We start from the raw sequence: 49,694 nt of genomic DNA on the forward strand, positions 1-49,694 counted from the left end.
ACCGCGGGCATGCCCGGCCCTTGGCGCGACGCGGCGACCGCGGTCGCGCCGACGGCGTCAGTGCCCACGGCGACGTTCGGTGACGACAACTGGATTCCCCCACCCGATCTCTGAGCCAACGTTCCGCCCCCCGGCACACTGGCTCCCCCAGGGGAGAGGATAGGCGCAGGGCGAGCAGATCGCCAATGATCGGTGACTATTTCGGCACCTGTCCGTGACGAACAGGTGTCCGGCAGCTGGCCACCAGGCGAGAAAAGCAGCCCGATTTCGTCACGTACGGTGACTTTTCGGTGTCCTGAAGTTCTGTGTAACGCGACTTCGCCGCGCAGGCAAGTGATTTTTGGGTTAAATGATGTGCTGATCTGCCCCGAGGGTGTTTAATCTCCGACCAAGGGGACCTGGCCTACCACTGGTATGCCGGGCATGGGTGTGCTCGTCGGCCTTCTGCGTGCCGGCCGGGCAGGGGAGGAAACACTGTGCGTAAGTCTGTTGTCTGTCTGCTGGTAGCTCTGGTCACAGGGCTGGCGGGCTTCGTGGTCTTCCTGGCGCCGTCGGCCGATGCCGTCCACGTCAGCCAGGACCACATCGTCAGCGACGATCCGGCCAACTGGACGCCGAACGTGCTCGACGGATCGGTCAAGTCGATCCAGCAGTTCGGCGACCGGATCATGATCGGCGGTGACTTCTCCCAGATCCAGTCCAAGGACGGGACCGTCACCTATACCCGGCACAACCTGGCCGCGTTCAACGCGACCACGGGTCTGATCGACGAGACCTTCGTGCCCGACCCGGACGGTGAGGTCTCCACGATCATCCCGGCCGAGGACGGCGTGAACGCCTACGTCGCCGGGTACTTCAACAACATCTCCGGCGGCGGATCGGCCAGCCTGGCGAAGATCAACATCCTCACCGGCGCCCGGGTGGCCGGCTTCAAGGCGCCCAAGCTGGACGGCCGGGTCAAGGACCTGCGGTTGTCGAACGGGCGGCTGTGGATCGCCGGCCTGTTCACCACCGTCGCGACCATCCCGCAGACCGGGCTCGCGACGGTCAACCCGACCACCGGTGCCTACGACCCGTACATGACGCTGCCGATCGCCGGCGTGCACCACGGTGGCACCACCACCGTGATGAAGATCGACATCACCCCGGACGGCAGCCACCTCGTTGCCATCGGCAACTTCGACACCATCTCCGCGGTCAAGCACCACCAGGCCTTCATGCTGAACCTGACCGGCGCGACCGCGGCAGTCGAGAACTGGCAGACGAACTTCTACAACACCGCCTGCTCGACCAGCTTCGAGACCTACATGCGTGACCTCGACATCTCGCCGGACGGTTCGTACTTCGTCATCTCCACCACCGGCGCGTACGGCGGCTCGATGATCGCCTGCGACTCGACCGCGCGCTGGAACATCGACGCCCGCGGCTCGGCGCTGACGGCCAAGTGGATCGACAACACCGGCGGCGACACGACGTACGCCGTCGCCATCACCGGCACCGTCGTCTACACCGGCGGCCACGCCCGCTGGCAGAACAACCCGTTCGCCGCCGACAGCCCCGGCCAGGGTGCGGTCTCCCGCCCCGGCATCGCGGCACTCGACCCGATCAACGGCCTGCCGCTGTCGTGGAACCCGACCCGGGACCGTGGTGTCGGCGTCTTCGACCTGCTGCCGACCCCGGCCGGCCTCTGGGTCGGCTCGGACACCGACCGGATCGGCGCCTCCGAGTACCACGCCCGGATCGCGTTCTTCCCGCTCACCGGCGGTGGCGTGATCCCGCCGGGCAACACCCCGAACCTGCCGAACAACCTGTTCATCGCCGGTCGCCGCGGCGGGATCCTCTTCCCGACCTACGACAACACGATCAGCAAGTCGTCGTACAACGGCAGTACCGCGACAGCGCTGACCGCGGTGCCGGCCGGTGGTCTCACCTGGGGCAACAGCCGCGGCGCGTTCATGCTCAACGGCCAGCTGTACGCCGGGTGGTCCAACGGCGCCTTCGACCGGCGCACCTTCGACGGCACCACCTTCGGGGCGCCGACCGCGGTGAACACCGGTGACCAGCTGACCAACATGTCCACCTGGCACGGCGAGGTGGGCGGCATCACCGGTATGTTCTTCGACTCCGGCCGGATCTACTACACCCGCTCGGGCCAGAGCTCGCTGTTCTACCGGTACTTCACGCCGGAGAGCGACGTGGTCGGTGCGAACGTCTTCACCGCGACCGGCAACGTCTCCGGGATCACCTGGTCGAACGTGACCGGCATGTTCCTGGCCGGCAACCAGCTCTACTGGTCGCAGTCCGGTGACGGGAACCTGCGCCGGATGACCTTCAACCCGGCGACCGGCGTACCGGTGGCGGGGACGGCGGTCACGCTGAACACCGGCGGGATCGACTGGCGCTCCCGGACCCTGTTCCTCTACCAGGACCCGACCGGTCAGGGCCCGAACCAGTTGCCGACGGCCCAGGCCGCGGTGAACTGCACGGACCTGAACTGCACCTACTCCTCGGCCGGCTCGTCCGACCCGGACGGCACCATCGCGTCGTACGCATGGACCTTCGGTGACGGCGGCACCAGCACCGACGCCAACCCGTCGCACCACTACGCGGCGGCCGGTACCTACTCGGTCGGCCTGACCGTGACCGACAACCGCGGTGGTACCAACCTCAAGACGGTCAGCAAGGTCGTCACCCACGTGAACACGTTGCCGGTAGCAACCTTCGGGGAATCCTGCAACAGCCTCACCTGTTCGTTCGACGGATCCGCGTCCAGTGACGTGGACGGACCGATCGCCGGCTACGCCTGGAACTTCGGGGACAGCTCGACCGGGACCGGGGCGACACCGTCGCACGCGTACGCCGCCAGCGGCACCTACACGGTCAGCCTCACGGTGACCGACGGCGACGGTGGCACCAACACCACCTCGCACGCCGTCACCGTGACCCGGATCAACCAGGGCCCGACCGCGAGCTTCACCACCAACTGCACCAACCTCGGCTGCAGCGTGGACGGATCGGGCTCCAACGACCCGGACGGCACCATCTCGTCGTACGCATGGGACTTCGGTGACGCCAGTACCGGTTCGGGCGTGACGGCCTCGCACACCTATGCGGCGGCGGGGACCTACACCATCGGCCTGACGGTGACCGACAACGACGGCGCGACGGCATCGACCACCAGGTCGGTGGCGGTCGTCGACCCGGCCAAGTCGGTCGACTTCGTCGGCGCCAGCCGGGTCAACGGCAACGCGGCCACCTTCACCAACACGGTGCCGGCGGCGGTCACGGCCGGCGACACGTTGCTGCTGTTCTTCAGCGACAACGACCCGGCTCCGACGGTCAACGGCCCGGCGGGCTGGACCCAGGTGGAGACGGTGGGCTCGACCAACCAGAACGGCCGGCTGTGGCGGAAGACGGCGACGGCCACCGACGCCAGCACGTCGGTCGCGGTGACCACGTCGGTCGCCACCAAGGCGGACGCCACCCTGCTCGCCTACCGGGGAGCCGCGGGGATCTCCAACTCGGCGACCGGTAGCGAGACGGTGACCCAGGCGGCACACACCACGCCGACGCTCACCACGGCCACCGTCGGCGGCCGCCTGGTCAGCTACTGGGCGGAGAAGTCGTCGCTCACCACGACGCTGTCCGTCCCGGCCGGGACGACCTCCCGGGCGAGCAGCACCGGTGCCGGTTCCGGCCGGATCACCGCGCTGGCCGTGGACAGCAACAGCCCGGTGGTCCCGGGCACGGTGGGCGGTCTCACCTCGACCGCGGACTCCACCTCGTCGAAGGCGCTGATGTTCACGGTGGTGCTGGCGCCCAACTGACCCCTCACCCCGCAGTACCGGACAGCCGTCGGCCTCATCAGCCGGCGGCTGTCCGGCATTTCGAGGCCGGAATTCGTTATCCGATTGCCAGCTTTTGTCACGTCGCGTGGGGACCCCATTGCGCTTTTCGATGGTTAAAAAGAAACCCGCGGTCAGATAGAGACGAATTACCCCCGCAGGTGTTAACTCTCCGTCAAGGGGAGCCGCCGCCGGATCTCGGCCGCGGCCAAGGGGAGGAAATCGTGCGACGAAGTGTGTCTTCCGTCATGCTCGCGATCAGTCTGGCCGTCGCGGCCTGGCTGGTCCCGGTGCAGGCGAGTCAGGCAGTGCATCTCGACCAGGACCGGGTGGTCAGTGACAACCCGGGAAACTTCACACCGAACGTGCTGGACGGGTCGGTCGAAGCGATCGTCCAGGTCGGCAACACGATGCTGATCGGCGGGAACTTCCATCAGATCCAGGCCTCGACCGGGGGGCCGGTGCTGACCCGCAACAACCTGGCCGCGTTCGACGCGACCACCGGCGCGATCAGCACCACGTTCGTGCCGAACCCGGACGGCGAGGTGACCACGATCATCCCGTCCGGTGACGGGTCGACCGTCTACATCGGCGGGTACTTCGACAACGTCAGCGGCGCCGGCTCACCGAGCACCGCGCGGATCAACGCGACGACCGGTGCGCGGATCACCACCTTCAAGCCGCCGAAGCTGGACGGCCGGATCAAGGACATGCGCCTGGTCGGCAACCGGCTCTGGCTGGCCGGCTACTTCAGCACGGTGCAGAGCCAGCCGCAGGTCGCCCTGGCGACGGTCAACGCGACCACGGGCGCGTATGACCCGTTCATGGGCCTGGCGATCGGCGGCGTGCACAACGGCGGCGTCACCACGGTGATGAAGCTGGACGTCACCCCGGACGGCAGCGAACTCGTTGCGATCGGCAACTTCAACGACATCGAAGGTGTCCAGCATCACCAGGTGTTCATGCTGAACCTCACCGGCACGAACGCCGCGGTCGAGGACTGGCAGACGAACTTCTACAACACCGGCTGCTCCGGCGCCTTCCAGACCTACATGCGAGACCTGGACATCTCACCGGACGGCTCGTACTTCGTCATCTCGACCACCGGCGCGTACGGCGGGGCCAACGTCTCCTGCGACTCGACCTCGCGCTGGGAGACCAACGCCCGGGGCAGCAACCTGGGCTACCGCTGGATCGACAACACCGGCGGCGACACGACGTACGCCGTGGCTGCCACCGGCACCGCCGTCTACGTGGGCGGCCACCAGCGCTGGCAGAACAACCCGTTCGCAGGCGACAGTCCTGGCCCGGGTGCCGTCTCGCGGCAGGGGATCGCGGCGCTCGACCCGGCGAACGGCCTGCCGTTCTCCTGGAACCCGACCCGCGAGCGCGGTGTCGGCGTCTTCGATCTCTACTCCACCTCGACCGGCCTGTGGGTCGGTTCGGACACCGATCACATCGGCCAGAACTTCGAGTACCACCCGCGGATCGCGTTCTTCCCGCTCGCCGGTGGCACCGTGGTGAAGCCGAACAACACACCCTGGCTGCCGAACACCGTCTACCAGGCCGGTCCGCGCGGTCCGGCTGCGAGCCCGAGCATCCTCTACCGGATCAACGCGGCAGGTGACGCGATCGGTGCGACCGACGGCGGCTCCGACTGGACCGCGGACACCGGCGGTTCACCGGATCCGCACCACGGCGCGGGCAGCAACGCGGCCGGCTACAGCCCGGTTCCGAACGTCAACGCGACCCCCGGCGTCCACGCCCCGGGCGATCTTCGACAGCGAGCGCTGGGGTGCGCAGACCTGGAGCTTCCCGGTCCCCAACGGCGTACCGCTGCAGGTCCGGCTGTACTTCGCGAACCGCTACGGCGGCACCTCGTCGGTCGGTCAGCGCGTCTTCGACGTGTCGCTCGAGGGCGCCACGGTGCTCGACAACTACGACATCGTCGCCGACGCCGGTGACCAGACCGGCACCATGAAATCGTTCGACATCACCAGCGACGGCACGGTGAACCTGAGCCTGACCAACGTGGTCGAGAACCCGCTGATCAACGGCATCGAGATCGTCCGCACCGACCTGTCCGACACCGGCGCGGCGGATGCGGTGACGAAGACGTCGTACGACGGGACGTCGTTCGGCGCGCATGCGTCGACGGGCAACGGTGGCATCAGCTGGCGCGACAACCGTGCTGCGTTCATGCTCAACGGCGTCCTGTACGCCGGTGCGTCGGACGGCAGCTTTACCCGCCGGACCTTCGACGGCACCACCTTCGGTGCGGCGACGGCGATCAACACGGCCGACGCGTTGGTCCCGATGACCGACTGGCACAGCGAGGTCAGCCAGATCAGCGGGATGTTCTTCGACGCGGGCCGGATCTACTACACGCTGGCCGGCCAGTCGAACCTGTACTACCGGTTCTTCACCCCGGAGAGCGGCGTCGTCGGCGCCTACCGGTTCACCGCGACCGGCAACGTCGCGGGCGTCGACTTCGCCAAGGTGAACGGCTTGTTCATCACCTCCTCGTCGCTCTACTGGGCGAGTTCGGCCGACGGCAACCTGCGGCGCTCCGACTGGTCCTCCGCGGCCGGTGCTCCGACGGGCTCGTCGACGACGGTGTCCACCGACGACTGGCGAGCGCATGCGCTGTTCCTGTTCCAGTCGGTCAACGGGACGCCGCCAAATCAGTTGCCGACGGCAAGCGTCGGAGTCACCTGCAACGACCTGAACTGCACGTACTCCTCGGCCGGTTCGACCGATCCGGACGGCAGCATCACGTCGTACGGATGGAACTTCGGTGACGGTGGTACGGACACCGGGGCGAGTCCCGCGCACCACTACGCCGCGGCGGGGACGTACACGGTGACGTTGACCGTGACGGACAACGACGGCGGTACCGGCCAGGCGACGCAGCAGGTCACGGTGACGCACGTCAATGGGACGCCGACGGCCTCGTTCATCGTCAGCTGTGGTGGTCTGACCTGTTCGGTGGATGCTTCGGGCTCGAGTGATCCGGACGGCCCGATCGCCTCCTACGCCTGGACCTTCGGCGACGGCGCCACGGCGACCGGGGTGACCGCGTCGCACACCTACGCGGCGACCGGCACCTTCACCGTCGGGCTGACAGTCAACGACGGCAACGGCGGCACGGACAGTACGACGCGGTCGGCGACGGCCAACTCGGACCCGGTCACCTTCGTCGGGTCCGACAACCTGAACGCGAACGCGACACAGTTCACGGTGACCGTTCCGTCCGGAGTCTCGGCCGGCGATCTCTTGTTGCTCTTCTTCGCCGACAACGACCCGGCACCGACGGTGACCGGACCGGCCGGCTGGACACAGGTCCAGACCATTTCGTCGACGAACCAGAACGGCCGGGTCTGGCGGAAGACGGCGACGGCTGCCGACGCAGGCAGTCAGGTCCGCGTGAACACCTCGGCGACCACCAAGGCCGACACCACCCTGCTGGCGTATTCGGGAATCTCCGGTACGACGCCGGTCGCGGGCTCGGCCTCGAGCAGCGAGACGGTCACTCGCGCGGCCCACACCACACCGACCGTCGCGTCGTCGGTCTCCGGTGCGCGGTTGATCAGTTACTGGGGGGAGAAGTCGTCCGCGACGACCTCGCTGATGCCGCCGGCCGGGATGACCACCCGGGCGTCGTCGAGCGGTTCCGGGTCGGGCCGGATCACGTCACTCACCGGTGACAGCGGCCCGCTGGCGGCCGGCACTCTCGGTGGCCTCACCGCTACCGCGGACACCACCTCGGCGAAGGCGCTGATGTTCAGCGTCGTGGTCGCACCCAGCTAAAAGACAGAGGGAGCGGTCGCATCGGCCGCTCCCTCTGTAACAAATGCTCGAATATCTCGATAATAGCGACGACAGGGGATTTGTACTTGGTGACTTGTGGTAGCCGGGGTGCCACTATTCGCCGTTTTGCCAGGGGATTCCGCCGCATATTCCGTGCGCCGGGCTTGGGGGAGGACGTTGTGCGTAGTCGTGCCGTTTCTGTCGTACTCGCGATGGTCGTTGGATTGCTGGCCTGGACCGTCGCGGTCCAGCCGAGCCAGGCGTTCCATGTCTCCCAGGACCGGGTGGTGAGTGACGACCCGGCGAACTTCACGCCGAACGTGCTGAACGGTTCGGTGAAGGCGATCCTGCAGGTCGGCAACACGATCCTGATCGGCGGCGTCTTCACCCAGATCCAGGCTGCGTCCGGCGGACCGGTGCTGACCCGCAACAACCTGGCCGCCTTCGACGCGACCACCGGCGCGATCAGCACCACCTTCGTGCCGAACCCGGACGGTGAGGTCACCACGATCATCCCGGCGGCGGACAGCTCCAAGGTCTACCTCGGCGGCTACTTCAACAACGTCAGCGGTGCGGGGTCGCCCAGTACGGCGTTGATCAACGCGACGACCGGTGCGCTCGACACCACCTTCAAGGCGCCCAAGCTGAACGGCCGGATCAAGGACCTGCGTCTGGTCGGCAATCGGCTCTGGCTGGCAGGCAACTTCACCACCGTGCAGAACCAACCGCAGGTCGCGCTGGGCACGGTGAACGCGATCACCGGTGCGTACGACCCGTACATGACGCTGGCGATCGCCGGCCTGCACAACGGCGGCGTGACGACCGTGATCAAGATGGACGTCGCCCCGGACGGCGGACACCTGGTTGCCATCGGCAACTTCAACACGATCCAGGGCGTCCAGCACCACCAGGTCTTCATGCTGAACCTGACCGGCGCTGCCGCGGCGGTCGAGAACTGGCAGACGAACTTCTACAACACCGCCTGCTCGCGCTCCTTCGAGACCTACATGCGCGACCTGGACTTCTCTCCGGACGGCTCGTACTTCGTCCTCTCCACCACCGGCGCGTACGGCGGGGCCGGTACGGCGTGTGACTCGACCGCCCGCTTCAACACCGCCGACCGGGGTAGCAACCTCGGCTACTACTGGCTCGACAACACCGGCGGCGACACGACGTACTCGGTGGCGATCACCGGCACGGCCGTCTATGTCGGCGGCCACCAGCGCTGGCAGAACAACCCGCTGGCCGGCGACAGCGCCGGCCAGGGAGCCGTTTCCCGGCAGGGCATCGCGGCCCTCGACCCGGCGAACGGCCTGCCGTTCTCCTGGAACCCGACCCGCGAGCGCGGCGTCGGTGTGTTCGACCTGATGCCGACCGCGGCCGGCCTGTGGGTCGGTTCGGACACCGAGCATCTGGGCCAGAACTTCGAGTACCACCCGCGGATCGCGTTCTTCCCGCTCGCCGGCGGCACCGTGGTCGCGCCGAACCTGACGCCCACGCTGCCAGGAGACATCTACCTCGCCGGTCCGCGCAACCCGGCCTCCGACGCGATCAACCGCACGCCGTACGACGGCACGACCTTCGGGTCCCGAACCACGGTCGGCGCGGGCGGCATCGCCTGGGGCACGAACCGTGGTGCCTTCATGCTCAACGGATCCCTGTACGCCGCCTGGTCCGACGGCAGCTTCAACCGGCGCACCTACAACGGCACCACCTTCGGTGCGCCGTCGGCGATCAACACCGGCGACCTGATCGTCAACATGTCCACCTGGCACAGCGAGGCCGCGCAGATCACCGGTCTGTTCTTCGACGCCGGGCGGATCTACTACACGCTGGCCGGCCAGACGAGCCTGTTCTACCGGTACTTCACTCCGCAGAGCGGTGTCGTCGGCACGATCCGCTTCGCGACGACCGGCAACGCGGCCGGCATCACCTGGTCGCAGATGAACGGCATGTTCGTCAGCGGCGGCTCCCTCTACTGGGCGAGCTCCACCGGCGGTGGTCTCCGGCGCGCAGGCTGGTCGAGCGCTACCGGCGTACCGACCGGTTCGTCCGTCGTCGTGTCCACCGACGAGTGGCGGGCACGTTCGCTGTTCCTGTTCCAGGGCACCCTGGCGCCGCCGAACCAGCCGCCGGTGGCGCAACTCGGTGCCACCTGCAACAACCTGGCATGCAGCTTCTCCTCGGCCGGGTCGACCGACCCGGACGGCAGCATCACGTCGTACGCGTGGACCTTCGGTGACGGTGGCACGGCCACCGGCGCGAGCCCGAGCCACACGTACGCCGCGGCCGGGACCTACTCGGTCACGCTGACCGTGACGGACAACGCCGGCGCACCGGGGTCGGCCTCGCAGAACCTGACCGTCAGCCAGAACGCCGGCGCGATCACCTTCGTCGGCTCCAACAGCGTGAACCTCAACGACACCCAGTTCCCGGTGACGGTTCCGCCCGGCGTGACCGCGGGCGACCTGATGCTGTTCTTCTTCGCCGACAACGACCCGGCACCGGCGGTGACCGGACCGGCGGGCTGGACCCAGGTCCAGACCATCACCTCGTCCGGACAGAACGGCAGGGTCTGGCGCAAGCTGGCGACCGCGGCCGAGGTCGGAACGCAGGCCTTGGTCACCACGTCTGCGATCACCAAGGCGAACGCGACCATGGTGATCTACCGCGGCACCAACGGCACGGTGTCGGCTTCGGCAGCCGGTAGCGAGACCGTCACTCAGGCGGCGCACACCACGCCGACCGTGACGGCCTCGGTGAACGGCTCCCGCCTGGTCAGCTACTGGGGCGAGAAGTCGTCCGCGACCACGACGCTGGCTCCGCCGGCCGGGCTGATCTCCCGGGTGGCTTCCACCGGTAGTGGCTCCGGACGGATCACCGCGCTCACCGGCGACAGCGGCCCGCTGACGCCGGGCACAGTAGGCGGGCTGACCGCGACGGCGAACTCGACGTCGGCCAAGGTCCTGATGTTCAGTCTTGTTATTCCCCCTGCTTAGCAGGGATAGATAGTTCACAACTCAACACAGCGGACCCGATGGGGGGACACGCCGCCGGTGTGCCATCGGGAGCCGCCTAGCCAGGGGGTTCACACGTATGGCATCTCGCCGTTCGTTGTTGCTGTTCATGTCCGCGGTGCTGCTTGCCTTGCTGGGCTCGCTGCTGACGATCGGCACCGGCCGGCCGGCCGATGCCGTTCAGTTGCCGAAGGCCACGATCGTCAGTGACGATCCGGTCGACTGGACGCCGCACGCGCTGAACGGCGAGGTGCACGCGCTGATCCAGATCGGCAACCGGGTGATCGTCGGTGGGACCTTCACCACGATCCGGTCGGCCACCAGTACGACGCAGATCAGCCGGCGGGCGATCTTCGCCTACAACGCCACCACCGGTGCGCTCGACAACGGCTTCCTGCCGACCGTGAACAGCAACGTCGAGACACTCCTGCCGAGCGAGGACGGCCAGTCCGTGTACGTCGGCGGCAGCTTCACCATGGTGAACGGGACCAGCCGGACCCGGCTGGCCCGGATCAACCTGGCCGACGGATCGCTGGACGCCACCTTCCGGCCGAACATCAACGGCTCGGTCTACGACATGAAGATGTCCGGCGGACGGATCTTCCTCGGCGGCACCTTCAGCCAGGTCGGCGGTGTCAGCCACACCCTGATGGCCACCGTGAACCCGGTGACCGGCGCGGTCGATCCCTATCTGACCGTCGCCTTCGGCTCGCCCGTCCGCGGCGGCGCCCTCCAGGTGGACAAGTTCGACATCACCCCGGACGGCACGAAACTCATTGCGATCGGCAACTTCTCCGTCGTCGGCGGCCAGTCCCGCACCCAGATCGTGATGCTCGACCTGAACGCCGCCTCGGCCGCGGTCCGGAACTGGTCGACGCCGCGGTTCGAGCCGGACTGCTCGCCCCAGTTCCTGACCTACGTGCACGACGTCGACTTCTCGCCGGACGGTGCGTACTTCGTCGTGGTGACCACCGGCGGCACCCCGCCGAACCGGCTCTGCGACTCGGCCTCGCGCTGGGAGACCGCCCCGACCGGTGGCAACCAGCAGCCGACCTGGATCGACTACACCGGTGGCGACACCCTGTGGAGCGTCGCTGTCACCGGCGTCGCCGTGTACGTCGGCGGTCACCAGCGCTGGCTGAACAACACCGGTGGTAGCAACGCCGCCGCTCCTGGCGCGGTGTCCCGTGAGGGTCTGGCCGCACTCGATCCCCTGAACGGCCTGCCCTACAGCTGGAACCCGACCAGGACCCGCGGTGTCGGAGTCTTCGACCTCACCTCGGTACCGGGCGGCCTGCTGATGGGCAGTGACACCGACCGGGTCGGCCAGAACTACGAGTTCCACGGCCGGCTCGCCCTGTTCCCGAACTCGTCGCTGACCCCGCCACCCGGCTACACCGGCCAACTCCCGGGCTCCGTCTACCGCCTCGGCGCCACCACGACAGCCCGCCCGTACGACGGCACTGTGGCGGGCGACGCCACAACGGTCAGCACCGGTACTGCGAACTTCACCAACGCCCGCGGTGCCGTGATGATCGACGGCATCCTCTACACCGGCAACACCGACGGCACGCTGACACGTCGGTCCTACAACGGCACCACATTCGGCTCTGCGAGCACCGTGAACCTGCGTGGGCTGACCGCCTTCGGCACCGACCTGCGCAACATCACCGGGATGTTCTTCAGCAACGGCCGGCTGTATTACACAGTGGCCGGCCAGTCGTCGCTGTTCTACCGCTACTTCACGCCGGAGAGCCAGATCGTCGGCGCCTCACGGTTCGTGGCCAGCGGCAACATCACCGGGATCAACTGGAGCCAGGTCTCCGGCATGTTCCTGTCCGGCAACCAGCTCTACTGGGCGACCAGCGCGGACGGCAACCTGCACCGGGTCAACTTCGCCAACAACGTCCCGGTCGCCGGTACCGCGGTGGTGACGAGCGGACCCGGCCTCGACGGTCAGGACTGGCGTTCCCAGGGCATGTTCCTGTACGCCGGGACCGGCCCGGTGCCGAACATCCGCCCGTCGGCATCGTGGGACGCGTCCTGCGACCTGCTCGCCTGCAGTTTCGACGGCACCGCATCGAGCGACTCCGACGGCAGCATCACGTCGTACGAGTGGGACTTCGGTGACGGCGACACGGCCACCGGGGCGACGGCATCGCATACCTACGCCGCGTCGGGGACGTACACCGTGACGCTGACGGTGACCGACGACGACGGCGCCACCGGAACGGACAGCCGGCCGCAGGTCGTCTCGAGCGTCGCGAACCCGATCGAGTTCGTCGGCGCCAACTCGTCCAACCAGAACGCGCAGACCCACACGGTCACGGTCCCGCCGTCGACCAGCGCGGGCGACGGACTGCTGCTGTTCTTCACCCAGAACACGACTGCGGCGCTGACCGGCCCGACCGGAGTCACCGGCTGGAACCTGGTCAGGACGCTCACCGGGGCCGGGATGGTGACCCGGGTCTGGCAGAAGGTCGCCGACGCCGGCGACGCGGGCAAGGACGTCTCGGTGAACCTCTCGGCGTACAGCAAGGCCGGGATGACGATCGCGGCGTACGCCGGGACGAGTCTGACCGCTCCGATCGGGGCCTTCGACTCGGCGACCGAGACGGTGACCAGGGCCGGTCACACCACGCCCGTGGTCAACAACTCGATCGCGGGCGCCTGGCGCGTCTCGTACTGGGCCGACAAGACCTCCTCGACGACGTCCTGGACCGCACCGGCGGGGGAGCAGGTGCGATCCACCTCCTTCGGCACTCCCAACGGCTACATCTCGACGCTGCTGACCGACCGGGGGGCCGCCGTACCGACCGGCCCGCAGGGCGGCCTGACGGCGACCGCGAACAGCTCGAACTCGGCGGCGACGGCATGGACACTTTTGTTGAGCCCGCGATGATCCACCCAACCTCGCGGCGGGGGCACTACGCTTCCGCCAGGAGGTGGCGGATGCCGGGCAGGATCACCCAATGGGGAATCGTCGGCGCGACGCTGGTCGCGCTGGCGGTGGTGCCGTCGTGCGGTGAAGCGGCCGGTGCGGAGAACGACGACTCGGCCGCGGCGACCACGACGCCGCCGCCGGATCCCCAGCTGTTGCTCACCTTCGACGACCAGGAGCCCGGGCCGGCCGCCGACCGCGACATCCAGGGCGAGGGATCGGCCGCGGCGGTGATCTCACTACTCGGCCGGGGCAAGCAGAAGGCGACCTTCGTGACCGGCCGCCAGGGCGGGATCGCGTTACGCACCCCGGTGTACTCGGGCGAGACCGGCGGCTCGTTCAGCGCGCTGCGGATCGAGCCGGAGGAGTGGCTGTCGCCGGGCTTGGCGGACTTCACCTTCGGCGCCGACGTGAGGCTGGACGCGCGCTCGAACGGCACCGCGATCGACAACGGCGACAACGTGATGCAACGCGGGCTGTACGCCGACGCCGCGCAGTACAAGATCCAGGTCGACAAGCACCACCCGTCCTGTGTGATCCGCGGCGCCGACGGTGCCGTGGTGGTGAAGTCGAAGGTGCTACTGAACCCGGCGAAGTGGTACCGGCTGACCTGTCAGCGGACCGACAAGACGGTCAAGCTGACCGTCCAGGACCTCGACTCGAACCAGCCGCCGGAGACGATGGAGAAGACCGGCCCGATCGGCCCGATGGACATGATCGGCTCCGAGCCGCTCTCGATCGGCGCCAAGATCGGCGACGACGGCGAGATCATCGGCTCGTCCACCGACCAGTTCAACGGCTGGCTCGACAACATCAGCTACGAACGCAGCTGACTTCGGTCTGTTGCGAGCAGGCGGTCGACCAGGCCGTCGACGTACTCCGCTGTGAGCGGTCCGATGCCGAACAGGACCCGGATGTACATCGGGGCCATGATGTGGTCGAGCACGCCGAGTGCGTCGGGTGGGTTCTCGCCGCGCTCCCGGGCCCGGTCGAGCATGGTCTCTACCAGCCGGGCCCGTTCGGCGAGGAACTCGTCGCGGGTCTGCAGACCTTCAGTGCCCTGGCTTGAGAGGGCGATGGTGAGGTGCAGGATCGCCAGGCCGTCGGGGCCGGTGATCTCGCGAGCGACGTTGAGCGCGTAGGCGTGCAGGTCACCGGCCAGGCTGCCGGTGTCGGGCATCGGCGACCGCGCCGCCAGCCGGGCGAGGGCTACGTCGCTGAGCAGCTTCTCCAGGCTTCCCCATCGCCGGTAGATGCTGGTGTCGGCCACACCCGCGCGGGCGGCGACGTCTCCGACGGCGAAGTTTCCGTAGCCGCGTTCGGCGACCAGCTCGGTGACCGCCTGGTGCACCGCCGCGTAGACGCGGGCGCTCCGGCCACCGGGCCGCTTGGCTCGCTCCTGATCCATGGTCCTCACCTTAACGCAGTCAGCTCTTGCGTTTATGCTAGGCTGCGTTAACGCAGGAATTTACTGCGTTTGTCTCGTGAGAAGGGATCGTCCTTGACGACAATCGAAGCCGCTGCACCTCCGGTAGCGAGTCGATCGAAACAAGCCTTGTTGCTCGCCGTGATCTGCATGGGTCAGTTCATGGTGCTGCTGGACAACACGATCGTCGGTGCAGCGCTGCCGGACATGCAGCAACGGCTGCACCTGGAGTTGACCGGCCTGCAGTGGATCGTCGACGCGTACGTGCTGCTGGTGGCCATGCTGTTGTTGTCCGGTGGCGTCTTCGCCGACCGCTTCGGCCGCAAGCGGGTGTTCCTGGCCGGAGTCGCGGTGTTCACCGCCGCCTCGCTGATGTGCTTCCTGGCGTCTTCGCTCGGCTGGCTGATCGCCGGCCGGGCGCTGCAGGGCATCGGCGCTGCCGCGCTCAGCCCGGCCTCGCTGGCGTTGCTCGCTGCTGCCTATCCGTTGCCCCGGGAGCGGGTCAAGGCGATCGGGCTCTGGGCGGGAGTCAGTGGCATCGGTCTAGCCGCCGGGCCGGTCGCCGGCGGAGTGCTTGCGGACGCCTTCGGCTGGCCTGCCATCTTTTTGGTCAACGTGCCGATCGGCCTCGTTCTGCTGCTGGCCGGTCTGCGGATTCTGGGCGAGTCCCGCAGTCCCAATGCCCCCGCGATCGACATCCCGGGAACACTCTTGTCCGTGCTGGGCGTGGGCGCGCTGACCTACGGCCTGATCGAGGGCGGCTCCCGCGGCTGGACCTCCGCTGCGATTCTCGGCAGCTTTGCGGCGGCAGCCGTACTCCTGGCCGTCTTCGTCGTCGTGGAATCCCGCCGGGCGGCGCCGATGCTGCCGTTGCGGCTGTTCAGCCGGCGGTTGTTCACGGTGGCGAACGCGGCGATGGTCGTGGTCGGGTTCGCCCTGATGGGCTCGACGTTCTTCTTCTCCCAGTTCTTCGTCTCCGTGCAGGGCAGCTCGATTCTCGAGGCCGGGCTGCAGACCCTGCCCACCTCACTCGCGATGGTGGTCGTCAGCCCCTGGGCCGGCCGGCTCGCCGCCCGGTTCGGTTTCCGCAGCGTGGTCACCGTCGGCCTGGTGCTGGCCGGATCCGGGCTGTTGCTCCTCGGCTTCGTGCACGCTGACACCGGCTACCTGAACGTGTGGTGGCGCCTGGCGATCGTCGGCATCGGCTTCGCACTGACCATGTCACCGCTGACCGGCGCCGCCATCCAGGCGGTCGGTCCGCACGAGGTCGGCCTCGCCTCGGGGATCAGCAGCACCACCCGGCAGATCGGGGCGGTGCTCGGGGTCGCGATGCTCGGCGTTGTCGTCCGCGCCCGGGAGTCCGGCGGCGGCTCCTTCGAGAGCGGTCTCGACAGGGCATTCGTCGTCGCCGGAGCCGTCACCTTGGCCACGGCCGTGCTGACCGGGGTGTGGCTGGTGCGGTCCAGCAGCTCAGCCGAAGACTGACGCGATCAGCCGGTCCGAAGCGTGGCCGTCGTCGAGATGGCAGTACTTCGTGCGGAAGGCGTCGTACGCTCCGGCGTACGACGTCCGCAGCGTCTCCTCGTCGTTCAGTACGGCGGTCAGCTCGGCCGTGGTCGTCACCAGCGGGCCGGGCGCCTCTTGCTCGAGGTCGAAGTAGAAGCCGCGGAGCTGGTCGCGGTAGTCGGCCAGGTCGTAGGTGTAGAAGATCATCGGCCGGCCGGTGACGGCGAAGTCGAACATCGTCGAGGAGTAGTCGGTGATCATCAGATCCGCGGCCAGGTAGAGCGCCTGGATGTCCGGGTGGCCGCTCACGTCGATGGCCCGCGGATGGCTCGGCACCGGCGACGATGCGGCGACCAGGTGATGGAAGCGGAAGAGTAGGACGGTGTCCTCGGGCAGCGCGGCGAGCACCTGCTCGACCTCTGCGGCCAGCGGATTGGGCTTGGCCTGGCCGGTCAGGTAGTCGTCGCGCCAGGTCGGCGTGTAGAGCACAGCACGGGTGCCGGGGGAGAGGCCGAGCTCGGCCCGGGTCTTCTCCCGGAGCTCGGTCGCGCTCGGTCCGGAGAGCGAGTCGTTGCGGGGGTAGCCGATCTCGAGCACCGACCCGTCGTACCGGAAGGCCTTCGAGAGTTTCTCGGTCGAGAAGTGGTTCGGCGAGACCAGGTGGTCCCAGCGCTGCACGTCCTTGGCCAGACGCTTCGCGTAGAGATCGGCGCCGTCGTAGTGGGCGTCCGGTACGTCGAAGCCGACCCGCTTGAGCGGCGTACCGTGCCAGAGCTGGACGTACGTCGTCCGGCTCGTCTTCAACGGGTAGCGCGGCATCATGTCGTTGCTCAGGAAGTAATTCGCGGTGGCGATCCTTGCGAAGTACGCGGGGGTGTTCCGGACGACGCGGCCGACGTCGTCGGGGAGTTCCACGTCGTTGTCGGCGACGACCCAGATGCGGCGCAGGTCCGGCCGGAGTACGGCGAGGCGCTCGGACACCGCACGGGGGCTGTCGGAGTACTTGCCGCGCCAGCTCTCGAATACCACCGTGCTCATCAGCTTTGGACTTTCTGGTCGAGTTGGTCTGGTTCGTCGGCTTTGCTGTCTGCCTTTTGGCTGTCTGTTCGGGCAAGCATGGGGAAACCGTGCCGGCGGCGGACCAGCATCCAGATCGGCGGCGCGAGCAGGGCCGCGCCGAGGAGGGTCGCCGCCGTCGCAACGTTGGGGACACCCAGCAGCTTGAGGGCCGAGGCGAGCAGGACGAAGGCGAGGACCCGGCGGATCAGCCCGCCCGGCGCCCGCGAGGAGATCCGCGCGCCCAGCCAGACGCCGGGGACGCAGCCGATCAGCATGGCGAGCGTCAGGTTCAGCTGGAACTCTCCGAACAACAGATGCCCGAGCGCCGCCGATGCGACCAACGGGACGGCCTGGAGCAGGTCGGTGCCGACGAGTTCGCTGGCCTTGAGGCCGGGGTAGAGCGCCATCAACGCGATGATGATCAGCGAACCCGAGCCGACCGACGTCAGCCCGACAACCAGGCCGCCGACGATGCCGACGGCGATGGTCGGCAGCGGCCGCATGGTGATCTGTGGGCGGCCTTGGGGGAGTGGCGGCAGCAAGCCATCGCGTTTGCGGGCCCGCTCGACCAACCGGATGTACGCGCGGACGGCCAGCCCGGTCGCAGCGATCAGCAGGGCGATGCCGAGCGCGCGCTGGATGATCGTCTGCACCTGCTCGCCGTCGCCAAGAGCTTTGGCGATCAGTACGCCACCGAACGCCGCCGGTATCGAGCCGACACACAACCAGCCGACCAGCTTGAGATGGACCGTGCCGCGCTTGAGGTGAACCGCCGCGCCGACCGGTTTCATCACCGCGCTGGCCACCAGATCACTGGAGACAGCAGCGAGCGGCGGTACCCCGAAGAACAGCACAAGCACCGGAGTCATCAACGCCCCGCCACCCATCCCGGTCAACCCAACCACGATCCCAATCCCAAACGCCGCAGCCGCCAACCCCCAGTCCACAGCTCAGCCTTCCGGATCCATCGAGGCGCCAACGCCGGATGCAGCGCCACCCACTCCAGCACCGGGCGCTCCAGCACCAGCCGCTCCGGCGGTGGGTGTAGCGGGGTTGGGGGTGCGGTGTGTTGCGGCGTGCCGGGCGGTGGTTGCGGAGAGCCAGCCGCCGGTGGCGAGGTAGTCGGTGATGACGGCAAGGGATTCCGAGGTTTTCACGCCGGTGGTGTCGATCCGGAGATCGGCATCCAGCGGTACGTCGTACGGGTCGCTGATGCCGGTGAACTGCGTGACCACGCCCGCCCTGGCCTTCTTGTACAGCCCTTTGACATCCCGCCGTTCACATTCCTCGAGCGGCGTGGCGACGTGTACGAGCACCAGATCGCCGGCCGCCTCGACCATCTCGCGAACAGCGGCCCGCGATTCGGCGTACGGCGCGATCGGCGCGCAGACGGCGATCCCCCCGTGCCGCGCGACCTCGGCCGCCACGAACCCGATCCGGCGTACGTTCAGATCCCGCCCGGCCCGATCGAACCCGAGCCCCGCCGACAACATCCGCCGGACGATATCGCCGTCCAGCAAGGTCACCTTCCGGTCCCCGTGCTCTTCGAGGTACTCCGCGAGGCTCTTGGCCAGAGTCGATTTCCCCGAACCGGAGAACCCGGTGAAGAACACCACCACACCCCGCTCGCGCCGCGGCGGCCGCCAGCGGCTCAGCACCGGCATCACCTTGGCCAGCAGGACATCGTTGCTCCCAGCCATCTCACTGGTCGCCCAGGAGACAGCCTGCAAAGCCTCGACCCACCCCTCGTTCCCACCCTCGACCGCCGGGCGAAGCCGCAGCACCTGGCTTGCGTCCAGCCGATCACCGATCGCCTGCGCCAGTTCGTCGTCAAGCGCATTGCCGCGCCAACTGACCGGCAACGGGACCACGCTGAAACCCTCGGGCGCCACCAACTCCAGACACTGCCGCAACACCCACGCAGGCAGGCCATCCGGGGTAGCGCCGCTATCGGGCGCAACCACCAGCACTTCGTCGGCCCCGAACCCGCGCAACTGCTCGACGTCGACCTCGGTCAACGGCCGGGCGGCGCACACCACAACTCGCGTCTCGCCGTCGGCCACCGGTACGACGGCGCCCGCCGCGCCCACGCCCGACAAACGCCCTTCGACCCAACCGTCGCCGGCCGCGAGCTCGGTCAGCACGGCGACCGGAGTCGATTCGCAGTCCCCGACCACCAACTCGCCAACCGTCAGCGCCTTCGCGATCTCGTCCGCGCCGGCCGGCACCCGCACGCGTCCGCGGGCAGCACCTTCACCAACAGTCAGATCGCCCAGCACATCGCCCAGCACCGCGACCGGTATCCGCACGCCACGCAGCGCCAACCGCACATCGGCAACCACCCGATCACACGGACACACGACCGGCGCTCCGGCCCGTGCATCCCCTACCGCGCGCCACTGCATACGCGTAGCTTCCTCCAGCACACCAGCCCCCCAGCTGTGATCACCCACCCAAGGCAGGCACCCCGTCATTCCCCCGGTGACTCACGGTCACCCGCGCCTAGTCTCCCCCATTCCCACCCCAACCGCCACCACCCCACCCACCCCGCTAGCTCACCACGTCACCCACCCACCCCGCTCATTGCTTCACCCACCCGCCAGGTCACCCATCCACCCCGGTCATCGCTTCACCCATCCACCCCGTCACCCGCCCACCCCGCTCATCGCTTCACCCGCCCACCACGTCACCCACCCACCCGCCCACCACGTCACCCACCCACCCGCTCACCGCTTCACCCACACCTACGACCTCAGGACCGGAGGCATCACCGGCGGCACTTGCCGTCTCGACTGGCCGCATGCCGCGCGACCTACCGGCTCGACTCGCTGGTCCCGGTCGACCTACCGGTTCGACTCGCCGATTTTTCGCGAGCAAATCCGCGAGTCGAGCCGGTAGGTGAAGAAGGCACGGCCGGTCGAGCCGGTAAATGAGACCTCCGGCGGCGAGTCGATCCGGGAAGTGCACCTCGCACACCGGTGCCGCTGCGTGCATGAATGCCAGGTCGGCCCCAGGCGTTGACCACGAGTGGGCCCCAGGCGTTTGACCACAAGTGGGTCTCAGGCGTTGGCGAGGAGATGAGTGCCACCGGGCGAACGATGTGGGGGAGTCGGTGGTACTCGCCGTTTGGCCGGTGGCGACTCGGCCCGACTACCGGTGGGCGGGCAGTTGATAGAGCACCCGAGCAGGGGGCGAGTGGGTGAACCGGCTTACGCGGGTGGACGACTTTGGTGGGGTGGTGGCTAGGGGCGGCGGGCGTAGGTGGTGGCGGCTAGGTTGTAGGCGAGGTCTTGGGCTACCTGGAAGGCGTCGTCTTCGTCGAGGCGGTGTTCGACGACGAGTTTGGCGAGGTAGCCGGCGTCGATGCGGCGGGCCAGGTCGTGGCGGGCCGGGATCGACAGGAACGCGCGGGTGTCGTCGACGAAGCCCGACGTGTTGTAGAAGCCGGCCGTTTCGGTGACCAGTTCGCGGAAGCGGCGCATCCCGTCCGGGCTGTCCAGGAACCACCACGGCGCCCCCAGCCGAAGGCTCGGGTAGACGCCTGCCAGCGGCGCGAGCTCCCGTGAGTAGACCGTCTCGTCAACGGTGAACAGCACCATCCGGAACCCCTCGGCATGCCCGAACCGCTCCAGCAACGGCCGCAGCGAACGCGTGAACTCCGCCGCCACCGGAATGTCGTGCCCCTGGTCGGCTCCGTACGTCGCGTGGATCCCCGGATCGTGATCCCGCAGTACGCCGGGATGCAACTGCAGCACCAGCCCGTCCTCGGCCGACATCTCCGCCATCTGGAACAGCATGTTCCCCGCGAACGCAGCCGCGTCCTCGGCGGACACGTCGCCGCGCAACGCTGCCGAGTAGATCCGGCCGGCATCGTCTGGAGCCAGCGGTGTCGCCGCCGCACTCAGATGCCCGTGGTCCGTCGCCAGTGCCCCCGCCGCGATGAATGCCTGCCGCCGCTGCCGCAGTGCCTGCAGGTATCCCTCGTACGACGTGGTGTCGGCGCCGGCCATTTCGCCCAGCCGGCGGGCGAGATCGCTCCAGCCGGGCCGGTCGAGGTGCACCAGCGCGTCGGGACGGAACGTCGGGATCACCCGTCCGGGCAGGTCGGCCGCGATCTTCGCGTGCTGGGCCAGGTCGTCGGTGGCCCCGTCGGTGGTCGAGATGACCTCGATCCCGAACCGGTCGAGCAAGGCACGCGGCCGGAACTCGGGCTCCTTCAGTCGCGCCGAGATCTCGTCGTACAGGTCATCGGCGGTCTCTGCCGACGGCGCCACCGTCAGCCCGAGCACCTCGGCGAACTCGTGTTCCAGCCAGTAGCGGCTGGGCGTGCCGAGGAAGAGGTGCCAGTGCGAGCAGAACTCGCGCCAGATCTCGCGCGGCTCGGCCGTCCGGGTGCCGTCGACGCGGGGGAGTCCGAGCCGGTCCGGTGATACGCCCTGGGAGACGAGCATCCGGGTCACGTAGTGGTCCGGCACGACCAGCAGATCGGCAGGGTTGCCGAACGCCTCGTCGTCGGCGAACAGCCCGGCATCCACATGGCCGTGCAGACAGAGCAGTGGCAGCGAGCGGGTCGAGTCGTGGATCCGCCGGGCCACGTCGCGGGCCTCGCCGGCGGGCAGAGCACGGTCCGGATGGGGCTGCAGGGCCTTCGGCATGGGTCCTCCGTCAGGTGTCGGCTGCAACAGGTTCTGCAAAGGATTGCGGTCCGTCAAGCATCGCACAGCCCTGCTACAGAAAGGAAATCGACGATTGTCCACAAGTAAAGGGACGAACGCTTGACACAACACTGCAACCGATTGCAGACTCGCCGCACGAACAGCCGACCGCGGCGTCGGACAGCTTGGAGGAGGTGGCGATGCCCGCAACGATTCGCGATGTCGCGCGCCTGGCCGGGGTGTCGCCGTCGACCGTCTCGCGTGCGCTGTCCATGCCCGGCGTGGTCAATCCCACCACCAGGGCCCGGGTGATGGCCGCCGCCGACACCCTCGGCTACGCGCCGAACAAGGCGGCCCGCGGCCTGATCACCGGCCGGACCGGCAACATCGGCCTGGTCGTGCCGGACCTCGCGAACCCGTTCTTCCCGAGCGTCGTCAAGGGCGTCCAGGCGCGGGCCGGCGAGTCCGACGTCTCGGTCTTCGTGGCCGACTCCGACGAGAACGCGACCACCGAGATCGGGCTGGTCAGGGCCCTGGCCAAGCAGGTCGACGGGATGATCCTGTGCTCACCCCGCGCGTCTGACCACGAACTCATCGGCCTGGCCCAGGAGACGAACGTCGTCCTGATCAACCGGCTGGTCGAGGGCGTCCCGGCGGTGACCTTCGACAACAGGGAAGCGATGCGGCTGGCGGTCGACCACCTGGTCGCGCTCGGCCATCGCCGGATCGCCTGGGTCGGTGGCCCGAAGACGTCCTGGTCCAACAAACAGCGGATGATCGGCCTGGTCGCCGCCGCGAACGACAACCGCGTCGAGGTGGCCCCGGTCGGCTGGTTCCAGCCCTCGTACGACGGCGGGATCGCGGCGGCCGACCAGGTGGTGGCCAAGCGGGCGACCGCCGTGGTCGCCTACAACGACCTGGTCGCGATCGGCCTGCTGTCCCGCCTGCACGCACGGGGAATCTCGGTGCCTGACGACCTCAGCGTGGTCGGCGTCGACGACATCGCCATGTCCCGGATGGCTCATCCCGCCCTGACCACCGTGCGGCTGCCCAAGCAGAAGTCCGGCCGGCTCGCCGTCGAGCTGATGCTCGGACTGCTGGAGGACCGCGACCCCGGGTCGATCAGCCTCCGCGCCACGCTGCACGGCGAACTGATGGTGCGGGCTTCCACCGGCGTGGCACCAGACCCGGCACGACCCTGAATCAGAGGAGACAGTCCGATGCGCCCCTTCCGGATGATTGCCGCCGCCGGCACCCTCGCGGTGCTGGCCGCCTGTGGAGCCCCGACCGCGGGGAAACCGTCGGCCGACAGTACCGGCGACGTGCCGGACAAGCCGGCCAAGGCGGTCACGCTGAACATCCTGGACGTGGCCGGCGACCTCCAGCTGACCCAGGGGATGATCGACGAGTTCGTCAAACAGCACTCGGACGTGATCTCCAAGGTCACCTACTCGAAGGCACCCGCTCCTGAGCTGGCCGGGAAGATCAAGGCCCAGCAGAACGCGAACCGGGTCGACATCGACCTGGTGCTGACCGGCACCGACGGCCTGTCCGCCGGCCAGCAGCAAGGCCTGTGGAACGACTTGCTCCCGAAGTACGCCGACCGGCTGCCCGGGATGAAGGACTACCTCCCGCCGGCGCAGAAGATGCAGGAGCTGGCCGGCAACAGTGGTGTTACGGTCACCTACTACCCGTCGGGCCCGCTGCTCGAGTACCTGCCGGCCAAGGTGTCGAAGCCACCGACGAGCGCCGAGGAACTGCTCGCCTACGCGAAGGCCAACAAGGGCAAAGTGATGTACGCACGACCGGCGAACTCCGGTCCCGGCCGGACCTTCCTGATGGGCCTGCCCTACGTGCTCGGCGACAAGGACCCCAAGGACCCGGTGAACGGCTGGGACAAGACCTGGGCGTATCTCAAGGAGCTGAACCAGTACGTCGACTACTACCCATCCGGCACCGCGGACACGATGAAGGCGCTGGCGAACGGCTCGTCGAACATCATCGTCAGCACCACCGGCTGGGACATCAACCCGCGGGTGCTCGGCACGGTGCCGAAGGAAGCCGCGATTAGCACGCTGAAGGGCTTCCACTGGGTCACCGACGCGCACTACGCCGTGGTCCCGAAGGGTGTCTCCACGGACAAGCAGGCCGCGATCCTGCAGTTGCTGCAGTCCATGCTCACCCCGGAGCAGCAGGCGAAGGCGTACGACAAGGGCTACTTCTATCCGGGGCCCGCGATCAAGGGTGTCGAGCTGAGCCAGGCACCGCAGGAGAGCCAGGACGCGATCAGGGACTACGGCCGCCCGGAGTACGACAAGCTCATCGCGGAGAACCCGACCGAGGTGCCGCTGGACGCCAAAAGCCTGGTCGCCGCCTTCGACAAGTGGGATCGCGAGGTCGGCGGTAGCAAGGTGAAGAAGTCGTGAGTGGATTCGACGAACTCCGGCTGGCCGGAGTGGGCCGGAGATTCGGTACGGCGGACGCTCTGGCCGACCTGGATCTGACGATTCGGCGGGGCGAGTTCATCGCGCTGCTCGGACCGTCCGGGTGTGGCAAGTCGACCGCGCTGAACTGTCTGGCCGGGTTGTTGCCGCTGACCGCGGGGAGCATCTGGCAGGACGACCAGCGGATCGACACGCTGCCACCGGAGAAGCGCGGCTTCGGCATGGTGTTCCAGAACTACGCGCTCTTCCCGCACCTCACCGTGCGCGACAACATCGCCTTCGGACTGCGGATGCGCCGGTTACCGAAGGACGAGGTCCGCCGGCGGACCGAAGCGGCGATCGACATGGTCCGGCTGGCTGATCACGCGAGCAAGCTGCCCGGGCAGCTCTCCGGTGGTCAGCAGCAGCGAGTCGCGATCGCCCGGGCCACCGTGCTCGAACCCTCGCTGGTGCTGATGGACGAACCACTGAGCAACCTGGACGCCAAGCTCCGGCTGGAGATGCGGACCGAGATCAGAAGGCTGCACCAGTCGCTCGGCCTCACCACGGTCTATGTCACCCATGACCAGGAGGAGGCGCTCAGCATGGCCGACCGCCTCGTCGTCATGCGCCTCGGCCGGGTCCAGCAGATCGGCACCCCCGAAGAGGTCCACACCGAACCGGCCACCTGGCACGTCGCCGACTTCATGGGCTACCGCAACCTCCTACCCCTCACCGCAACCCGAGTCGACGGAAACAAGATCGTCGTTCCCTTGGGTGGTGCGACCGTCGAGGGGGCAGCCCAACACGACAACGGTGGTGGTTTGACGGCCGGGGATCAGGTGATTGCGGCGGTGCGGCCGGAGGATGTGCGGTTGGGGAACGACGACGTGACCGGGCTGCGCGGACGGGTCGAGGTCGTCGAGTATCAGGGCCGCGAGCTGGCCGCCGAGGTCGTGTTGCCGGACGGCGTTCGGCTACACACCCGGACCGACCGCAAGGTCGTGCCAGGCGAGCACGTGTCGATCACGATCACGCCCGGACGGCTCCTGGTGTACCCGTCCGACGGATCGACCGACCCGCAGACCGCGGAACTGGCCACCGCGGGGCTGGCGGTATGAGTACGGCCGACGCGCTGAACTGGCGGCACCGGCTGGCCGAGCGCGGGGTGGACCGGCGGCTCTGGTTGTTGCTTCCAGCAACGGTCTTCGTACTGGTGCTCTTCATCTACCCGTTCGTCTACGGCCTCAGCCTGTCGTTCCAGCCGATGAACGGTGGTGGGGCGTTCGCCGACTACCAGAAGTTCTTCAGCGACGCCTACCAGCGCGACACGATCTTCACCACCCTGAAGATCGCCCTGCCCGCAGCCCTGCTGAACGTCCTGGCCGCGGTACCGATCGCGTTCCGGATGCGCGGCAGGTTCCGCGGCAAGCGGCTGATGACGACGGTGCTGGTCATCCCGATCACCCTCGGCACGGTGCTGACCGCGCAAGGCCTGCTCAACTTCCTCGGCCCGACCGGCTGGTTCAACCGGGTGCTGATGGGCATCGGCCTGACCGACGACCCGATCCGGCTGACGAACAACTACTGGGGCGTCTTCTTCTCGCTCATCATCACCGGTTTCCCGTTCGCCTTCCTGCTCGTGCTGTCCTACCTGAGCGGCATCGACCCGACGCTCGAACGAGCAGCGGCGACCCTGGGCGCCTCGCGGTCACAGCGATTCCGCCGGATCACCCTGCCGCTCCTGGCTCCCGGGCTCGCCACCACGTTCCTGCTCACCTTCGTGCTGGCGTTCTCGGTGTTCCCGTCGGCGGTGCTGGTCGGCAACCCGGCCGGTTCGACCAGGGTCATCTCGCTCGCGGCGTACCAGGCGGCCTACGAGCAGTACGACTACGCCTACGCCTCGGCGATCGCGATGATCATGGGCGCCGTCGAGCTCGTCGTGGTCGCGATCGTGCTGGTCTGGCGATCCCGGCTCTACACCGGATCGACGGGAGGCAAAGGATGAGCGCGACGATAGTGCCCGACAGCACGTCGACCGGCGGCCGGCCCACCGGCGGCCGGCCCACTGGCGGCCGGCCCACGGGAGTACGCCGGGCGCTCAGGGCGACGCCGACTGCCTGGGTGATCTGGGCCGTGGTGATCTTCTTCTTCGTCAACCTGGCCGGCGTTGTCGGCTCGGTGCTGGTCAGCTCGTTCGGCCGACGCTGGTTCGACACCTGGTTGCCGACCGGGTTCACGACCCAGTGGTACGGCGAGGCCTGGCACGAGTTCGGCCTCTTCCACGTCATCACGGTGACACTGATCGCGTCGGCGCTCGTGGTCGTCCTGTCGGTCCTGGTCGGCGCGCCCGCGGCGTACGTGCTCGCCAGGCAGGACTTTCCGGGCAAGCGGCTCGTCTACCTCACCTTCCTGCTGCCGATCCTGATGCCACCGATCACCTACGGCATCCCACTCGCGACGGTGCTCTACAAGTTCGGCTTCGCCGGCCACCTGTCCGGCGTCGTCCTGGCCAACCTGGTCCCGTCCGTGCCGTTCGTGATCCTGACGATGACGCCGTTCATCGAGCAGGTCGATCCGCGGATCGAGAGTGCCGCCCGGATGCTCGGTGCCGGAACCAGGGCGGTGTTCCTCAAGATCCTCGCGCCGCTCCTCGTGCCCGGCCTGCTCGCTTCGGCGATCCTGGTTCTGGTCCGCACGGTCGGCATGTTCGAGCTCACCTTCCTGACGGCCGGCCCGGATTCCCAGACCCTCGTCGTCGCTCTCTACTACTCCATGTCAGCCGCAGGCATCCGCGCCCAGCAGTCCGTCGACGCGATGGCCGTGATCTACACGTCGATGATGCTGGTGCTGCTCGTCGTCGCCCTCCGGTTCGTGAATCCGACCCAGCTGGTCGCCCGGGTCAAGGAGGAACCGGAATGAGGATCACCGAGGCGAAGGTCGTCGTCACCAGTCCCGGCCGCAACTTCGTCACGCTCAAGCTCGTGACCGACGAAGGCGTGTACGGGATCGGCGACGCGACGCTCAACGGCCGCGAGCTCGCCGTGGCCGCGTACCTGACCGAACACGTCGTACCGCTGCTGATCGGCCGTGATCCGGCCCGGATCGAGGACACCTGGCAGTACCTCTACCAGGGGGCGTACTGGCGACGCGGACCGGTCACGATGTCAGCGATCGCAGCCGTGGACACCGCGCTGTGGGACATCAAGGGCAAGGTCGCCGGGCTGCCCGTCTACCAGATGCTCGGCGGCCGGAGTCGCGACGGCGTCACCGTCTACGGCCATGCGAGTGCCGAGACGACCGAAGACCTGCTGAAGGAGGTCGACCGCTTCGTTGCCCTCGGCTACAAGGCGGTCCGGATCCAGACCGGGGTCCCCGGCCTGCCCTCGACGTACGGCGTGGGCCATGCCGGTACGACGTACGAGCCGGCGAACGCCGACCTGGCGCTCCCCGAGGAGAGCGCCTGGTCGACCGAGAAGTACCTCGCGCACGTGCCGTCGGTCTTCGCGAAGGTCCGTGACGAGTTCGGGCCGACGCTCCGGCTGCTGCACGACGTCCATCACCGGTTGACCCCGATCGAGGCCGCGCGGCTCGGCAAATCACTCGAGCCCTACACGCCGTACTGGATCGAGGATCCGGTGCGCGCCGAGCTGCAGGAAGGGTTCCGGCTGATCCGGCAGCACACCACCACACCGATCGCGGTCGGTGAGGTGTTCAACAGCATCTGGGATTGTCAGCAGCTGATCCAGGAGCAGCTCATCGACTTCATCCGTACGACGGTGGTGCATGCGGGCGGGATCACGCACCTGCGCCGGATCTTCGACCTGGCCGCACTGCACCACGTCCGGAGTGGCTCGCACGGAGCGACCGATCTGTCGCCGGTCTGCCTCTCGGCCGCGCTGCAATTGGACGTCTCGATCCCGAACTTCGGGCTGCAGGAATACATGCCGCATTCGGCGGAGACCGATGCGGTCTTCCCACACGGATACACCTTCGACGACGGCTACCTGCAGCCGAGCGACGCGCCAGGGCTCGGCGTCGATCTCGACGAAGACGCCGCGGCCGAGTGTCCGTACCGCCCGGCCTACCTGCCGGTGAACCGGTTGGAGGACGGAACGGTGCACCCATGGTGATGCCTGACGTCGTCGTGCTGGGCGAGATCCTGGTCGAGCTGAGCTCCACCGAGCCACTCGACGCGGGCGTTGCCCTCACCCTGAACTTCTCCGGCGACGCGCTCAACGCGGCAGCGGCGTCCGCGGCAGCAGGCGCCCGTACGGCGTTGCTCGCTCGGGTCCCCGACGACGAGCTGGGGGACCGGTTGCTCGAGCGAGTGGTTGCCCTAGGCATCGACACGGCACTGGTGATGCGAGTGAGCGGGCAGCACGGCTTGTATCTGCAACATGCCGATCCGTCCGGGGCGCGCGAGTTCATCTACGTACGCCGGGGGAGTGCCGGCTCCGGACTCGGACCGGGAGACGTTCCGGTCGACCTGATCGCGAAGGCAGGTGCAGTGCTCGCAAGTGGGATCGCGTGCGCGATCTCGCCGCTCTCGGCCAAGGCGGTCCAAGTGGCAGCGGCCAACGCGCGATGCTTTGTCTACGACCCGAACTGGCGTCCCCGCCTGGTCGATGCTGCCGGAGCAGCCCGGCACTTGCGGACGCTCGCGCCGTTCACCCGATTGATCACGCCTGCCTGGCCTCGGGAGGCGCAACTGGTCAGCGATTCCCAGGATCCAGTTGCTGTCTGCGCCGCGCTCCGAGAGCTCGGGGTGCAGGCGGTCGCACTGACTCGTGGGGTCGACGGCGTCCTGCTGGACGACGGTGGCGAATTCACCGAGTCCCCCGCGATCCCAGCACCGGCAGTGGTCGACCAAACCGGCGCAGGCGACTCTTTCGCGGGCACAGTCACCGCCCGCTTGGCTCTCGGCGACTCGCTGCGCGACGCAGTGCAGCTCGGCGTTGCAGCCGCCTCCCTCTCCGTCGGAGGCATCGGTGGTACCGGCCGGGTCGCCACCCTCGAAGAATCGAGAGCCCACGCGAACCACCAGTTCGTGAAAGTCAGCGAAGAAGCAGCGGAGGTGTGTGGGTGAGCGAGCGGTTGAGTTTGCAGAGTTTGCCGGCCGGGATGAAGCCGGGGGTGGATCCACGGGAATTGACCGTCGGGATCGTCCACCTTGGACTCGGGGCGTTTCATCGCGCACATCAGGCGGTGTTCACCGAGCGGGCTGCCGCGATCACCGGCGAGACGCGCTGGGGGATCAGCGGAGTCAGCCAGCGCTCCGCCTCCGTGCGCGACCAGCTCGCACCACAGGACAGCCTGTACTCCGTACTCACGCGCGGCCTCGATTCGCCGGCCATCCAGGTGATCGCAAGCATCCGCGAGGTGCTGACGGCGCCCGAGGATCCGGACGCCGTCGTCGCGCGGATCGCGGATCCGGGAGTTTCCGTCGTGACCTTGACGGTGACCGAGAAGGGGTACCGGGCCGTCACCAGCGGCGGCCTCGATCTGAGCGATCCGGAGATCCAGCAAGACCTGGCCGGACGACCGCCCCGCACAGTCGTCGGGCAATTGGCGGCCGGCCTCGTCCGGCGGGCCGAAACCGGTGCAGGACCGTTGACGATCCTCTCCTGTGACAATCTCGTTGCCAACGGCCCCTTCTTGCGGCGGCTGATGGACGACTACGCAGTTGCTGGTCAGCACAAGATGACAGAGCAGCTGGAGCTGGCGCGGTTTCCAGCGAGCATGGTGGATCGGATCGTGCCGGCGACGACCGAGGCCGACCGGGACGAGGCGGCGCGACTTCTCGGCGTACGGGATGAGGCGTTGGTTGTTGCCGAGCCCTTCCTGCAGTGGGTGATCGAGGACGACTTCGCGGGCGCGCGGCCGGCGTGGGAGCAGGCGGGCGCTGTGCTCACCGACGATGTCGCGCCGTGGGAGCAAGCAAAGTTGAGGATGCTCAACGCGACGCACTCGATGCTCGCCTACCTTGGTGGATTGCGGGGCTACGAGACGATCGCCGAGGCAGTCCGCGACCCCGAGCTTGCTGAGTTGGCGGGCGAGCTGCTGGCGTACGACGTCGTACCGACGTTGACGCCACCGGAGGGGCTCGACCTCACGGCGTACGGGACGAGCGTGCTGGAGCGCTTCGCGAATCCGGCGTTGAAGCATCGGACCGCGCAGGTCGCGATGGACGGTTCGGTCAAACTTCCGGTCCGGCTGCTCGGTACCGTGCGCGATCGGCTCGCGGCCGGCGCCGGTCCCCGGTTCGCCTCGCTCGCGGTCGCCGGCTGGATGGTCTATGTCGCGACCGGCAAGGACGCCAACGGACGTGAACTCCCGCTCGACGATCCGCAGGCAACCCGCCTCCGCGAAGCTGTCGCCAAAGCCGGTCCGGGAGCAGCCGGTCTGGTCGACGCGCTGCTGTCCGTCGACACCGTCTTCGACGAACAACTCGCCGCGGACCAGACCTTCCGCGCACTGCTGATCGAGGGAGTGACCAGCCTGCAGCGCCGCTGACTGATTTGCACCTTCCCGCAACGGCAACCCTGTGCGACTCGCAAGTGCTCCACCTGCGGTCGCCATCCCGTGACGACCGGGCCCTGCCAGGCATCGTTGCCACATCGACCCAAAATAGTCAGCACTGTGTAGTTGTAGCGGCACGCCCAGTGATGGTTCGGTGGTGAAGCGGTTGCCGTTCTAGGCAAGGCGTAGCGACCTGTCCTACTCTCGGAGTTCGACGTCCGTTCAAGGATCGGCCGGCGGGGCGACCTGGGGGAAGGTGGTCGGATGAAGATCCTGATCAGTGCCATCAGGTGCAGTCCGGGGGATCGTCGCGAGGCCGGAGCCACCTGGGCGTGGTGCAAGGCGGCTGCCCGCGATCATGAAGTCTGGTTGGTGACGCGCGGCGACTCGGCCGAGCTGATCCGCAAGGAGCTGGCCGCACGGCCGGTGCCCGGGCTGACCGTGGTGCCGCTGGATCTGCCGTGGCGCCGGGACTACTGGTGGTCCGATTCCTTGTGGTTCCGGCATGCGGCGCGCAGAGTCCAACGTTTGCATGACGAGCACGACTTCGCGGTGATCCACCATCTGACGGTCGGTCCGCGCGGCGTCCCGGTCAGTACGACGAGCAAGGAACCCGTGCGGATGATCTGGGGTCCGGTCAGTCTGCCGACGCCGATTCCCTGGAGTCTCACGCATTGGCTGGGCGCCGACGGTCTGACGGCGGAGATCGGGCGACGGCTGGCTGCGGCCGTGACGCGGCGGATCTTCGCCCGGCGAGCGGCCCGGCAGGCGGATCTGGTGGTTGCTCAGGACAACGATGTGGCAACGTTGCTACATCACCGGGCCGTGGTCGAACCGGTGGTGGCGATCCGCCCGGTGACCGGCGGCGGGGGACCGGGCGACGGATTCGGTGCCGTCGGCTCCCGTACTGCGGTCTTCGCCGGCCGGCTCGTGCCGGACAAGGGTCTCCAGCTGGCGATCAGGGCGCTCGCTCGCCCGACGGCGGCGCGGTGGGAGCTGCGCGTGATGGGCGACGGACCCGACTGGCGCCGGGCGGAGCGGCTGGCCGAGCACCTCGGCGTACGGGATCGGGTCGAGTTCCGTGGCGACGTACCGCGGGCGCAGGTGCTGGCGTCGTTGTTGCGTGCCGATGCGTTGCTGGCGCCCTGGTTGCGGGCGCCGGCGGCGTGGACGATCGCGGAGGCGTTGGCGCGTGGCTGCCCGGTGGTCTGCCTGGATCGTGGTGCGCCGGCCGCACTGGTCGGTCCGGGAGAAGGTGCGGTCGTCTCCTGGCGAGGCGACGTGGTGGGCGGCCTGGCCGATGCCCTGGGCAACATCACGGCCCGGATCGAGCCCGTCACCCGCTGGGCCCCCGACCGCCTCCCCGCCATCCTCGCCGACTGGTACTCCACCCAACCCGCCCGAAGCTGAAAGCCTGGACCGCCGGCTAGTCGCGGGCTGGGCGGCCGGGGAGGGCGAGCATGCGGTCGAGGGCGATCTTGGCGTACTTCTCGGTGTCGGGGTCGACCTTGATCGCGTTGACGACGGTGCCGGCGACCAGGTTCTCCAGCGCCCAGACGAAGTGCGGGAGATCGATCCGGTTCATCGTCGCGCAGTAGCAGACCGTCTTGTCCAGGAACAGGATGTTCTTGTCGGTGTGCAGTTTCGCCATCCGCTGCACGAGATTCAGCTCGGTGCCGACGGCCCACGTCGTACCGGGTTCGGCTTCGTCGAGGGTCTTGATGATTTACTCCGTCGAGCCGACCAGGTCGGCCTTGGTGACCACCTCGTGCTGGCACTCGGGGTGCACGATCACCTTCACCTCGGGCACCCGCGCGCGCACGTCGTCGACGGACGCCGCCGTGAACCGGCCGTGCACCGAGCAGTGGCCGCGCCAGAGGATCATCTTCGCTGCCGCGAGCTGCTGGCGCGTCAGTCCGCCGCCCGGCTTGTGCGGGTCGTACACGACGCACTCGTCGAGGCTGATGCCCATCTTCAGTACGGCGGTGTTGCGGCCGAGGTGCTGGTCGGGAAGGAACAGCACCTTCTCGCCCTGCGCGAACGCCCACTCCAACGCGACGTCGGCGTTGCTCGACGTACAGACCGCACCGCCGTTGCGCCCGCAGAACGCCTTGATGTCGGCGCTCGAGTTCATGTAGGTGACCGGCACGGTGACGTCCGCGATCCCGGCGTCGGCGAGCGCGTCCCAGGCCGCCTCGACCTGCTGGATCCGGGCCATGTCGGCCATCGAGCAGCCGGCCGCGAGGTCGGGCAGGATCACCGTCTGGTTCTCGTTGGTGAGGATGTCCGCGGACTCGGCCATGAAGTGCACACCACAGAAGACGATGTACGGCGCGTCGGGGCGGGCCGCCGCGTCCCGGGCGAGCTTGAACGAGTCACCCGTGACGTCCGCGAACTGGATCACCTCGTCGCGCTGGTAGTGGTGACCGAGCACGAACACCTGGTCGCCGAGCGCCGCCTTGGCCTTCAGTGCCCGCTCGACCAGATCCGGGTCGGACGCCGGCGGGAGCGCTCCGGGGCACTCGACCCCCCGCTCCGAGTGCGGGTCGGTATCGCGGCCCAGGAACAGCAGCGGAAGAGACTTCGAACCAGTCGCAATGGTCGTCACGTCAACCATCGTGCCATGGAGGACCTCTCGGGCCGCGTGGCCGCCGTCACTGCCCAGAATGCGATCAGTCGGTGGTTCTAGGCAGGACGGTTGAAGTAGGGGCCGGGGGCGCCGAAGGCGGTGGGGAGGAGGGGTTGGTGGTTGGCGATGAGGGTGAGGTCTGCTGCTTGGGCGGCGGTGAACCAGCCGACTTCGGTGACCTCGTCGGACAATCCCGCGGTGCCTTCGACCTGTTCGGCGCGGAAGAGGATGCCGACGACCTGGCGCCGGTTGCCGTCCGGGTAGGCCACGACGATGTCCGGATTCGAGTAGACCCCGAGCAACTCCGTCACCCGCACGACCAGGCCCGTCTCCTCCAGGACCTCTCGTACGGCGGTCTCGGCCGGTCGTTCGCCCGCGTCCATGCCACCGCCCGGCATACACCATTCGCCGTTGTCGCTGCGCCTCAACAGCAGCCGGTCCCCGTCGAGCACAGCGGCGGTGGCGCCGATACTCAGCGTCGCGGTCGCCCCGATCCGTTCGCCGTACTCGTGGGTGGTCTGCCTGGGTGCGGTCTCAGTCACCCGCCTGATCATGCCTGCCGAGAGGTCATCGCGGCACGGCACGCATGGTCAGCCGCCCGCCCTGGCTCCTCGAAGGTCCCGACGAAGGCTGTCTTGCCGACGCCGATGCTGGGGATGCCGGTCAGTACGCCGAGGTGGCAGGCGAGCCCGAAGCGCCGAGGATCGGCGAGCCCCTGGCCGTCGCAGACCAGCAGGTCGGGCGTCACCTGGAGTTTGCCGAGGGCATTCAGTAGCGCTGGCGGTCCGGGAGCCGATCACCGGCAGAGGAGACGTTCGATCTAGGGGAAGATGGGCGGCATGCGCGTGTTGATTGCTCCGGACAAGTTCGCTGGGACGTTGACCGCGGTCGAGGCTGCGGCCGCGATCGAGGAGGGCTGGCGGCGGCGGGATCCCGATGCCGAGGTGCTGGTGGCGCCGATGGCCGACGGCGGGCCCGGGTTCATCGATGTGCTCTCGGCGGTGGTGGACGGCACGCTGCTGTCGGTGACCGTGCGTGGACCGCTCGGCGACGAGGTGCCGGCGACCGTCCTGGTCGCGGGCGAGACGGCGTACATCGAGACCGCGCAGGCGTGCGGGCTGCACCTGGTCGAGAAGGACCAACGGCGGCCGGAGGACGGTACGACGTACGGCGTGGGCCAGCTGATCGCGGCCGCCATCGACGCGGGAGCCAAACGGATCATCCTCGGCCTCGGCGGCTCGGGGACGAATGACGCTGGTGCTGGTCTGCTCTCCGCACTGGGTGCCACTGCCACGGGTGGAGACCTAGTAGCCGGCGCAGCCGGATTGGCAGATCTCACCGAGGTCGATCTCGAGCCGGCCCGGACCAGAACAGCGGGGATCGAGTTCGTGGCGGCCAGTGACGTGGAGAACCCGATGCTCGGGCTGCGGGGTGCGACCAACATCTTCGGGACCCAGAAGGGGATCACCGACGAGCGGAAGCCGGCCGTGGACGGCTACCTGACCAGGTTCGCCGAGCTGGCCGGCCGGAAGACCGCTGACGCGAAGGGCGCGGGCGCAGCTGGTGGTCTCGGCTACGCACTGTTACTTCTTGGCGCGGAACGAGTGTCGGGGATCGACTTGGTCGCAGAGCTGACCGGGCTGCGCGAGAAGGCCGGCCGGGTCGACCTGGTCATCTCCGGCGAGGGGGCGTTCGACTTCCAGTCCCGCGACGGCAAGGTGATCTCCGGCGTGGCGAAGGTGGCGAACGAGGCGATGCGGCCCTGCGTCGTGCTGGCCGGCAAGGTACAGATCGGGTCGCGGGAGATGCGGACGATGGGCGTGGAGTCGGCGTATTCGCTGGTCGACGCGGTCGGCGAGGAGCGGGCGTTCGCCGATCCACACGGATCGCTGGCGGCCGTCGCGGAGCGGGTGGCCAGAACCTGGGCCAGGTAAATGGTCAGGGTTGTTGAAGCTGGAAACTGATGTGCGACCATGGGAATGGTTCCGGGACGACGGTTGTTGGCCCGGAAGACGGCGGAACTTCCGCGCGCGGCGTGCTGCCCAAAGCGGCCGGGCGCTCAAGAGATGACTGGAGTCAGGAATGACTGAAGCGCAGACCGAGCAGACCACGGCATCGGGGATCCTGCTCAGCGACGGTGCGGCGGCGAAGGTGAAGGCGCTGCTGGACCAGGAGGGTCGCACCGACCTGGCCCTGCGGGTCGCAGTACAGCCGGGCGGTTGCTCCGGCCTGCGGTACCAGCTGTTCTTCGACGAGCGTCAGCTCGACGGGGACGTGGTGGCCGACTTCGGCGGCGTCAGCGTCGTGACGGACCGGATGAGCGCGCCGTACCTCAAGGGTGCGTCGATCGACTTCGTGGACACGATCGAGAAGCAGGGCTTCACGATCGACAACCCGAACGCGACCGGCTCCTGCGCCTGCGGCGACTCGTTCAACTGAGCTAGCCAGCAAGAAGCCCCGCTCAGGGTGAGCGGGGCTTCTTTGCGTTCTCAGTGCGCTGAAACTCCTTCGCGAGCCCGCGACGGGAGGGCGAAGGTGACGGCCAGGCTGATCACGAACAGCCCGACGGCGACCAGGATGCTGGTCTTGGTGGCGCCGAGGAACTGGTGGGCCGGGATCAGCTGGAAGAAGACCGTGCCGATCACCGCGACCCCGATCGCGCCACCGAACTGCTGCATCGCGGTCAGTACGCCGGACGCGGAGCCGGCCGCCTTGTCGTCGATCGAGGCCAGGATGATGTCGAACAGCGGCGCGAACACCATGCCCGAGCCGATGCCCATCACGAGCGTCGCCGGAACCAGGTTCCAGATAGTCGTCTGCTGACCGTAGTGGTGCAAGGTCAACCAGACGCCGGCGGTCGCGACCGTCATCACCACGATCCCGAGCTGCAGCGCCTTCCGGCCGAACCGCGGTGCCAGCAGCCCGGCCGACAGCGGAGCGCCGATCGCGATCCCGAGTGAGAACGGCACCATCGCGAGGCCGGCCCGCAGCGGGCTGTAGTGCAGTCCGAGCTGGGTGAACAGGTTGAAGACCAGCATGAAGCCGGACATCGCCAGGAAGAACGAGGTGATCACGCCGAGCCCCGCGACGTACCCGCGGTTGCGGAACAGCGACGGGTCGATCACCGGGTTGCCGGACCGGCGCTCACGCCAGCCGAACAGCGCGAACACGGCGACGGACGAGATCATCATCGCGATCGACCAGGCCGGCCAGTCGAGCTCGCGGCCCTGCACCAGCGGGTAGATGAGCAGACCGCTGGCCACGCTGACCAGGAGTACACCGGCCGTGTCGAGCCGCGAAGCGCCGGGCGTCTTGAGCTCGGGCATGAAGCGCAGGGCGCCGAAGACGGCCGCCAGCCCCAGTGGCACGTTGATGAAGAAGATCATCCGCCAGCCCGAGTCGAACAGGTCGGCCTTGATCAGCAGGCCGGCGACGACCGGACCGGCGACCGCGGACAGCCCCATCACCGGGCCGAACATGCCGAACGCCTTGCCGGTCTCCTCGGCGGGGAAGACCGACTTCAGGATGGCGAACCCTTGCGGGATCATCACCGCGCCGAGGAGGCCCTGAGCGACCCGGCTGGCGATCAGCAGTTCGGGTGAGGTGGCGAACCCGCAGAGCGCCGAGGCGACGGTGAAGCCGACCGCGCCGATCAGGAACAGCCGGCGCCGCCCGACCAGGTCGCCGAGCCGGCCGAAGGTGATCAGGCCGATCGCGAAGGCCAGCGTGTAGCCGGCCAGCATCCACTGCAGCGCGGATTCGGAGCCGCCGAGCTCGGCCCGGATCGAGGGGGCGGCGATGTTCACGATGGTCGCGTCGACCAGGTCCATGATCTCGGCGAGCAGCACGGTGCCGAGCACGATCCAGCGCCATCTGTACGGCGTACCGGTGGTGGGGATGGGTGGTGCGGTGAGGGTGCTCATCGGTGGCTCCAACTGATTCGAACGGTGTTCGTTAACGAACACTGTTCTACAGACGAACACTGTTCCTGTCAAGTACAGTGTTCGCTATGAACCAGTCGCCATGGCAGCCCCTCAGCCCCGAGAAGCCCGCCCGCGCCGCCCGGGAGCCGCTCACCCGCGAGCGGATCGTCGATGCGGCGCTGCGGATCCTGCTCGACCAGGGCTACGACGCGGTCTCGATGCGGAAGGTCGCCCAGGCGCTCGACACCGGTCCGGCCTCGCTCTACGCGCACGTCGCGAACAAGGCGGAGCTCGACCAGTTGCTGGTCGACCGGGTGGCGGCCAACGTTGTGATCCCGAAGCCGGACCCGGCACGGTGGCGGGAACAGGTGAAGGAGGTCCTGCGCTCATCGCTGAACGCGATGCGGGCCAATCCGGGCGTGGCCCGCGCGGCGATCGGTCAGGTGCCGATGGGGGAGCGGGCACTGGACAGCACGGAGGGTTTGCTGGCGATCCTCAAGGCGGGCCGGGTGCCGGATCAGGCGGCGGCCTGGGCGATCGACATGTTCATGCTCTATGTCACCGCGGTCTCGTTCGAGGAGTACGTGCAGGGCGCGGGCGGCTGGACCGAGGACGAGGTCGTCACCTTCGTCGACGGGATGCGGACCTTCCTGCAGGGGCTGCCGACCGACCGCTACCCGATCACGGTGGCGCTGGCCGGCCCGCTGACCGCGGGCGCCAATCCCGACGAGCGCTTCGAGTTCGGGCTCGAGATCCTGGTCGGCGGTCTGGCGGCGATGGTTCCGCCGGAATAGTCGCCGAGACACAAAACAGCTATTGCAGATGACGCGCGCCATCTGTATCGTTCTGTGGTTGTGTCTGCATAAAAAAAGACGCCCCAAAAGGAGCATCTGTTAAAGAGAATAGCGCGGCCGGGACGGTCGTGTCAACAAAGGAAGCGAAATTGCCCGTTCGGGCAACGGTATGTCGGGGAGCGCGCGTGACCGAAAGCCTGCTGAAGCACGAGATCACTGAAGAACAAGGCCATGTGACGTTGCTGTACGAGCGTCTGGACGTACTCCGGGAACGCGCGGCGGCCGATGTCCGCCGGGTTCTCGGCGAAGAAACCGTCGGCACCGACCAGGCCGCGGCCGAACGTGAATCGCTGACCGCGCTCTATTCCCTCCGGCACACCCAGTTGTCGTCGGTGGAACGCGGATTGTGTTTCGGCCGGGTCGACAATGCCGATGATTCCACCTTCCATGTCGGCCGGATCGGAATCTTCGACGACGACTACGAACCGCTGCTGATCGACTGGCGCGCACCCGCCGCCCAGGTGTTCTACCAGGCCACGGCCGCCAACCCGCTCGGCGTGACCAGGCGCCGGCACATCCAGTTGCAGCACCGCACGGTGGTCGGTGTCGACGACGACCTGCTCGACCTCGACGGCCTCACCGAGATCGGGCGCAGCACGCTGACCGGCGAGGCCGCGCTGCTCGCCTCGGTCGCGTCGAACCGGACCGGCCGGATGAAGGAGATCGTGGCGACGATCCAGAGCGAGCAGGACGAGATCGTCCGGTCCGGGCTCCCTGGCGTGCTCGTCGTCCAGGGTGGTCCGGGCACCGGGAAGACCGTCGTCGCGCTGCACCGCGCGGCGTACCTGCTCTACACCTATCGCGAGCAGTTGTCGGACAAGGGCGTGCTCGTCGTCGGGCCGAACTCGACCTTCCTGCACTACATCGACCAGGTGCTGCCGTCGCTCGGTGAGACCGACGTGATGCTGTCGACGGTCGGTGAGCTGTACCCCGGCGTCGTCGGTACGGCGCCGGAGCCGGTCGCCGCGACCCGGATCAAGGGCCGGCTCGCGATGGCCGACGTGGTCGCCCGGGCGATCCAGGACTTCGAGCTCGTGCCGGACGAGCCGATCGATCTCAAGATCGGCAGCTTCCGGCTGCAGCTGAAGCCGGCGATGATCCGGTCGATCGGGGACCGGGCTCGCAAGCGGGACGACCGGCACAACCGGGCGCGCCGCCACTTCTTCAAGGGCGTCGTCGACGAGCTGACCCGGCAGGTGACGAACCAGGTCGGCGGCAAGTACATGGGCGAGGAGGATGTCGCGGACCTCCGCAAGGACGTGCGAGAGGACGACTACGTCCGCTCGCTGGTCAACCAGCTCTGGCCCGAGCTCACCCCGGAGGCAGTCGTCGCGTTGCTGCTGTCCTCCCCGGAACGGCTGGCCTCGGCGGCACCGCAGCTGTCCGACGACGAGCGGGCGCTGCTGGTCCGGCCGCGCGACGCCGGGTGGACGCAATCCGACGTACCGCTGCTGGATGAGGCGGCCGAATTGCTGGGGGAGGCCGAGTCGGCGATCCAGTCCCGTACTGCGGCTGTCGCCGAGCAGACCGCCGCACTCAAGGAGACCGCCGAGTACATGAAGTCGGTGATCATCGAGGAGCGCGAACAGGGTTCGGACCGGATCACCCTGATGCCCTGGGAGGTCGAGCAGTTCATCGGCCAGGCCGCGAGCCGCAACCGGGTCAGGGATCCGCTGGCCACCATCGTCGAACGCGCCTACGGCGACCGGAGCTGGCAGTTCGCGCACGTGATCGTCGACGAGGCTCAGGAGCTGTCGGCGATGGAGTGGCGGACCTTGATGCGTCGTTGCCCGCGGCGGTCGATGACGCTGGTCGGCGACATGGCCCAGACCGGTTCCGAGGCAGGGACCGGGTCGTGGGCCGAGATCCTCGACCGGTATGCGCCGAAGCGCTGGCGGACCGAGGAGCTGACTGTCAACTACCGGACGCCGGCCGAGATCATGGCGGTCGCGGCCGACGTCCTGGCAGCGATCGACCCGATGCTGATTCCGCCGAAGTCGGTGCGGGAGACGAGCAACCAGCCGTGGGTCCGCCAGGCCCTGCCGGAAGAGTTCGCCGGGGCGCTCGTCGAGGAGGTCGCCGCCGCGCAGGAAGACATCGGTGAGGGCAGGCTCGCGGTGATCGTGCCGACCTCGCGGTACGACGAACTGACGGCCCTGCTCGACTCCGAGCTGTCCGATATCGCCTACGGCACCAGGCCGTCGGTGCTCGACTCGACGACGGTGGTGCTGGACGTCAGTCAGTCCAAGGGGCTCGAGTTCGACTCGGTGATGATTGCCGACCCGGCCGCGATCATCACCGACTCCACCCGCGGTATGTCCGACCTGTACGTCGCGGTCACCCGCGCCACGACCCATCTCGGCGTCGTGACCTCAGGCGAGGTGCCCGGCGTTCTGAGCCGCGCGGCTAGGACGTGATCGGTTCCTGGAGCTCGGTGACCCACTGATCGGGATCGTCCGGAACGTCCAGGTAAAGCTCGCAGGCGGGTCCGCTGGTTCGATGACCGTTGTCGTCGAGCCAGCGGGCCAGGGCCTGCCACGACGGCAGCACACCCTCGATCGGCCCGCGGTGAACCAGGCAGGCGACTTTGACCGCGGGCCGGTCGAACACGGTGAGCCCGTTCAAGTCGGCGCCTGACGAGACCGACGCCGGTACGCCGGCCTGCAGGCGCACCAGGTCGCCAGAAGGCTCGTAGAAGCAGGTCAGCCGCCCGGCCGGCTGCACACCAGTTGCCCCAGGCAACCGCTCGCCGAGTTCGGCGCAGAGCGGCCGGATGATCGGGGTGATCTCCTCGGGCGTGAAATCGGCGGCGACGCCCGACAGTACGACGTACCGGGTGGCGGGTAGCTCCTTGACGACCACGGCCGGGAGCTCGTCGCCGAGCTCGATGCTGCGCAGGCGTGCCTCGACCTGGGTCAGCCTGGCGGCGCTCTCGGCGACCGCCTTCTCCAACTCGGCCTGGCGGAGTTTGAGCATCGCGCGGACCTCGACGAGGTCGAGCTCGTCGGCCAGCATCGTGCGGACCTGCTCGAGAGTGAAGCCGAGGTCCTTCAGGGCCACGAGCCGGTTGAGGTCGGCGAGCTGCGCCGCGGCGTAGCTGCGGTAACCGGTGGCCTGATCGACGTGGGCAGGCCGGAGCAGGCCGATCGCGTCGTAGTGCCGCAGCATCCGGACCGAGACCCGGCCGTGCCGGGCGAAATCTCCGATCGCAAACAAGGTGCCTCCTCCTCGCGATCAGAGTCTGGCAGCTGCGGCGAGTTCGGCGAAGGTGATCGCTGTGTCGTCCTCGTGGAAGGGCGCGATCACCTGGGCGCCGACCGGGAGACCGGGAGAGGCGACCGGCATGCTCAGGGCGGGCAGCCCGGTGAGGCCGGCGAGCGAGATCCAGAACACCTGCGCGTCGTACGGGCGACCGTCGATTGTGCGCTCGTCGAACGGACTGCTGTCGTGCGGGAAGGCCGTGGTGAAGCTGGTCGGGCAGAGGAACACGTCGACCTCCTCGAAGTACTGCTGCCAGGCGGCACGGGCCGCCATCCGCTTGTACTCCTGCTCGACCGCTTCGGCGGGAAGTTTTCCTTCCATCAAAGCGAAGAACAGGCTGACCTGGAAGCCGAAGAGCTCAGCTTGCTCGGCCGGATCGATTCCCGCGGGCCAGCCTTCGACAATCGTCGCGCCGGCCCGGCCGAGCGCGTCGACGGCTTGGGAGAGTGCGCTGCCGACCTCGCCAGTCACCGGGGCTTGGTCGTGGTCGAGTACGACGCCGACGCGGTAGTCGGCCAGCTTCCGGTGCCGGGGTGGTTGGAGTTGCCACCACTTGGCTCCGGTGACTCTCAAGGCGGTGCGGAGATCGGTGGCTGACCGTGCCAGCGGACCGACCGTGGAGACGGTGGGGAACTCGGTCTCGACGACAGGCGGTCCGGGTGGCTGGAAGCCTCGCAGGGGCACGACCCCGGTCGTCGGGCGGAGACCGTAGACACCGCAGTAGCTCGCGGGCAGCCGGATCGATCCCACCAGGTCCGATCCGTAGTCCAAATAGGTCATCCCTGCCGCGAGAGCCGCCGCCGCACCTCCGCTTGAGCCGCCCGCAGTACGGGTGAGGTCATGTGGGTTGCTGGTACGGCCGTAGACCTCGTTGTCGGTCTGGCCGTAGTCGGCGAGCATCTCCTGCACGTTGCTCTTGCCGACGATGATCGCCCCGGCCTCGGTGAGTCGCTCGACCACCGTCGCGTCCCAGTCCGCTACGTAGTTCGCGAAGCCCGGGTTGCCCCAGGTGGTGTGCAGACCGGCCACGTTGAAGGCGTCCTTGACGGTCATCGGTACGCCGTGCAGCGGGCCCGTCGGTTCGCTCCGGTCGGCTGCGCGGGCCCTCTCGAGCCCGTACTCCGGGCGCGTCTCCACGATCGCGTTCACCCCCGGGTCGGCGGCGATCCTGGCCAGCATCCGCTCGGTCACCTCTTCGGAGGTCACCTTCCCGGCCCTGATTCCGGCTGCGATGTCAGTTGCACTCTGGTCTTCGATCTCGGTCATGGCCTCCGGTTTAGAGGCTGACACGGTGTCAGAGTCAACGGTTTCCAGGGGTGGGCTACAGTCGGTAGTGATGGAAACCAACTCCTGAAGACGTGCGCAGCGTTCGAGGCGGTCGCTACCCGTGTGGTGGTAGCAAGCCGCCGCTGCCCGCATGTCGTGTCGCTCATCGACCGCATCCGGCGCTCTTCAGGAGATCTCTGTGTCCAGCCCTGTCCTTGGCCTGCCGTGCCTCGACTTGATCCACCCCGTCCACGATGACGTCGTACTCCGGACCGTCGTCGGCGTCGACGATCTGATCACCGGTCCCGACGTCGTTTCCCGAACACCCGGCCGCCTCATCTGCCGCATCGACGGGACCCTGCAGGATTTGTACGACCTGCGCCTCTTCAACTCCCTCGCCGTACTGGTTCCTTCTGTATCTTCCGTACTACGGTCCGCGGCGACCGGGGTGATCTCGGCTCTGCGCTCGGATGCTCCGTTGCGTTTCCGGATCGCTCCGGGCGTTCTGGATTCGTCGCGGTTGCACGTGGCGCTTGATGAACTGGGGTGGGTCGAGGACGGGAGCGATTGGTCCGTCAACTTCGTCGATGGAGTGGATGGGTGGGAGGCCGAGATCGGGCCGTTTCACTGGTCCCGTCGCTTCGGGAAGCTCGAAAGGTTGCCCTGGTCAACCAAGCCGGTCGTTGCGGAAGTTCTTGTCCGGCTGGCGAAAGTCCAGGCCGGTGATCGTGTCCTCGATCCGTTCTGTGGGAGCGGTACATTGCTTGCCGCTGCTGGTTCAGGTGGGCAGCCGGTGATCGGCTCCGACATCGACCCTAGGGCCGTTGCGATGGCACGCTCCAACCTCGTCAAGGTCGCTGCTCAGCTGACCGTCGCCTCCGCTGAACAGCTAGAGCACTCGGACGGCAGCATCGATCGGGTGATTGCGAATCTGCCGTTCGGCAAGCTTGTCGGTAGTCATACCGGGAACACTCGCCTCTATCCAGCTGCTCTCCGCGAGGTTGCCCGGGTGCTGCAGCCGAGCGGTCGAGCCGCCCTGCTGACCGACGACAAGCGGCTCTTCGAAGCGGCTGTAGCCGGCACCAAGTCCCTGAAGATCGTCCGCCGGCGGATGCTCACCTATAGCGGCGTCACGCCGACGGCCTACGTACTCACACGAACTCGGTCGCGCCGCTAAACCTTGCGGTCTGCGGCGATCAGGCCGTGGAGGTGCCAGTCGTGCCAGCCGTCGGCGTGCTTGATCGCCTGGCGGAGCGTGCCTTCGTGTGGGTAGCCGGTGCGCTCCGCCACCCGGCACGACGCGGTGTTGGCCGTCGAGTGATGGATGTTCAGCCGGTGGAACCCGATCTCGCCGAACGCCCAGTCAGACATGGCCTGCACCGATCTGGCGGCAAGGTTGTTGCCGCGAGCCTTCGGGGTCACCCAGTAGGAGATTCCGGCAGATCCTTCGTCGAGGGAGATCTCGCGCAGCCCGACCTGGCCGAGGGGCTGGTCGTCGCCGTCGACGATGGCCCAGCTCGCCGCGGCCTCGGCTTCCCAGCGCTCTTGCCATTGACCGGTCCACTCGGTCGCCTCGTCGAGACTGTCGAGTCGCCGGACGTGCCAGCGCTGGATCTCTGGACATCCGAAGGCTTCCTGCACCATGGCGGAATCGGGTTCGCGCCAAGGCCGTAGTACGAGGCCGTCGTTGGTTGTGAGGTGGGGCTGCCCGTCACCCCGGATCGATCCTGCGGACATGGCCGGCTCGACAAGCAGAGGCATACGGAGATTATGTCCTCGCGAGGGTGCGGATGAGATGGTGGCGTGGTGAGTGGTCGGTTTGATGTGGACGGGCTGCGCAGGGCGCTGGGCAGGGAGCTGCGGGGGACGGTGGCGTCCGACTCCGGGAGTCGCGGGCTGTATGCGGTGGACGGGTCCAACTACCGGGTCGTGCCGGAGTTGGTGGTGGTGCCCGCGGATCAGGAGGATCTGGCGGTTGCCGTGAGTCTGGTGGCCGCGGCCGGGGCGCCGGTGGTGTTGCGCGGTGGCGGTACGTCGATGGCGGGGAATGCGATCGGCGGGGTGGTGATCGATGCGTCGCGGCACGTGAATCGGATCGTGGAGATCGATGCCGAGCGGCAGCGGGCGGTGGTGGAGCCAGGGGTGGTGCTCACCGATCTGCTGGCGGCAGCCAAGCCGTATGGGTTGGCGTTCGGTGCTGATCCGTCGTCGGGGTCGCGGGCGACGATGGGCGGGATGATCGCCAACAATGCTTGTGGGGCGCATTCGGTGGCGTGGGGTACGACCGCGGACAACGTATTGAGTCTCGATCTGGTGCTTGCCGATGGATCTTTGCTGACGGTTGACGGTTCTGAGCTTCGCGGTGCGCGGGCGGAGGAGCTTTCCGCTGCACTGCGTCAGTTGGTGCAGCGGAACGAGTTGCTGATCCGGCGGCGGTTCGGGCAGTTCAGTCGGCAGATCTCTGGGTACGCGCTGCAGCGGTTGCTGCCGGAGTACGGGTTCGATGTTGCGAAGCTGCTGTCTGGGACGGAGGGCGGGTTCGCGGGGACGCTGCAGGCGACGGTCGCGCTGACTCCGTTGCCGGCGGCAAAGGTTCTGTGCGTGCTCGGGTTCGCTGACTCGATTGCGGCGGCGGATTGTGTGCCGGTGGTTCTTCGGCATCGGCCGCTGACGATGGAGTCGATCAACTCCGATCTGGTCGAGCGGTTGCCTCAGGAGGTCCGGGAGGTTGCGGTGCAGGCAGGTTTGCCGGCTGGGCGGGCTTGGCTGCTGGTGGAGGTGGGCGGTGTCGACGAGGTGGCTGCGGCTCGATCTGCCTCGGCGTTGATCGAGGAGTTGCGGGACAGTGGGTCTACGGCATCTCTGGTGAGCAACGCTGAGGCTCAGGCTGTGCTTTGGCGATGTCGCACCGACGCGGCTGGGCTGGCCACTCGGCGAGCGGATGGGGCTGAGGCTTGGGGTGGCTGGGAGGATGCCGCGGTGCCGCCTGAGCGACTCGGCGCTTACCTGCGAGGGCTGGATCAGCTCCTGGCTCGCCGGGGATTGTCCGGCGCGTCGTACGGGCATTTCGGCGAGGGGTGCATGCACATGCGCATCGATTTCGATTTGCTCAGTGGGCGCGGGCTTACGGCGTACCGGGAGTTCGTCTTTGAAGCCACGGAACTGGTTGTCGAGTTGGGTGGCTCGGTGTCGGGGGAGCATGGCGACGGGCGGGCACGGTCGGAGTTGCTGGCGCGGATGTACGGCGCCGACGGGGTGCGGCTGTTCGGTGAGCTGAAGCGGATCTGGGATCCGGCTTTGGTGATGAACCCTGGGATGGTGGTCGACCCGCCGCGGCTGGATGCGGATATCCGGCATCAGGGGGTGGCGAAAGATCGGAAGTTGCTGACGATGTTCGACTATCCGGACGATGGGCACGACTTCGCTCAGGCGCAGCGGCGGTGTGTGGGGATCGGGAAATGCCGGCAGAGTTCGGGCGGTGTGATGTGTCCGAGTTATCAGGTGACGCGCGACGAGCTGCATTCGACGCGGGGGCGGGCGCATCTGCTCTGGGAGATGCTCGAAGGCGAGCTGATCACGGACGGCTGGCGTTCGACCGAGGTCCGCGACGCGCTCGACCTTTGCCTTTCCTGCAAGGGATGTCAGTCGGATTGCCCGGTGAACGTGGACATGGCGAAGTACAAGGCCGAATTCACCCATCACCACTACGCCGGCCGACCGTGGCGCCGCCCGCTGTCGCACTGGTCGATGGGCTGGCTCCCCCTCTGGTCCCGCCTAGCTGCCTCCGCCCCGGGCGTTGCCAACCGTTTTGCGCGGTTGCGCTTAGTCAAGCTCCTGGGCGGCATCGCTAGTCAGCGCGACGTGCCGCCCTTCGCTTCTGAGTCCTTCACCACCTGGTTCATTGCCCGAGGCAACGGAGGTAACGGGACCGGCTCGGACAGCCGGGGCAACGGCGGTGGTACGACCGGCACGGACAACCCGGTCGGTAGGAGTGGCAGGGTCGTGCTCTGGCCTGACACGTTCACCAACTACCTGGCGCCCGAGGTCGGTCGAGCGGCGGTCGAGGTGCTGGAGGCGGCCGGATACGAGGTCGTGCTGCCGGACCGCGGTGTCTGCTGCGGCCTGACCTGGGTCTCCACCGGCCAACTGGGCATGGCCAAACGCATCATGAAGCGCTCTCTCAAAATCCTGGCGCCGCACCTCACCGCCGGTACGCCGATCGTCGGCCTCGAACCCAGCTGCACAGCCGCCCTCAGACAAGACCTCCCCGACCTCCTCCCCGCCAACCCACTCGCCGCATCCCTCGCCTCCTCGACGCAAACGTTTTCCGAGTTTCTGAGCAAGGCCGACTGGAAACCGCCGTACGTCGGTGGATCGGCTCTGGTCCAGACCCACTGCCACCAGCACGCAGTACTCGGCTTCGACGCCGACCGCCAACTCATGAAAGCGGCAGGCATCGCCGCGGAAATCCCCGACGCCGGCTGCTGCGGCCTAGCCGGCAACTTCGGCTTCGAACGCGACCACTACGCCCTCTCCAAAGCCATCGGAGAACGCGCCCTCCTCCCCGCCGTCCGCAAAGCACCCCCGACAACCCCCGTCCTAGCCGACGGCTTCAGCTGCCGAACCCAAATCACCCACAGCACCACCCGCCGCCCCCTCCACCTAGCCCAACTCCTAGCCGCCGCCCTACCCCCAACCCACACCACCCACCCCGTCCCCTCCCCACCCAACCCTTAAGCTCACCTGACCACCCACGCCAAGAGCCTTCCCCCACGGCGCCCCAGCCCGTCCGCCCGAGCGCCCCTCCGCCCGCTCCGCCTGAGCGCCGCCTCCGCCCGGTCCGCCTGAGCACTGCCTCCGCTCCCTCCGCCTGTCCGGTCCGCGTGAGCACTGCCTTCGCTTGCTCCACCGGAGCGCCGCCTGTCCGGTCCGCGTGAGCACTGCCTTCGCTGGCTCAGCCTGAGCGGCGCCTATCTGGTCCGCCTGATCACTGCCTTCGCTCGCTCCGCCTGAGTCCCACCCTGACCGCTTCGCTCGCTCCACCGGAGCGCCGCCTGTCTGGTCCGCCTGATCACCGCCTCCGCTCCCTCCGCTTGAGTCCCACCGTGACCGCTCTACCTGAGCCCACCTCTGGCAACTCCGGCCAAAGTGGATCTGAAAGCACTTGCCTAAGGCAACTGAACGAAATTGGCATCGCCCACAGAACAAGGGTTTCAGGATTTTGCGTACTCGAAACTCTGTTCTAATATAGACACATGACTACGACCGTCGTCGCCCCATCCAGCCCGCCGGGCTGCAGCAATCCGTGCTGCAACGGAGGGCAGGATGCCGACGGCCGACCCCAGTCCGGCGATCCGGGTTTCGGTGGGGAATTGGGCTCGGAGGTGTCTGGTGTTGGTGACTTGTCGTGGTGCGATGAGTTGGCCGACCTGATAGAAGCCGGTGTGCTGGAGGTGCCGGAAGATCCTGAGGCGCCGGACGGTCCGCGGCATCTCGACGAGTTCGACCTGCGCGACGAAGCGCTCGGTTATCAGATGTCGCGGGTCGACGTGCTGGAGTGGGAGCTGTGGGCAGGTATCGACCAGGACGAGGCCGAGAAAACCCTGCTGGAATTGAAGGCACCCGCCTGGGTGTCCCTGCCCCCAGGCGCCGACCTGGCCGCGGCACTGGAACCGGTCCGCCCGCAGACCGAGTCGCCCATCGCGCTGATCGAGCTGATGAAGGCCTCCACCCGGCTGACCTCGTGGAGCCAAGCGCTCACGATGTCAGCGATGGCGTCGTTCTACCGCCGGCGCCAGGCCCAGGCCACTGAGTTCCCGCGCCCCGGCGAGATCGATTCCCACGGCCGCCCGATCGATCCCGAACGATCCTGGATGGCCGAGATCGCCGCCGCCCTCAAACTCTCACCCGACACCATCGCCCGCCACATCGATACCGCGCTACGCCTGACCAGCGTCCTGACCGCCACCCACACGGCCCTGCGGTGCGGCGCGATCACCCTGTCCAAGGCGATCGCGATCTGCGACGCGACCCGCCCCCTGACCGATGCTCAGGCCCGCGCCGTCGAAGCCCACGTCCTCAAACGCGCCGCCTCGCAATCCCACCAGAACCTGCGCAAGTCCCTGCGCACCCAGGTCGCCCACTACGACGCCAAGAATGAAGCCGACCGCCACCGCGCCGCGAAAGCCGAGCGCGAGGTCCGCCTCATTCCGCTCCCCGACGGCATGGCCGCCCTCTGGATCGTCCACACCGCCGAAAAAATCCAGCAGATGTGGATCGTCATCCAAGCCATGGCCGACCTAGCCAAACGCCCCACCAAAACCCCAACCACCCCCGCCCCCAAGCCGGCCTCCGCCCCGACTTCCGCCCCGACTTCCGCCCCAACCTCCGCCCCGGCCTCGGCCCCGACTTCCGCCCCGGCCTCCGAGCCGACCTCGGCCCCGACTTCCGCCCCGACCTCCGCCCCGGCCTCCGAGCCGACCTCGGCCCCGACTTCCGCCCCCGCCCCCCCCCCCCCCCACCCCCCCCCCCCCCAACCCACCCACCCCCCCCCCCCC

33 protein-coding genes and 1 pseudogene are annotated in these 49,694 nt (G+C 68.0%); 22 read left to right on the forward strand and 12 right to left on the reverse strand.

All coding sequences use genetic code 11. The features are described 5' to 3' along the window. Positions 1–476 precede the first annotated feature (476 nt). The 5 genes from ABZ004_RS38775 to ABZ004_RS38795 all read left to right on the forward strand — a co-directional run bounded on the left by ABZ004_RS38775 (position 477) and on the right by ABZ004_RS38795 (position 14,446). Entirely contained in the window at positions 477–3,827 is a 3,351-nt protein-coding gene (locus ABZ004_RS38775) for a PKD domain-containing protein (protein ID WP_355687042.1), read from the forward strand. A 1,653-nt stretch (positions 3,828–5,480) separates the two neighbouring features. Next, a complete protein-coding gene (locus ABZ004_RS38780) occupies positions 5,481–7,655 on the forward strand; it encodes a PKD domain-containing protein (RefSeq protein WP_355687044.1) in 2,175 nt (724 codons plus the stop codon). Between the two features lie 179 nt (positions 7,656–7,834). Continuing rightward, positions 7,835–10,654 (forward strand): PKD domain-containing protein, encoded by a 2,820-nt coding sequence (locus ABZ004_RS38785; protein ID WP_355687046.1) that lies wholly within the window; start codon positions 7,835–7,837, stop codon positions 10,652–10,654. 97 nt (positions 10,655–10,751) lie between these two features. Next, on the forward strand, positions 10,752–13,574 hold the full coding sequence (locus ABZ004_RS38790) for a PKD domain-containing protein (protein WP_355687047.1): 2,823 nt from the start codon (positions 10,752–10,754) through the stop codon (positions 13,572–13,574). 50 nt (positions 13,575–13,624) lie between these two features. After that, entirely contained in the window at positions 13,625–14,446 is an 822-nt protein-coding gene (locus tag ABZ004_RS38795) for a hypothetical protein (protein WP_355687048.1), read from the forward strand. On the opposite strand, the gene ABZ004_RS38800 is transcribed toward ABZ004_RS38795, so the two are convergent. Next, on the reverse strand, positions 14,431–15,021 hold the full coding sequence (locus ABZ004_RS38800; RefSeq protein ID WP_355687049.1) for a TetR/AcrR family transcriptional regulator: 591 nt from the start codon (positions 15,019–15,021) through the stop codon (positions 14,431–14,433). The two genes, ABZ004_RS38795 and ABZ004_RS38800, sit on opposite strands and share 16 nt — an antisense overlap. Before the next feature lie 93 nt (positions 15,022–15,114). Here ABZ004_RS38800 and ABZ004_RS38805 point away from each other — a divergent pair, with 93 nt between their 5' ends. After that, complete coding sequence (locus ABZ004_RS38805) at positions 15,115–16,524, forward strand: MFS transporter (protein ID WP_355687050.1); 1,410 nt, start codon at positions 15,115–15,117, stop codon at positions 16,522–16,524. Here the strand turns inward: ABZ004_RS38805 and ABZ004_RS38810 are convergent. From ABZ004_RS38810 to uxaC, 4 genes are all read right to left on the reverse strand, one after another. Then, complete coding sequence (locus ABZ004_RS38810) at positions 16,510–17,583, reverse strand: CDP-glycerol glycerophosphotransferase family protein (protein WP_355687052.1); 1,074 nt, start codon at positions 17,581–17,583, stop codon at positions 16,510–16,512. The two genes, ABZ004_RS38805 and ABZ004_RS38810, sit on opposite strands and share 15 nt — an antisense overlap. Next, positions 17,583–18,551, reverse strand: a complete 969-nt coding sequence (locus tag ABZ004_RS38815) for a sulfite exporter TauE/SafE family protein (protein WP_355687053.1) — start codon at positions 18,549–18,551, stop codon at positions 17,583–17,585. The genes ABZ004_RS38810 and ABZ004_RS38815 overlap by 1 nt, the downstream gene beginning before the upstream one ends. A gap of 3 nt (positions 18,552–18,554) precedes the next feature. Then, positions 18,555–19,946, reverse strand: a complete 1,392-nt coding sequence (gene cysC / locus ABZ004_RS38820; protein ID WP_355687055.1) for an adenylyl-sulfate kinase — start codon at positions 19,944–19,946, stop codon at positions 18,555–18,557. 900 nt (positions 19,947–20,846) lie between these two features. Next, positions 20,847–22,259: a glucuronate isomerase gene (uxaC, locus tag ABZ004_RS38825; RefSeq protein WP_355687057.1), complete on the reverse strand. Its 1,413-nt coding sequence runs from the start codon at positions 22,257–22,259 to the stop codon at positions 20,847–20,849. Between the two features lie 200 nt (positions 22,260–22,459). On the opposite strand from uxaC, the gene ABZ004_RS38830 reads away from it, so the two are divergent. From ABZ004_RS38830 to ABZ004_RS38870, 9 genes are all read left to right on the forward strand, one after another. Next, positions 22,460–23,461 (forward strand): LacI family DNA-binding transcriptional regulator, encoded by a 1,002-nt coding sequence (locus ABZ004_RS38830; protein ID WP_355687059.1) that lies wholly within the window; start codon positions 22,460–22,462, stop codon positions 23,459–23,461. An 18-nt stretch (positions 23,462–23,479) separates the two neighbouring features. After that, positions 23,480–24,685, forward strand: a complete 1,206-nt coding sequence (locus ABZ004_RS38835) for an extracellular solute-binding protein (protein ID WP_355687061.1) — start codon at positions 23,480–23,482, stop codon at positions 24,683–24,685. Further along, positions 24,682–25,803: an ABC transporter ATP-binding protein gene (locus ABZ004_RS38840; RefSeq protein ID WP_355687063.1), complete on the forward strand. Its 1,122-nt coding sequence runs from the start codon at positions 24,682–24,684 to the stop codon at positions 25,801–25,803. Before ABZ004_RS38835 ends, ABZ004_RS38840 begins: the two co-directional genes overlap by 4 nt. Further along, entirely contained in the window at positions 25,800–26,690 is an 891-nt protein-coding gene (locus ABZ004_RS38845; RefSeq protein ID WP_355687065.1) for a sugar ABC transporter permease, read from the forward strand. Before ABZ004_RS38840 ends, ABZ004_RS38845 begins: the two co-directional genes overlap by 4 nt. After that, entirely contained in the window at positions 26,687–27,604 is a 918-nt protein-coding gene (locus ABZ004_RS38850; RefSeq protein ID WP_355687067.1) for an ABC transporter permease subunit, read from the forward strand. Before ABZ004_RS38845 ends, ABZ004_RS38850 begins: the two co-directional genes overlap by 4 nt. After that, positions 27,601–28,815, forward strand: a complete 1,215-nt coding sequence (manD, locus tag ABZ004_RS38855; RefSeq protein ID WP_355687068.1) for a D-mannonate dehydratase ManD — start codon at positions 27,601–27,603, stop codon at positions 28,813–28,815. The genes ABZ004_RS38850 and manD overlap by 4 nt, the downstream gene beginning before the upstream one ends. Then, positions 28,809–29,771: a sugar kinase gene (locus ABZ004_RS38860; RefSeq protein WP_355687070.1), complete on the forward strand. Its 963-nt coding sequence runs from the start codon at positions 28,809–28,811 to the stop codon at positions 29,769–29,771. Before manD ends, ABZ004_RS38860 begins: the two co-directional genes overlap by 7 nt. Next, entirely contained in the window at positions 29,768–31,198 is a 1,431-nt protein-coding gene (locus ABZ004_RS38865) for a mannitol dehydrogenase family protein (RefSeq protein WP_355687072.1), read from the forward strand. Before ABZ004_RS38860 ends, ABZ004_RS38865 begins: the two co-directional genes overlap by 4 nt. 270 nt (positions 31,199–31,468) lie before the next feature. Beyond that, positions 31,469–32,614: a glycosyltransferase gene (locus ABZ004_RS38870; protein WP_355687074.1), complete on the forward strand. Its 1,146-nt coding sequence runs from the start codon at positions 31,469–31,471 to the stop codon at positions 32,612–32,614. A 16-nt stretch (positions 32,615–32,630) separates the two neighbouring features. Here the strand turns inward: ABZ004_RS38870 and nadA are convergent. The 3 genes and pseudogenes from nadA to ABZ004_RS38885 all read right to left on the reverse strand — a co-directional run bounded on the left by nadA (position 32,631) and on the right by ABZ004_RS38885 (position 34,605). After that, positions 32,631–33,821, reverse strand: a pseudogene (nadA, locus tag ABZ004_RS38875) (quinolinate synthase NadA). A 68-nt stretch (positions 33,822–33,889) separates the two neighbouring features. Further along, positions 33,890–34,375 carry an NUDIX domain-containing protein gene (locus ABZ004_RS38880; RefSeq protein WP_355687075.1) on the reverse strand — a complete coding sequence of 162 codons (486 nt, stop codon included), beginning with the start codon at positions 34,373–34,375 and terminating at the stop codon, positions 33,890–33,892. An 8-nt stretch (positions 34,376–34,383) separates the two neighbouring features. Then, positions 34,384–34,605 carry an endonuclease V gene (locus tag ABZ004_RS38885; RefSeq protein ID WP_355687094.1) on the reverse strand — a complete coding sequence of 74 codons (222 nt, stop codon included), beginning with the start codon at positions 34,603–34,605 and terminating at the stop codon, positions 34,384–34,386. Between the two features lie 67 nt (positions 34,606–34,672). On the opposite strand from ABZ004_RS38885, the gene ABZ004_RS38890 reads away from it, so the two are divergent. Together ABZ004_RS38890 and ABZ004_RS38895 are read left to right on the forward strand one after the other, a co-directional pair. Continuing rightward, positions 34,673–35,767, forward strand: a complete 1,095-nt coding sequence (locus tag ABZ004_RS38890) for a glycerate kinase (protein WP_355687076.1) — start codon at positions 34,673–34,675, stop codon at positions 35,765–35,767. A 148-nt stretch (positions 35,768–35,915) separates the two neighbouring features. Then, positions 35,916–36,272 carry an iron-sulfur cluster assembly accessory protein gene (locus ABZ004_RS38895; RefSeq protein ID WP_355687078.1) on the forward strand — a complete coding sequence of 119 codons (357 nt, stop codon included), beginning with the start codon at positions 35,916–35,918 and terminating at the stop codon, positions 36,270–36,272. A 50-nt stretch (positions 36,273–36,322) separates the two neighbouring features. Here the strand turns inward: ABZ004_RS38895 and ABZ004_RS38900 are convergent, their stop codons facing one another. Continuing rightward, the gene (locus ABZ004_RS38900; RefSeq protein WP_355687079.1) at positions 36,323–37,756 is read right to left on the reverse strand and encodes a DHA2 family efflux MFS transporter permease subunit; all 1,434 of its coding nucleotides are present in this window, start codon (positions 37,754–37,756) and stop codon (positions 36,323–36,325) included. An 86-nt stretch (positions 37,757–37,842) separates the two neighbouring features. On the opposite strand from ABZ004_RS38900, the gene ABZ004_RS38905 reads away from it, so the two are divergent. Together ABZ004_RS38905 and ABZ004_RS38910 are read left to right on the forward strand one after the other, a co-directional pair. Further along, a complete protein-coding gene (locus ABZ004_RS38905) occupies positions 37,843–38,550 on the forward strand; it encodes a TetR/AcrR family transcriptional regulator (RefSeq protein ID WP_355687080.1) in 708 nt (235 codons plus the stop codon). A gap of 185 nt (positions 38,551–38,735) precedes the next feature. Then, positions 38,736–41,027 (forward strand): ATP-binding domain-containing protein, encoded by a 2,292-nt coding sequence (locus ABZ004_RS38910; RefSeq protein ID WP_355687082.1) that lies wholly within the window; start codon positions 38,736–38,738, stop codon positions 41,025–41,027. On the opposite strand, the gene ABZ004_RS38915 is transcribed toward ABZ004_RS38910, so the two are convergent. Further along, positions 41,017–41,826, reverse strand: a complete 810-nt coding sequence (locus ABZ004_RS38915; RefSeq protein ID WP_355687083.1) for a MerR family transcriptional regulator — start codon at positions 41,824–41,826, stop codon at positions 41,017–41,019. The genes ABZ004_RS38910 and ABZ004_RS38915 overlap by 11 nt on opposite strands. Before the next feature lie 18 nt (positions 41,827–41,844). Next, positions 41,845–43,137, reverse strand: a complete 1,293-nt coding sequence (locus tag ABZ004_RS38920; protein WP_355687085.1) for an amidase family protein — start codon at positions 43,135–43,137, stop codon at positions 41,845–41,847. Between the two features lie 199 nt (positions 43,138–43,336). Here ABZ004_RS38920 and ABZ004_RS38925 point away from each other — a divergent pair, with 199 nt between their 5' ends. Then, positions 43,337–44,314 carry a methyltransferase domain-containing protein gene (locus ABZ004_RS38925; RefSeq protein WP_355687086.1) on the forward strand — a complete coding sequence of 326 codons (978 nt, stop codon included), beginning with the start codon at positions 43,337–43,339 and terminating at the stop codon, positions 44,312–44,314. Here the strand turns inward: ABZ004_RS38925 and ABZ004_RS38930 are convergent. After that, entirely contained in the window at positions 44,311–44,898 is a 588-nt protein-coding gene (locus tag ABZ004_RS38930) for a GNAT family N-acetyltransferase (protein ID WP_355687088.1), read from the reverse strand. The two genes, ABZ004_RS38925 and ABZ004_RS38930, sit on opposite strands and share 4 nt — an antisense overlap. 45 nt (positions 44,899–44,943) lie before the next feature. Here ABZ004_RS38930 and ABZ004_RS38935 point away from each other — a divergent pair, with 45 nt between their 5' ends. Together ABZ004_RS38935 and ABZ004_RS38940 are read left to right on the forward strand one after the other, a co-directional pair. Then, positions 44,944–47,874, forward strand: a complete 2,931-nt coding sequence (locus ABZ004_RS38935; protein WP_355687090.1) for an FAD-binding and (Fe-S)-binding domain-containing protein — start codon at positions 44,944–44,946, stop codon at positions 47,872–47,874. A gap of 518 nt (positions 47,875–48,392) precedes the next feature. Then, positions 48,393–49,694: DUF222 domain-containing protein (locus ABZ004_RS38940; RefSeq protein WP_355687092.1), on the forward strand; the 1,302-nt coding region annotated here is incomplete at its 3' end.

The organism is Kribbella sp. NPDC006257 (assembly GCF_040613535.1).
GTDB lineage: Bacteria > Actinomycetota > Actinomycetes > Propionibacteriales > Kribbellaceae > Kribbella.

Coding starts and splice junctions, on each gene's coding strand:
- ABZ004_RS38890 (WP_355687076.1), top strand. CDS start 34,673: ATGCGCGTGTTGATTGCTCCGGACAAGTTCGCTGGGACGTTGACCGCG.
- uxaC (WP_355687057.1), bottom strand. CDS start 22,259: ATGCCGAAGGCCCTGCAGCCCCATCCGGACCGTGCTCTGCCCGCCGGC.
- ABZ004_RS38845 (WP_355687065.1), top strand. CDS start 25,800: ATGAGTACGGCCGACGCGCTGAACTGGCGGCACCGGCTGGCCGAGCGC.
- ABZ004_RS38800 (WP_355687049.1), bottom strand. CDS start 15,021: ATGGATCAGGAGCGAGCCAAGCGGCCCGGTGGCCGGAGCGCCCGCGTC.
- ABZ004_RS38895 (WP_355687078.1), top strand. CDS start 35,916: ATGACTGAAGCGCAGACCGAGCAGACCACGGCATCGGGGATCCTGCTC.
- manD (WP_355687068.1), top strand. CDS start 27,601: ATGAGGATCACCGAGGCGAAGGTCGTCGTCACCAGTCCCGGCCGCAAC.
- ABZ004_RS38790 (WP_355687047.1), top strand. CDS start 10,752: ATGGCATCTCGCCGTTCGTTGTTGCTGTTCATGTCCGCGGTGCTGCTT.
- ABZ004_RS38830 (WP_355687059.1), top strand. CDS start 22,460: ATGCCCGCAACGATTCGCGATGTCGCGCGCCTGGCCGGGGTGTCGCCG.
- ABZ004_RS38850 (WP_355687067.1), top strand. CDS start 26,687: ATGAGCGCGACGATAGTGCCCGACAGCACGTCGACCGGCGGCCGGCCC.
- ABZ004_RS38835 (WP_355687061.1), top strand. CDS start 23,480: ATGCGCCCCTTCCGGATGATTGCCGCCGCCGGCACCCTCGCGGTGCTG.
- ABZ004_RS38930 (WP_355687088.1), bottom strand. CDS start 44,898: ATGCCTCTGCTTGTCGAGCCGGCCATGTCCGCAGGATCGATCCGGGGT.
- ABZ004_RS38810 (WP_355687052.1), bottom strand. CDS start 17,583: ATGAGCACGGTGGTATTCGAGAGCTGGCGCGGCAAGTACTCCGACAGC.
- ABZ004_RS38795 (WP_355687048.1), top strand. CDS start 13,625: ATGCCGGGCAGGATCACCCAATGGGGAATCGTCGGCGCGACGCTGGTC.
- ABZ004_RS38860 (WP_355687070.1), top strand. CDS start 28,809: ATGGTGATGCCTGACGTCGTCGTGCTGGGCGAGATCCTGGTCGAGCTG.
- ABZ004_RS38900 (WP_355687079.1), bottom strand. CDS start 37,756: ATGAGCACCCTCACCGCACCACCCATCCCCACCACCGGTACGCCGTAC.
- ABZ004_RS38920 (WP_355687085.1), bottom strand. CDS start 43,137: ATGACCGAGATCGAAGACCAGAGTGCAACTGACATCGCAGCCGGAATC.
- ABZ004_RS38870 (WP_355687074.1), top strand. CDS start 31,469: ATGAAGATCCTGATCAGTGCCATCAGGTGCAGTCCGGGGGATCGTCGC.
- ABZ004_RS38905 (WP_355687080.1), top strand. CDS start 37,843: ATGAACCAGTCGCCATGGCAGCCCCTCAGCCCCGAGAAGCCCGCCCGC.